Below are 57671 nucleotides of genomic sequence, written 5' to 3'. Positions count from 1 at the left end.
ACCGCCGTGCGCTCGGCGCTCGACGGGTAAGCCCTCCGGTCAGGAAACGAGGCTGACGGCCCCGGCCGCCGATCGGCGATGGTGGCGGCGTCGAAGGAGCATTCCTGGAGGAGCGTGAAGCTCCGTGGGACGTCTGCGCTGGACGGCGGAGTCGGCACTGAGCGCAGGGTCCGCGCGCTCGCCAGCTCAGGCATCCGGGCAATCGCTTCACGTGCGCCATCCAGTCTCGGCGATCCGGATTGCGAACGGGCGGTGCGGCTCCAGATCGGCTTCCGGAACCTCACCAGCAGTGCGAGGTCGCGGATGCGGGGAGACGGCGGGCGGTCACCGGGGGTCTCCCTGCAGCAGATGCCGCCGGAACAGCCGCTGGGCATTCTCGTTCAGGATCAGACGCTTCTCCTCGGGGCCGAGTGTGCCGTTCTGCTCCACGTGCGCCACGGCCCCGCTTGACGTCACGCCCGGACGGGCGTAGTCGCTGCCGAGCAGGATCCGGTCAGCGCCGAAGCGCTGAGCCGCCGTCGAGAGCACCAGAGGCTCCTCGAGCACGCTGGTGTCGTAGTAGAACTCCTTCAGATGCGGAAGGATGCCGCCCAATTCGGCGTAGCGCTGCGAGTCGTGCTGACGGAATCCCCGATCGAAGCGAGCCGCGAAGAAGGGCAGACTACCTCCGGTGGTCGCGAGCACGATCGACAGCCGGGGATACCGCCGCACGATACCCGCCACGACCAGGCGGACAGCCGCCACGGCGATCTCTGCCGGACTGACGAAGTCGGGCGCGATGTGGTGGTCGCGCGCTCCGGGGATGCCGTGGATCGCCGCGCCAGGATGGAGGAACACGATCGCCGATCGTTCGTCGAGGGCCGCCCAGATCTGCTCGAAATGCGGGTCGTCGAGCGGGATACCCGCGGCCGAGCAGCCGAGGCACACGCCGGCGAATCCGGGTTCGTCCAGGCGGTCCAGTTCACGCAGACTCTCCCGGACGAATGGCAGCGGCAGCGAGGCCAGGGCGAGGAACCTGTCCGGATGCTTCGCGGTCAACTCCGCTGCGAGATCGTTCGCGAGAACGCTGCCCTCCGCGGACCGGGCGGGGTCGCTGAAGTAGGGTTGCGCAGCTCCGAGACTCACCACCTGCAGATCGACCTGGCCCGCGTCCATGTCGGCGATCCGCCCGGCAATGTCGTCTCGATCCGGGCCCGTCTGCGCTCCGGCGGTCCGCTCGGCCGGCCGGTACAGCGACTTCAGCATCTGGAAGACCGGGATCTCCTCGAACGCGCCGAGCTCGCCCATCCGGTCGAAGTAGGCGGAAGGCGAGTAGTGAGCGTGGACGTCGATGCGCACGCGCGTCAACTCGCCGCAGGCAGGTCGCCAGCGTGCGTGGGCGTGCCCTGGGAGACGCCCTTCACCGACCGGAACACGTGCGCACGAAGGTGACCGAACTCCGGCAGTTCTTTTGTGGCGATCTGGTCCCGTTGGCCCGGGAAGGCGATCGCCACCTCCTCGACGACCTCGCTCGGCCGTGAACTCAACACGACCACCCGATCGGCGAGGTAGACCGCCTCATCGACATCATGGGTGACCAGCAGAATCGTCATACCGTAGCGCTGTCGCACCTGGAGCACGAGGTCTTCCAGGTCGGCACGGGTCTGAGCGTCGACCGAGGCGAAGGGCTCGTCCATGATCATGACATCAGGTCGGTACGCGATGGCGCGGGCGATGGCGACGCGCTGCTGCATTCCTCCCGAGAGCTGCCACGGATAGTGATCGAGAAACTCGCCCAGCCCGACCGATGCCGCCGACTCCTCGATCAGCCGGGAGCGCTCGGCCTTGTCCAGCTTCTTGTGTCGCAGAGGGAGCAGCAGGTTCTTCCGCACGGTCAGCCACGGCATCAGAGAGGAACGGTAGTCCTGAAACACCAGGGCCATGCCTTCCGGCGGCTGTGTGACCCGCCGTCCGGACAGGGTGACCACGCCGCTGGTCGCTGTCTGGAGGCCGGCGATCGTGCGCAGCAACGTCGTCTTTCCGCACCCGGAAGGACCGACGATGCACACGAACTCGCCTCGCTCGACGACGAACGAAATGCGGCCGAGCGCCTTCACCGCGCCGGACTTGCTCTCGAAGGTCTTCGAGAGGTTCTCAACGGAAAGCATGGGGTTCTCCTTGGTTGATTGCTGCGTTTGCGACTACGCGGTGACGAGTGAGGCGCGATCCTGCGCCTGCAGGAGGTGCTCGCCGTGCTGGGCGTAGTTCAGGTCACTGACCAGCACGTGCACCTGCGCTGCGGTGATGTCGCGAGCAACGGTCTCGAAGCCGTTGGGCAGGAAGAGGGCCTGACTGCCGGCGCGCTTGACGGCGAACGCGGCGCAACGCTGAGCGACCTCGGTGACGTAGGTCGCGATCGCGGGGAGCCCTGCCGTTGTGAGTTCCTCATCGGTGACGCTGTCATCGTCGGCACGCGCGAAGGCAGAGAAGGCCAGCACTTCTGCGGCCTCCAGTTCGAGGGTGAGACGGCTGAACTCGATCTGCACCGACTCCCGCTCACGTCGCGCCGGAGACTCGGCGAGCAATCGAGCCAGCAACCGCATCGCTCGGCGCGCCAGCCCGATGGCGATGGCTGCGTGCTCGTAGACCGCGAACACCCCTCCGATGTCGCGCGTGTAGTTGTGGCGGCCCCGGAGCTGGCGGCGCTCTCGATCGGGAGCCGTGCGGGAAGTCGGCACGAAGACGTCGACGAGCTCGAAGTCGGCACTCCCCGAACCCCGAAGACCCACCACGTTCCAGGTGGGGTGTATCCGGATGTCGCGGCGCGGAACGACGACCATCAGATCTTCGGAGGGGCTGGTGTCGGTTGTCGCAGTGCAGCGCACCCAGTCCGCGGCGTGCACGTTGCTGCAGAACCGCCACCGGCCGGTCACCCGGTAGCCTCCTTCGACGGTGACGGCCACTCCGGTCGCTGCGGCCACCGCCGCGCCGATCGGCGGGGTGTCACCGGCGAAGATCTCGGCGACACCGGCGTCGGAGATGAACTGGGCCATCCCACCGATGCCGTTGTTCGCCACCATGGTGCACCAAGCGCTTGCCGAGTCATACTCCGCCAGGCGGGCCAGCACGGCCATCTGGTCCGCGATCGGCAGATCCAGGCCGCCGAGTGTTTCCGGCACACGCATGTGCATCGCCCCGCTCTCACGCAACGCGGCCAGCGCCGGCTCGGCGAGCCTGCCTTGCGCCTCCGATTCGAGCGTGGTCGAGGCGAGCAGTTCGCCGAACGAATCGATCTTGCCAATCAGCTCGGCGGCGCTCCCCGCGAATCGGGTCGCATTGTCCGAGATGGTCATTTCGCCGGCTCCGAGATGCGGTCCAGTCCGTATTTGCCGGGGTCGGTGGTGAGGACTGCTTCGAGGTTGATCTCCACGTCGATCGTCCAGCCGAGCAGGCGGTTGCCGTCGCCCAGCGGCTTGACGGAGTCGACGATGCTCGTGTCGCGGGTCATCCCGAAGTCGCGGCGGTCGAGGGTCGTGTGTGCGATGAACCCGGCCCGGGTGCCGTACTCAGCCACCCGTCCGACGCCGATGAACCTGGTCTGCAGATCGACGGGGCGCGTCTTGCCCAGCACGGTCAGCTCCCCCCCGATGCGATAGTGGTCTGGCTCGGCCAGCGCGGTGACACGGGTGGAGTCGTAGGTGATCGTGGGGAAGCTCCCCGACGCCAGCAAATCGTCGAAAGTGCGCACTCGGTTGTCCCGGTACTCGAAGCCGCTCGTGAAGGACGCCGTCTTGATCTCGGCATGCACCTCGGAGTCTTCGGGCGAGTCGCCCACTGTGATGGCTCCGGAGAAGTCGAGGAAGGCGCATCGCACAGCCACCAGGGCGTGCCGGATCGTGAACGTCACCTGGCTGTGCGTGGGGTCGATCAGCCATTCGCCCGGCGTCCACGCCTCGGTACCCGGTACGGGGATCTCTTCTGTCGTCATGATGTTCCAATCGTTTTATCCGAGATTAGTTAGACATTTCATAGTTTGTCAATGAAGTACTTTGACTCATCGTGCTCGGCAGGGCCTGACATGATCCGCTCGGCGACGAGGGCAGAATCAGCGTCTGTGGGTTCTGCGTCGCGTGCGGTCAGATGATGCATGGTCGTTACTCCAGAGTGCTCGCGCGGGATCCGCGGTGCCAGGCCAGCACGCGCTTCTCCAGCGCAGTGAAGATGCCGTTGATCGAGTAGCCGACGATTCCGAGCAATACCACCCCGGCCCACAGCTGTGGCATCTTGAAGCTGCTTTGCGCGTTGACCAAGAAGAATCCGATCCCGGCTCCGCTTCCCGATCCAGATGCGCCGAAGAGTTCGCTCACGACGGCCACGATCAGCGCCACCGCGAGCGAAACCCGCAGACCGGCGAAGATCTGCGGCGAGGCGCTGGGAAGCAGGACGAAGCGGTAGCGATCGAACCCGGTGATGCGGTAGGCCCGCGCCGACTCGCGAATGGTGGGATCGAGCGATCGGGTGCCGTCCATCGCGTTGATGAGGATGGGCCACACGCTGGCGATCGCCACGAGAGTGATCTTCTGCGAGTCGCCCAGTCCGAGGAAGAGCGTGACGATCGGGATGAGAGTCACCCCGGGGAGCGATCGGAAGAAGTTGATGAACGGTAGCGCGGCCATCCTGGCGGTCAGATGCACGCCGAGCAGCACGCCTCCCACGATGCCGACCACGGCCGCGAAGCCGTAGCCGAGGAGGAACCTGCCCAGGGTGGGCAGCACATACTCGAACAACCCGGGCCCGAGGAAGCTGTTGACGAAGGCCTGGGCGATCGTGACGGGGTCGGGGAAGAAGAACGCGGATGTCGCCGACGCCTGCGGCAGGATGATCGCGGTCACGACCCACCAGATGATGACGATGACGATGGGCGACCCGATCTCGATGGCGGTTGCGACGTGACGGCGCTGCACGATCAACTCACGTCCTCTCGGTGGCTGGGGTGCCAGAACAGCACGATGCGTTCGATCCAGTTCATCGCGAAAACGAGCAGCATCCCGAGAGCACCGATGATCAGCACCATCGCGTACATGGCGGGGTAGTTGCCGACTTGGGAGTAGGAGCGCAGCATCGACCCGACACCGGAGCCGCCGCCAAGGATGAGTTCCGTGGAGACGGACACGAGCACGCTGATCACGATGAAGATGCGGATGGCCGTGGCGAGATAGCCCCCAGCGCTGGGCAGGACCACTCGGCCCAGGGTGCCCCATCGCCCCAGCCGGTAGCTCTGCGCGGTCTCGATCGCCACGGGATTGGTGTCTTGCACACCGTAGACGGCTTGAATGTAGAGGGGCGGGAACACCGTGAAGGCCACCAAGAAGATGCGCGCGTTGTCCGTGGGGCCGAGCATGAGAACGACCAGGGGAATCATCGCGACGGCCGGAGTGGAGCGAAGGAACTCGACCGTGAATCGCAGCGCCCGGTAGATGTAGAGGTTCCTCCCTGACACCAGCCCGAGGACGATGCCGAGACCGCCACCGATCAGGAAGCCGCCGAACGCGATCCCGATCGTGCTGCCCAGAGCCGACCAGAGGTACGGCCCGAGCAGGATTCCCACCAAGGCGTTCAGAATGCTCGGAATGCCGGGCAGGTAGGTCTCGCTGACGAGCACGCCGGAGATGGCGAACTCGTAGATGAGCGCGAAAACGACCACCGACGTGATGGGGACGACGTAGGGTCGCAGGGATCTCCAGGAGTTCGTTCGGTTTTCGCGTACGTGCGCGACGGAGGCAATGGCAGCCATTGAGGACCCTTTCCAGCCGGAACTGTTCGGTGTTCGCGGTACAGCCTTCCCGGCCGAACCCGAGCAGATGGGTCCGGCCGGAAAAGTCAGCAGAAGGCTATGTCGATGCCGTCGTAGAACAGGTCGTCAACGGTCACGTCGTGGACCCAGCCGTACTTGTTCATATAACTCAGGAGCGTCTCCGTCGCTTTCCGGTTGAAGCAACCGCTCCAGTGCGCGTTGATCGTCGCGGCAGTCGCGGCGTCCGGGACCTGCTGGGGGTAGTACGTGGGCAGGATCGCCCGCCATTCGTCGATGTTCGCGTCGGCGAATTCGGCGGACTCCGTGACAGCGTCGGCAAACGCGCGCACCGTCGGCAGATTCTGATTCGCCCACGCGTCGCTCGCCGCGAAGGCGAGGACGGGCTGGGCGAGCGCGAGGTCGAGCATGGGATCGCCGAGGGAACGGTAACCCGCGGCGTTGGCGGCTTGCACGAACTGCGACAATGCAAGGACGGCATCCACGTCGCCGTTTTCGAGCGCGGGGAGGGCGTCCGCGCTGCTGAGGACTACGAAGTCGACAGCATCTGGGTCGCCTCCATCATTCTCCACCGCGGCGCGTACCCAGAGGTCGCTGATGCAGTTGATGCAGGGCACCTGCACGCGCGCGCCTTCGAGGTCGGCGTAGGACTGGTAAGAGCTGTCGGGCTTGACGTACAGTCCGACGTTGTCATCAACCCTCTCCTCTGGCCCGGTCAGGGCGACCGAGACCCAGCTGACCGGGATGCCCTGGGAGGCAGCCAACGCCTGGACGCCGGGGTTGGTCGTGGCGAACTGGATGGTGTTCGAGAGAAGACTGGTGACGCCGATATCGCTCGTGGCGATGTCCGTGAATTCCAATTCGAGGTTGCGCTTCTCGAAGAAGCCCTGCTCCACACCGAGGTGGAGGAAGGCCAACGAGCTGGGGGGTTGGATGCCGACCTTTATCGTCGTCATCTCGGCGGGCATCTCCGCACCAGTCGACCCCGGAGTGCTGCTGGGCGTCGACGAGCACCCGATGAGCGCGGTTGCGATGGCGACAGCGCCGGCCGCTAGAGCCCATGGGCGAGCAGTCTTCCTAATGATCATGCTGACCTCCTTGTCAGTCCTGTGATTGCACACCCCTACGCAGAGGCACGAGGAGATCCTAAGCAGCAAACAACTTTGATGTCAATCGATTTGACCTCTGATTATGTCGTTGCGTACTAATTGCAATCCAGCGCATGGTCACCGGTCAGACCGCGCCCGCGACGCCTTCCGTTCCCGAGGCCATCGTGCGCAAGATAGCGATCAGCTTGCGCCTCTCGACCGCCGACAACACAGACGCCCACTCCGACTCGATCACCGTCATTTCGCTCATCAGTTCGGTCATCGCCCGCTCGCCCGCCGGGAGGATCCTGACGAGTTTCACTCGGCCATCGGCACTGTCGTCAGGACTATCGACCGCCACATGGCCATTCCGCCGGAGGGTCCGCAGCACGCTGGATACGCTGGACGGGCTGACCTGAGTGAAGCGGGCCAACTCGCTCGGCGTCGTGGACCCCACCGTGGCGAGCGCGATCAGGATGCGGACATGCGCAATCGAGACACCGGCCGGCTGGTAGACCCGAGCATCCATCTGGAGCCGCATCGTCGCCGCCATCCGCTGCACAGCCACGCCGAGAAGGTAGGGTTCCGGGTCCACCTCAGGGAAGTGGCGCGCATACATCTCGCCAAGGAGGCGCTGATACTCACCCTCGTGAACATCCGCCGTGGGGGGAATCGGCCCAGCGTTCCGCGTCTCTGCCACAGTGCTCCATTCATCGTTCGCGATTGCGCCATATACTACAGCGGGTTGACATAATTAGCTTTCGAAGTAGATCGGCCCGGCGCTCACAGCAAGCGGTCGCCGCCGCCTTGGGCATCGAGATGGTCGTCGCGAGCGGCACCGACCCTGCTCTCGCCACGTACGTTGCTCGTAGGCGAGGGGCATCCGCGTGCAGCAAGGAGCCCACGGATAGTCCTAGTTGCGCGGCCAGCTCGGCGAGCAACTTCAGCTAAGGATGCATCTTGCCGGTTTCGATCTGCTAGGGCCCACTCGCTGAACACCCCGCCGGCCTCGCCAATGCGAGGAGGCTCCGACCCCTGCCTATCCGCGCCCGTCGTATCCGGTGCCCAATGACCCTACGAGCATCTCGCCTCGCGTCGGCGCCGCGTCGAGTTCGAGAAGGTTCATTGTTACGCAATCCCATCCAGCAGCTTGCACGTGCCGGATTCTGCTCTGGCGCGGTCGAGCATGACGCCACCGAACCTGACGGGAAGTGCCTCACGTTCGATCTGGAACGGGTCCTTCCGATGAGAATCGCACCGAGGCGCTCGGCCGGCCGCTTGAGCCCCCACCCTTCGGCCAGACCTCACATCGACCGGCGAGGTCTGTGCAGGCCTCCGTCGCCGCGCGAGACAGCGGGCCATGTCTCCATGGACACTGCAGCGCGAACAAGCCCCTCCGGCCCTGGATCTACCGTTGCTGGCAGTTGCTCGACACGTGATCCGCGCCGCCTGAGTTGCATCAGCAGCCACTCAGGCTCGATTGCCGCGGTAGAGCCATCGATGAGGAGACCGACGCGCTCCGATCGCAGACAAGAATCGACTTGCTCGGATGTGAGGCCAGTTGCCTCCACCCGAAGTTCATCCCCATCGTCGGTGAGCAGGAGCGCACAGCGCGCCAGTCCCCAGGAAGCTATGTGTACGGCGATCAGCACGTCCGCCGCCCATCCGTACGCGCAAGCGGAAGCCCCTCCGACCGCTGCGAGCGACGGGCGGGACTCCCGCCGTTCATGCGGATAGGGTGGCGCGGTTGACGTGCACCGTTGCGTCCGAAACACCCGTGTTGTCAAGCAAGAACAGTGCACTTCCGACGACGTCATTGACGGTCGCCAGTTCGCCCCCGGGGGTGCGGGACCGGTAGCCCTCGAGCGCCGCCGCCTTGTCAGCCCAGAACGGGCTGTCGCCGATGATGCCGGGATGCAGCACGTTCACTCTGATTGGTGCCAGCTCGCCGGCGAGCGCGATAGCCATGCCTTCGATACCGCCGTTCACGGTCGAGACCGTGAGCGAACCCGGATACGGGCGATAGCGCGCGATGCCGCCGAACAGCACGATACCGGTGGCCACCGACGCCTCGAGTCGGTCGACCAGCGAATGGACAACCTCAAGGTAGCCGACGAGCTTGATGGTGGCGGTGCGTCCGGCGCGATCGATGTCGAAAGCTCGCACGGTGTTGGAGTCGCGCTCGATTGCCGAGAGCACGAGGCCGTGCACCGTGCCGACCGATTCGAGACTGCGCGCGATCGAGTGCGGGTCGGCCAGATCCAGTGCTATGCCGGTGGCTTTCGGGCCCAACTCGGTGGCAATGTCCCGGGCGCGGACCTCTTCGCGCCCAGTCAATACAACCCGGTCGCCGCGGTCAATCAGCCCTCGGGCGAGCTTGAGTCCGATCCCGCTTGTGCCGCCGATTACTACTACGGTGCGTCCAGTCATGGGGTTTCCTTTCAGAGAGATGATGCACGCGACACGCGCCGCGGGCTCGGGCCCGCCCTAGTCGGCGTTCGAAATGCTGACGGAAGCACTCGACCGCTGGAACCGCGGATGAGCGAGGGTGTGGGTCGACAGCCGGCTAACTCGATTGGTCCGGGCCGTGGCCCGCACGCATGAATTCGTTCATCCGGCGATGGTCGATGCACCATCGAGCGCATGCCAGGTTCGGTTGTGGTAGACGAGGGGGCGCGCGACAGACACTCCTTGATTACGCACGTCGAGAGCCTTCACGATGATGAGGGTCGAAGCGCCTGCATCGAGTTGGTTGACGATCTGACCACGCAGCGTCGTCTTCACCCCTTCGAAGTACGGTTCGCCGGTATCGAGGCGGCTCCATGGAATGGAGCCATCGAATCGATCGGCGCCGCTCGTTGCGCACAGACGCGCAAGTTCGAGGTCATCGGAAGTCAACATATGCACCACGAGGGTCTCGGCCGAACGGATGCTGGCGGTGCTGGATGACAGCGCCGAAGCCGAGAAGACCAGAAGTGGAGGTACGGCGCTCACCGAGAACAGAGAACTGACCGTCATTGCCGCAGGGCCGTTCTCGCCCTGGGCAGTCACCACCGCCACTCCAGCGGGGTGGGAGCGGAATGCGCCCTTGAACTCCTCGGGCGACAGATCTGAAACGCTCTCCGCGATGTGCTGGAACGCATTCCTATCAGTCACTGACATGACATGCCTCGCAATCGATCGGCCCCGGCTCCGATGCCCGGGCATATCTCAGATAGTACTTGGCCTTCTAATCATTAGCAATCCAAGTAGTTGAATGAGTTGACGCTCGGGAGAAATTAACTTGCAGACAAGTTAGTAAGTAAAGGAGAATCGCGGCATCGACAACGATGTTTGGAAAGGGAATCCGTGTATCAGTCTCATCGCCCTCTGGCTCGAGCCGCGGGCATAGCCGCGTCTGCAGCCCTCGTCGCAGCGAGCGTCACTCTCGTGGCGCAGCCCGCGAACGCCGCTCCGACCGTGCACAACTGGCAGACGTCGCAGGGAGGGGATCGCCTCACCGCCAAGAGCGACCTCAGCTTCGCGGCCGATACGAGCGCACCCGACATCCTCGTCGACCCGACCCAGCAATACCAGTCGATCGACGGCTTCGGCGGGGCGTTCAACGAGGCCGGCTGGAACGTGCTGAGCCGCAGCAACGTGACATCCACTCAGCGCAACGCCGTTCTCGACCAGCTCTTCAACCCCACCGCCGGCGCCGGATTCACACTCACCCGCACCGCGATGGGGTCGAACGACTTCTCCCCCACGCACTACAGCTACGACGACGTCTCGAGCGGAACCGACTTCGGCCTCGCGAACTTCTCGGTCGCGCACGACGAGGCGACGCTGATCCCGTACATCCAGGCAGCGAAGACCCATGGCGCGTTCCGCGTCATGGCGTCACCCTGGACAGCGCCCGGCTGGATGAAGGACAACAACTCCCTCATCGGCGGCGGCAGCCTCATCCCCCCGTCGACCGACCCACGCTACTACCAGGCCTACGCGGACTACTTCAGCAAGTATGTGCAGGCCTACGCGGCGCACGGCATCACCATCGACGACGTCAGCATCCAGAACGAGCCGCTCAACCCGGCCAAGTTCGAGTCGACCGTCTACACCCCCGCGTCGATGGCGGCGTTCATCGCCGACTACCTCGGCCCGACCTTCGTGCGCGACAGCATCGGGGCGCGCATCCGGGGTTACGAACACAACCGCGACACGGTCTCGTTCCCCATCGACATGCTGGCGAACGCCGGAACTCTTCCCTATGTGGCCGGCGTCGACTTCCACCCCTATGAATGCGACTTCCCACCCCAGACCTACTGCTCGGCACCGAACCTGGGGGTGTTCAACGAGGCCCGGCCCGGGTATTCCACCTGGATGTCCGAACACACCGACCTCGGCATCCCGAACGCCGCCGACTATCCGGGCGACGAGCGCTGGGGCGGCGAGATCGTCGACGAGATGCTGGCTGGCGAAGGCGGCTACATCTACTGGAACATGGTGCTCGATCAGACCGGCGGTCCGTTCTCGAGCCTCAGTGACGCTCAGGAACCGCTCGTGATCGTCGACACCAGCGGAAGCGCTGCGACCGTGAGCTACATGCCGAAGTTCTACGAGCTCGCGCAGTTCTCGAAGTTCGTGCGCCCCGGAGCTTTCCGGATCGGAACGAGCGGCGGTGTTCAGAACGACGGCATCAAGTCCACGGCCTTCAAGAACCCCGATGGCTCGGAGGTGCTGGTGGTCGTGAACACCACCGGCAGCGCCAAGTCGATCAAGGTCGGGGAGGCAGGGAGCACGTTCACCCAGACCGTGGCCGCCCATTCGACCAACACGTTCACGTGGTCGGCCTCGGTCAACACCTATCACGTCATCGCGGGCAGCACCGGAACCTGGGGCGCCGTCAACGGCGACGACTACACCGCCGACACCGGCTTCACGGGCGGCGGCACCGCCGTCAACGCTCATGCCATCGACGGCAGCGCCGACGACCCGCTCTACCAGTCGGAGCGCAATGGCGCGAGCTTCAGCTACGCGTTCGGCGTACCGGCGGGTCGCTACCGGGTCGGATTGAAACTGGCGGAGACGTTCCACACGGCTGCGGGCCAGCGCGTCTTCTCCGTCACCGGCGAGGGCACGACGCGCATCGCCAACCTCGACCTCTTCTCGGCCGCGGGCGGAAAGGACAAGGCGCTGGATCGCAGTTTCGACCTCGCGGTCACCGACGGAACGCTCAACCTGGGCTTCGCGTCATCCGTCGACCTGGCCAAGGTCGACGCGATCTCGGTCACTCCCCTGCCGAGCACCGGCGAGCAGTTCCGCTCGACGGTCACGGCCGGCGTTCCGGCCGGGTTCAGCACGGGCACCGGCAGCATCCCGGGGTACGTCTTCGCCCAGGACTACAACACCGGCGGCGAAGGAGTGGGCTACCACTTCTCGACCGCGGGGGGCACGGATGCCACGTACCGACCCGATGCGACCCACCTGGAGGTGTGCACGGGCGACAGCTACTGCGGTGACAACGTGGGCTGGCTCGCCGATGGCGACTGGCTCAACTACACCAGCACCGTGAACGTCAGCGGACGCTACGACCTGCACGCCCGGGTCGCGAGCAACACCACCGGTGGCACGTTCAGCATCGACCTCGACGGTCGTCCGTGGATCACGACGCAGTCGGTGCCGAACACCGGCGGAACCCAGACCTGGCAATCGGTGAACATCGACAACGTCAGTCTCCCGTTGGGCAAGCACACCTTCACCGTGCGGGTGGGCAAGGGCGGGTTCAACCTGCACGCCGTGGAGTTCTCGAAGATCTTCGACCTCGCCCCCTCGGGGTCGACGAAGATCGAGGCCGAGTGGTATGCCGCCGGAGGTGAGGGCACCGGCAGTCACGATGCGACGGCCGGCAACTCGTTCACGAACCCCTACCGCGGCTACCTCCGGGGCGGTGACACCGACATCGAGATCTCGAGCTCCGGGAACTTCGACGTCGGCAACACCGAGAACGGCGAATGGCTGAAGTTCGTGGTGTTCAACCCCACGGCGAAGACCTACACGGCAGGGCTCCGTGCCGCCTCCGGTTTCGCAACCGGGCAGGTGCGGTACGACCTCGACACCGTCGGCAACACGGTCGGGTCGACCACGTCGATCCCGAACACGTCGACCTCGACCACGGCCGGTTGGCAGATCTTCACGACGGTCAACACCAGCGTGACGATTCCGGCCGGGTACCACGCTCTCTACGTCTACGTGGTGAACGGCGGTTTCAACATCGATTCGCTGACACTCAGCTGATCGCTCCCCGCGGGGGCTGCTCAGGCCGGAGCAGCCCCCGCGGCCTCCTCGCGCAGCTGCGCGATGACGGCATCGATGCCGTGACGCACGGCATCGGACATGTCGACGGCATCGGGCTGCAGAAGCCACTGGGTCTGCAGGCCGTCCATGAGGGCGATGATGGTCGAGGCCGCCAGTTGCAGGCGCGCGTCAGGGATGCCGGGCACGACCTCGTGCAGCGCTTTGACGACCATCGCTCGCAGACCGACGAACCGGCTCCGGAAATACTCCTGGGCCGGATGACCCTCGGTCACCGAATCGGCACTCAGCACGGTGTAGAGCTGAACGACACCGGGGCGTTCGCTGTTCACGCGGACCGTGCGCACCAGGTGGTCGAACAACGCGGCCCCCTCGGGAAGGTGCTTGCCCTCCAGGGCGGCCACGTCGGCATCGTCGCGATACTCCAGCATCGCGACCAGGAGCTGGTCTTTCGAACCGAAGTGGTGCAGCACACCCGCGTGGCTGATGCCCACCTGCTCCCCGATCTCGAGCAGCGAGCCGTTGTCGTAACCCCGAGTCGCGAAGATCTCCATCGCCGCCTCGAGAATGCGCTGACGCTTCTCGAGCGTCTCCGGGCGCGGCTTGGCGACCCGCGCCCCAACCGGAACAGTCGGGGTTCCTCTGCCTCGAACCACCATGGCCTCCTCTCACGCGCTTGGAGCCTACTTTATGACAGGTCAGCAATCAGCACGGCTGTCGAGGAGATTTAACTTGCGTACAGGTCAGTAAGTATTGCTATCCTCGTCTCAGCGGCAGAGCGCCGCACGGAACGCAGTCGTTCCGTGATGGGAGTGAAGATGTCCTCACAGGTACTGGGCGGATCGACCGAGCGGCAGGCTCCGGACGCGGAGACACTGGGCGACCGCGTTGCGCTTCTGACGGGAGCGACGTCGTGGACACTGCATCCGCTCCCCTCGCGAGACCTGCGCTCCCTCGTGCTCTCCGACGGGCCGATCGGTGTCCGCGGTGTCGACGAAGACACCCGGCCCTCGGCGCAGCTGCCGTCGCCGTCTGCATGGGCCGCCACGTTCGACCGAGACCTCGTTCGCCGGCTGGGAGTCCTGCTCGGCGGAGAGGCCAGGCGCAAGGGGGTCGACGTGGTTCTCGCACCGGTCATCAACCTGCAGAGAACCCCGTTCGGCGGTCGCCACTTCGAAGCGCTGTCCGAAGATCCTTTCCTCACGGGCGAGATCGCCGGCGAAGTCATCCACTCGGTGCAGCAGTGCGGTGTGGCGATGTGTGCGAAGCACTACCTGGGCAACGAGAGCGAAACAGAACGCACCACCTACCTCGCCGGCATTCCGGAGCGGGCCCTGCGTGAGGTGTACCTCGCACCCTTCGAGCGAGTGGTGAAAGACGCACAGGTCTGGACCGTCATGGCCGCGTACAACGGCGTCGACGACGGCGTCCTGGCTGCCCCGGCCACAGAACACGGTTCGCTGGTGCTCGGCATCCTCAAAGGCGAGTGGGGATTCGACGGCGTGGTGATGAGCGACTGGCTCGCGACCACCACCACCACAGCCTCCGCGCTCGGCGGCCTCGATCTCGTGATGCCCGGGCCGGACGGCCCGTGGGGTGCGGCACTGGAGGAGGCTGTTCGCAACGGACTCGTCGACGAGACGGTGATCGACGACAAAGTCGAACGCATCGTGCGCTTGGGCCGGCGCGTCGGCGCCGTCGGCGGAGCGCCCGTTCCTTTCGCTCCTCAGGATCTGCCGGTGCAGGCGGAGACGCGGGCCCTCCTTCGTGAGGCGGTCGCCCGCGCCACTGTCGTGCTGGGCAATGACGGTCTGCTTCCCCTCGTGCCGGCCGAGGTCGCATCCATCGCTCTGATCGGGCCCAACGCCGTCGATCCGTTCGTGCAGGGAGGGGGCAGCGCCTTCGTCACGGCGCCGCTGCTCGTCTCGCCCGAAGAGGGATTGCACGAGACCTTCCCCGAGGCCGGCATCTCCCTTCACCGCGGCACCTCGGGGCGGCGGTTCCCGAAGCCGATCGACGCCGATTTCGTCAGCACGCCTGACGGAGCGCCCGGATACCGGCTCTCGCTGTTCGACGCGAACGGCCGTCTCGTCGACGGCCCCCGCGTGGTGAAGGCCGGCGAGGGATGGAACCGCGGCATCCCGACCGACGCGGTCGAAGCACTCATCCAGACCCGAGTGCATCTCGGCCCGGGACGTCACCGACTGCAGGTCGGCGTCTCGGGCGCACACCGTATCGCCATCGACGACGAGGTCGTTTCGCAGTCCGAACGGATCGCCGACCACGACGTCATACTGGACTCCTCGGCGAACCATCCCGCGGGCCCCTCCGTGGAGATCGAGGTCGACGACGCCGACGGCCGCGACATCTCGATCGAATCCCGGCAGCAGGTCGTCGATGCCGGCGCTTACGGACGCTTCGTGCGGTTCGTCCTCCGACACGAGCTGCAGCACCTGACCCCGGATGTCGAGATGGACCAGGCGGTCGCCGCAGCTCGAGCCGCCGAAGTCGCCGTGGTCATCGTCGGCACGAACGAGGAGACCGAGTCCGAGGGCTGGGATCGCACGACGCTGGCTCTGCCCGGCCGACAGAACGAGCTCGTCGAGCGAGTGCTCGCTGCGAACCCGCGCACCGTCGTGGTGGTGAATGCCGGCGCTCCGGTGATCCTGCCGTGGCTCGACCGCGCACGAGCCGTGCTCTGGTGGTGGCTGCCCGGGCAGGAGGCGGGCGGAGGCCTCGCCGATGCCCTGAGCGGCGCCACCGAACCGAGCGGTCGGCTGCCGTGGACCCTCCCCCGCGACGAAGCGGACGTCCCCGTCACGACGACGATCCCGGTCGACGGTCGGATCGACTACACCGAAGGCATCCACGTCGGGCATCGGGAATGGGACCGCCGCGGACTCCAACCGGCGCGAGAGTTCGGCGCCGGCCTCGGCTACGGCTCCTGGCTCTACGAGACGCTCACGGTCGAAGGATCACTCGACGACCTCCGCACGCGTGTCGCCGTCACGAACGTCGCCGCACGCGACGCCCGGGAGACCGTGCAGATCTACCTGGAGGCTCCAGGATCTCCCGTCGACCGACCGTCACGCTGGCTCTCCGGCTTCGCCACAGTTCAGGTGCCGGCCGGCGCGACCCGCGAAGTCGACATCGCCATCCGCCGACGCGCCTTCGAGACCTGGAACACCGAACGGCACGAGTGGGAGATCCCCGACGGCCGCTACGTGGTCCACGCGGCGCACTCCAGCCGAGATCTGCGCCTCACCCGGGCGATAACGATCACAGACCAATCAATCGCAGCACCCGCAGAAGCACCACCCGCACTACCCGCAAACGAATACAACTAATGCAAGGAGGCATTTCCATGAAGAAGATGACCCAAGGGTTGGCCCTATTGGCCGCCGCCCCGCTGGTGCTCGCCGGCCTGGCCGGCTGCTCCTCGTCGGGCGGCTCCGGCGACGGGCCCGTCACGATCACCTTCCAGGAGCAGTTCACCGACGCCGAGACCGCGGAGTTCACCGAGTTGCTCAAGCAGTTCGAAGAGGCGAACCCCGACATCGACGTCAAGCTGATCCGCGACAACGACTCGAGCTACTACGACAAGCTCACGACGCAGATCACGGGCGGCAAAGGTCCCGATCTGGTGCGCGTCGAGCCGCCCCGCGCGTCGCAGTTCATCGCGTCGGGGTGGGCGCTTCCGCTCGGCGATGCGGCCGGCTCTCCCGACGACTACTTCCCCGCCAGCCTGGATGCGATCACGAAGGACGGGGAGCTCTACGGCGTGCCGGTCGACGTGTCGGCCCTGGCGCTCTTCTACCGCACCGACCTGTTCGAAGCAGCCGGCATCACCGAGCCGCCGGCCACCTGGGAGGAGTTCACCGCTGACGCGGAGAAGCTCACCTCGGGCGACGCGCACGGCGTCGGCCTCTTCGGCGGCTGGGGCGGTTTCGAGTTCTACCCGTGGCTTTGGCAGTCGGGGGCGCAGGTGCTGAACGACGACCAGACCGAGGCGGTGTTCAACTCCCCCGACGCGGTACGCGCTCTCCAGCTCTGGGTCGACCTGCAGAAGTCGGCGATGCCCGCCGGAATGGCGACCGCCACCGAAGACGACCTCAAGGGCCCGTTCATCGCCGGCGATCTCGGCATGATGACCTCCGGCCCGTGGATGATCCCCGCGCTGCAGGATGCGAACATCGACGGCAAATGGGCCATCGCCCCCCTGCCGGCCGACAAGGAGGCCGCGACCGTGCTCGGAGGTCTCGACCTCCTCGTGCTCAAGAACAGCGAGCACCCGGAGCAGGCCAAGACGTTCGTGTCGTGGCTGATGCAGGACGAGGTGCAGAAGGAATGGGCCAGCGCCCTCGGCTACCTGCCCGTGAAGGCCTCGCTCTACGAGGACCCCACGTTCAAGGACGACCCGTCGATCAGCGCCTTCTCGGCCGTGCTCGACCAGGCTCGCTCGCGTCCGACCGTTCCGCAGGCCGGCGACATCGACACCGCGCTGGGTGAGGCCGTCCAGGCCGCGCTCTCGGGCTCGAAGTCGCCCCAGGAAGCCCTCGACGCAGCCGTCGAGGCCTCGAACAAGGCGCTTCAGTGACGCAATCCGCCCCAACCCTCGCGGCCCGGATCCCTCGATCCGGGCCGCGAGGCGCGCGTTCCCACCATTCGGCAACGCCGTACCTCTTTCTTCTTCCCGCCCTCGCAGCCGTCGGGATCTTCGTGGTCTACCCGATCGTCACGGTCGCGGTGCAGAGCTTCTTCGACATCAACCCGGTGAAGCACGAGGGCTGGAACTTCATCGGCGTGCAGAACTACCTCGACGCCTTCGCCGACTCCGCCGTGTGGGGCGTCTTCCTCAACAGCATCGTCTGGACCATCGGATCGGTGGGCCTCCAGCTCCTCGTGGCCATGGCCGGCGCCCTCCTCCTGCAACAGCTCGCCGGCGCGCGCCTCCTGCGAGCCATCTTGGTGCTCCCCTGGGCCACCCCGGTCGTGGTCGGCGCCCTGGCCTGGAAACTCATCTACCAGCCCGACTACGGCCTCATCAATCAGCTGCTCGGCGGCATCGGCTTCACCGACGTGCAGCACGCCTGGCTCGCCGATCCGGCGACAGCACTCGGAGCCGTGGTGATCGCCAACGTGTGGCGCGGGTTCCCATTCATCATGGTGCTTCTCATCGCGGGCATGGCCTCCATCCCGCCCGAGCTCTACGAGGCCGCCGGTGTCGACGGTGCGAGCTGGGGTCGAGCCTTCCGCAGCATCACCCTTCCCCTGCTGAAGCCGATGCTGCTCACGAGCACGCTGATGGCCCTCATCTGGACCTTCAACAACTTCAGCCTCATCTACGTGATGACCGGAGGTGGCCCTGCCGGCGCCACCGACATCCTCACCACCTTCGTCTACAAGAACGCTTTCAGCAGCTTCGACTTCGGTTACGCATCCGCGCTGTCGATGATCCTCTTCGCCATCGTCGCCCTCGGATCGGCGCTCTACATCCGAGCGTTCGGAAAGGAGGCCCTCTCATGACGGCCACGCTGTCCTCACGCCCTGTGGCCGATCGAGTCCGCACCGATGGCTCCGACCGACCCGCGCGACCCCGTCGTCGCCGCCGGCCGACCCTGAAGCGGGTTCTGCTCTGGCTGGGAGCGATCGCCCTGGCGTTCTTCGCTCTTCTCCCGATGCTCGGCATCCTGTCGGATGCCTTCAAGTCGAAGACCGAGCTCTATGAGAACCCCGGTGGTCTCATCCCGCTGGCACCGACCTTCGAGAACTTCACCTACGTCGTGGGCCGCGGCAACTTCCTGGCCTGGCTCGGAAACTCCGTGCTCGTCAGCGTCTGCACCGTGGCGATCGGTCTTCTCATCGGTGTGATGGCCGGATACGCCCTCTCGCGATTCCAGTTCCGCGGCAAGCTGGCGATCATCATCGGCCTCCTCGCCACCCAGATGTTCCCTTCGGTGCTGCTCATCATCCCGTTGTTCAACATCGTGACGGGCCTCAACCTGATCGACACCCCGTGGGCGCTCGTGCTCGCGCAGGTCAGTGCCACCGCACCCTTGTCCGCCTGGCTCATGAAGACGGCCTTCGACCAGGTGCCGAAGGAGATCGACGAGGCGGCCCGCATCGACGGCTGCAATCAGTTCGGAGCGATGTGGTACGCCGCTCTTCCGGCCGCCCGCCCCGGAGTGGTCGCGGCCGGAATCTTCATCTTCATCGGGTCGTGGGAGGAATTCACCTTCGCCCTGACGTTCACGAACAGCGACGAGAACCGCACGCTGCCGGTCGGCTTGTCCCAGCTCTCCAGCGCCTACGAGGTCTCGTGGAACCAGCTGGCCGCCATGTCGATCCTGGTCGCCATCCCGAGCATCATCCTGTTCGGCATCATCCAGAAGTGGCTGGTCGCCGGCAACGCAGCGGGCGGGGTGAAGGGATGACCGCGATCCGCGTCGAGAACGGCCTGGTGCACGTCGGCGACCGCGCCTTCCCACTGATCGCCGGCGAGATCCAATTCTGGCGAATGGACCCTGAGACCTGGGGGCCCGCCGTGCGGGCCGCCCGCGACGCCGGAATCACCGTCGTGAGCACCTACCTCTCCTGGCGCCGCCACGAGCCGACACCCGGCGGGCTCTCGTTCGCGGGCGAGGAAGATCCACGGCTCGACGTCCGTCGCTTCCTGCAGATCTGCGCCGACGAAGAGATGTTCGTGCAACTGAAGCCCGGCCCATGGATCTGTGCCGAGGAGCCGGGCGGCGGCTACCCCGATTGGCTCCTGGAGAGAACCGAGTTGCTCGCCTGCGACGACGCCGGCGAGGTGGTGATCGGGTACAACCCGCCGTTCCAACATCCTGTGCCGAGCTACGCGCATCCGGACTACCTCGCCGAAGTGCGCGCCTGGTTCGGCGCGGTCTGGGACGCCGTGCGCGGTCAGGTCTATCCGGCCGGGCCGATCATCGCCCTCCAGCTCGACAACGAGCCGAGCATCTGCTTTCAGGACTCGCTGTACGGAGCCGACTACAGCGACAGTGCCCTCGCAGGCTTTCGCAGCTGGCTTCGCGAGCGCTACAGAGACGACCCGGAGCGGCTGCTCGCCGGCTGGGGCGTAGATCCGGGAGCCGTAGGCAGCGTGGAGCCGCCCCGTCGCCCCGATGCCGTGGCGTCGATCACCGCTCCCGCCCGGGTGCGCGACTGGATCGAGTTCAAGACATCGGCGACCGGCGACTACCTCGCAGCGCTTCAGACCATGCACCGCGAACTCGGCGGCGAAGGCCTGCTCTACACCGTGAACCTCGTGACGCACCCGGTGCACGACGTCCCGGTGGCGCACTCGGCCATCCGGGCGGCGACCGGCGCGGCCATCGGCGAGGACCACTACTACATCCCTCCGCTGGACGCCGCCGACCTGCATCGGCTGGCCCGGTCGGCGGCAACCGCCCGTTCCGCCGGCGAGCCGCTGCCCTGGGTGCCCGAGCTCCAGGCGGGCATCTGGCGATCGCCGGGTGAAGACGTGCGCTACCCCGACCCGACGCCGCTCGAGCAGGAGATCTGGTGGGGAGCGGCGATCGCCCTCGGCTTCGCCGGCGCGAATCTCTACATGCTCGCCGACCGCGAGAACTGGGAGTATGCGCCCCTGTCCTCCGACGGGCAGCGCAGTCCGTTCTTCCGGCCCATCGCACGACTTCGGCTACTCTCCCGGTTCCACCCCGACGCACTCACACTGCCCGCGTTGCCCAGCGTGGTCGTCGCCTGGCACCGCCAGGATGCCTACGACGCCTACGCAGTGACCGGCACCTCGCGACTCCCCGACGTTCCCTGGCACGACGAGACCGCAGCTCGGGCCTACACCGCCTGGGATGAGACGCTCGCCGCGCTCACCGCACGCGGCGTCTCGTACGACCTCTGGGACAGCGCCGGCGAACTCCCGGCTCCCGCGGGCGCTCCGCTCGTGGTGCCCCCGCATTCCGGTGTGCCGGTTCACCTTCTTGACGCGGTCGCGCGCAGCGGTCGCGCGGTCATCCGTCTCGATGACGATCTCGCGGATCTCGATCGGGTGATCGAGGGCATGCCGCACATCGTCACAGCATCGGGGCGAGTCGGGGAGACGCTCGTGTCCGTGCGCGACAGACGGACGGGCTCGATCGTGCACGTGGTGCACTGGGGCGGCGGATGCACGGGGGCGCGACTGCGGCTGCCGGGCGTCGAGGGCCGCCGCGTCCGGGAGATCGGAGTGGAGGGCTCCACGTGGAGCGATCCCGAGACCATGCGGTTCGCGCTCGTGCCAGGTCACCGCGTGTTTCTGGTGGAGCGCTGAGCAGGCCCCGAGAACGCTCGACGCCGCTGCGGCATCCCAGCTCTACGCGAGGTGGGGCGCAGGTGTTCCTGGCTAGCGAGCTTTCAGCACCGCAAATGGGGACCAAACCGACGCAGGCACCCGGGATCTGACCACAGGCGACGTACCGCCGAGCGCGCCTCGGCGCCCTCCCCTGCGCGGATTGGTCCCGCTGTCTCCGCGAGAAACAGGCCACGTCTGGTCCCCCTCGCAACTGCGGCAAGGACGAGACACGGTGTGGATCGAAGCAACCATGGCTTATGGGACCAGAACACTGTGGGCCCGGAAAAGACGAAGCCCAGGCGAGAAGACTGCTTCTCACCAGGGCTTTCCGTCGGGCTGACAGGATTTGAACCTAAGACCCCTTGACCCCCAGGTAGACGGTTCAGACGGATTCTTTGGTTTTCCGGGCATCTCTGCCCCAAACGGTGTCATTTCACGTCATGGCTTGCATGCATTGCATGGTTCTGGTCCCGGTTTGGTCCCGGCGCTTGGTAGCCGTTCGCACCCTCAGCGGGGGCTTATGCGGGATGAGGAAGCATCCCACGACATCTCCCAGATCAGGTACGTCCCTCCGATGCCCGAGGACTCGACAGCGAACGCCGATAGATTGAAGTTGACTGGACGGAGGCCCCTATGCGCGGAACTTGGAACCGTTTGTTTGACGGCACGCATCGCAGCACGCTTGAAGCCCTCCCCCACTGTGTCAACAGCAACGTCCTTCTAGAGGCTGAGCTAGAGGTTTGAAGGTGCACCGATTCTGGAGCACGCCGGAAGCTGAGTTCATCCGCTTCCACCGTCGGCGTGAAGAATCACTACGGATACTCCTTCCGTTGGAACCGCCTACAAAGAAGACCCGCAAACGAACTAGGGAAAAAGCCCGGGAGGCCCTTGCTGCTGCTTTCGAAGTAGACGTCCTTGCGCGTCGTGCACGCGAGTTGACTACATGGCCGAAGCCTCGCGCTGCGATAGCTCTGGACATCGTCCTGTTCAGCTCGACCCGAAATGGAGCGCGCGTGGACAGCATCTGCAAGTGGCTTCTGGATGAACTGACGGACCATGTTTATGCTGACGACCGCCAGGTGAAGCTTCTGTACGCGCATGCCGCACGATCGCAGGCTCCACGCCCCCGGAAGGAGGCATCACAAGAGTCTGTTTCCGAAGTCGTGGCAGCCGCCACCGCAGCATGGGACATGGAGGTAGCCCTTCCGTGGCCCGAACCATCGGAGCTTGATAAACAGGAACCGAAGCTCTACATCACTGCCCAAACCAGGACGAACGTACTCGCTAACCTGCGGGCGGTCTCAGGCCTGGACGAACGATGGGACCCGTTCGATGAGGAATACGGCATGCACCACCGCAAGTTCGTCGAGCATGACATGTTGCTCGACGATCTCATCGACTACCGGTCAATCTTCGATCCTGACACTGATGAGGGTCTGTTTCAGCGGAAACTCATCACCAATCAGATCGACTATCAAGACCAGTCACAGCAGCAACATATCGTCGACATGGTCTTCTCATCCTTGCTCACCGACCTACCTGTGGATCGTTTCGGCGTCTGGAACCATGTGCGCAGTCGTCTCCAGTACACGCCCTACCTGTTCGATCTCGGTGTGCTTCCCAAGCACGGAGGTGGCCTCGATTTCCAAGCACACTTGCGTGAGCTTCTGCTATCTCGACGCAAGACGTTCCCCGGCCTATTTCCGATGCGGGCACGCAGCGGAATCTCCATGATCCTTTTCGAGGAACAACGAAGCGGAAAGGATCTTGACAACCTGATCCGCACAGTCCTCCCAGATGTCCTCGAGATCCTTCGCCCGCAGCAGCACGATCTGCCGGGCTGGATTGCAGATGAAGTCGACCCAGCAGAGGGTGTCACCGATATCCCGTTTATCGAGGTCGCTGCGTATCCCGCTCATCTGACGGATATGCCGCCTGGATCTGTCGTCTTCGGCTTATCCTCCGCTGACCGGTACGGCAGTTGGTGGGATCGCGCCACCGACCACTTGGAGCGCACGCTCGACGAAACCTGGTAGTTCGCGATTACGATCGAGACTCACTGGGTAGATGTTCGGCAACGTGGCATCTTGAGGCCCTGAGGATCCGTGGCGTTCGCCTGATCGCAGACAATTCCCGCCGCCCCCTGAGGGCGGATGCGACCTCAATCCCCACGCAGTCATGGTTGGATTACATCGCGTTCGTCATCGACGTGTTCTCACGCCGCATCCATCCTCAGTTGAGGCGGTCGAGGAAGCCGCGTGCTAGCGCTAGCCAATCGTCCAGAACCAGGCCACCGTCAATGACGCCGAGCGCGAATTCGATGTCTGATGGATCGTCGGGGTCCCAGTCGGGTTGGCGTGCGTAGATCACCAAGTCACGTCCACGCGTGTCCCAGTGAAACGCGAACGCTTGCCGGCCCTGTTCGGCGTGGGTCATGACCCATGTGCCGTCCTTGCCGTTCCGGATATCGGTATCGACTTGGGAGAAGCGTCTTCGGTGCGGCCAGGCACGCCAGGCACCTTCGAACGCGAGGTCGACGCGCACTTTGTCGAACTCGATGGAATCATGTCCGGCGACAACGATCCCTAACGCTACCCCCTCGGACACCGCATTGCGCTGCCGAGCTGGAGTGATCTTCACTTTCTCAGGCTATCTCAAGCCCGTCCGCGCGGCGCAGGAACGAAATCACCAATCCGCGGTACCGGGTGGTGGCCAGCTATCACCTACTGGGGTTCTGGGCCGAAGGCTTCGGTTTGGATGTCGCGAAGGAGATCCAGCGTAACTCCCCTCCAACCGAACCTCTGCAGGAGGTCGAGTGCGGCTTCCGCGGCGAGTGCTCGAGTACTCGTGAGTCCTTCTTCTGGGGACAGGTGGATCTCGTATTCCCAGGTGTCGTCGTTGTATACGTAGCTGCCATGCAGTCCGGATCGTGAGCGGTGGGCGGCCACGAGGACGAAACGTCGAATGTTGTGGAGGGACAACGTTATGCTCACGGGCTCGGCCTCGAAGGTTGCCCGCTGAAGGCGTCCCGCAAATTCAATACCCTCGGTGAAGTGCAGCAGCGGCAACCAAATCGGCAAATAGCCCCTGATTATTTGCCCCTCGTCGAGGAAGCCATCGGAGTCTGGTCCGTACTCCTCGATAAATCGGCTATCGAGGAACTGTCCGCTCTCAAAGAGTTGCCACGTCCCTGGATGCATGCTGGAGATCTGTTCCCCCACCCAATCTCTTCCAGAGATGGGATTCTGCACGAATGGAAACGGCCATCCGCGTCGTCTGACGACGGCGTTCTGAATCGCAGGCAGCAGCTCGAGGAACGGAATCCGTCGAGCGTCGAAGACCGCAGGCCTGATTGTGGTGATGAGCTGCGGGAGAGTTTGGTCGAGGTGAAAGTCATCGGCCAGCGCTCGACTGAGCTGTTCGTCGAACTGCTCCCGTGCGGAGGCTGCAGCGGGTTGTCCCACCCCTATGCCGGCTCGCCGAGCGGTCTCCAGGAAGCGGGCGAGCTGCTTTTCTGTGGCGAGTGTGATTACCTCTCGCAGCTCATTCTGGGTGAGCGCCGCGGAGCTTTCGGGCTTTGCCATCGAACGCGTGTAGAGCTGCTTGGCGGCGATCCGGTTGGGATAGTCCTTCTTACTGAGGACCGGGATCTCAGCAAATTCGGACACCTCGACGACCACAACGGCGCGTTCATTCGGTAGCTGCACTTGAGCGAGCTGGATCTGTATAGGCGGATCCGCATAAGCATTGATCTGATCCGAGACGTCATCGAATGAAAGCCACTGGTCAAGCTGTTCGGGGCTCAGACCGCTTGCTGCATCGTCGATGCCGTTCTCGCTGAGACCGATGATGAGGTGGCCGCCGTCTCGCTGATTCGCCAGCGCGATGGTGGCGCGGGCGACATTCGCGAGGAAGGAGCGATCTGACCGGTCGCCGGCGCTCTTGAACTCAACGCCGCGCTGCTCGTAGCCGACGTCAATGATCGCCGCGAGTTGTTCATCGTTGAGCACGTACAGTCCTTTCCGCAGACGCAACTGGCTTCGCTCGGATTCGTTGACGAGTAGTCGCCCTCAGACGGTGTCAATCTCAATCGGCAACCGAAGGTCGGTCGCGATCGGTGTGTACAGATCAACGTCTTGTGCACGGGTCTTGAGAGACACGATCAGTGAGTAGCGGACAGGAAGGTCGAGGCGATCCCTACGTTGGTTGCGTTTCCACCAACCGCCGACCGGGTACACGCCGAGCACGCCGCTAGCAGCTAGTTCCTGACCGGAGCCTTCCCAGATGTCCTGGTGGAGCGAGCCGAGGTTGCGTTGGTTGGGGCCGATGAACCACCGATCCGAGCCCGACGAGGGCGAACTGCCTGCGGAGTCTTCGTCGTTTTCCGCTTCCCGGTTGATACGAGAGATGAACTCGGATTCTGTTTCGGTTGGCGATTTGAGTTCGAATCGCAGAAGGTGGGACGCGTAGGAGTACCGCTGTCTCCAGCCTCGCCTGGAGGCGGACGGCTCCACGAAATAGGACAGGGTGACCTTAAGGGTGACGTCACCAGCTCCGATAGTCTCCAGCACCTCAGTGGGCCAGGGCATTGAGTGGAGTCTGAACCTGCGCATCTTGTAGTCAGTTCCCTCGAAGGGAACGAACGTGTCTTGCGTTACGAGAGTCACCGATTGTCTGGACGAACGCAGCACCGCATCTTCCGTCGGCACTCCCCACCCGTATCGCCTCAGGAGTTCAAGTTTTGGCTCCTTCTTGCCGCCAGTGGCGTCAAACTCGGCACGCATGGCTGGGGTCCACTCAGCAGCGTGGACGAGCAGACCTCGAACGGTCTCGGGCCAGTACTCGGGGTATTGGGCCATGGTGAGCGCGGCAAGACGTGAAGCCTGGGCGGTGGCAGCGCTGGTGGCGTTGGCGGAGGTCAGAGCGAGGTCGTTGTGGATTCCCGTTGTTCGAAGTGACATCAATGGATGACGATCTTCGAAAGCTATTCCCCCGTCGGTGAGTACGTTGCCGCCCTCGAAGCAGATGTCGGGCTTGATCGGCCAGGTTCTCTTGCCGAAGAGAAGCGATGTCCGGCTGTGAGGCGACAGCTCCCCTGCCGCTGCCATCGCGGTCCATCCGGCGTAATCAGGATCGCTGGGGACCGTCACGAGGTCGGTGTGCGCGCCTACAGTTAACGCATTCCATGATTGGGCGGGGTCTTCTACGGGTGAAGTATCGGACTCGAGGCGGTGGTTCGCGTGGTAGCTGCCGACGTTTCCGGTAGCGGTGATCAGTAGTCGACTTGCGTCGTGATCTGGTTCAGACAGCAGCTGGAGCTGGTTACCGTCTCGGATGATTTCTGTTCCCACCGCGAGGGCATCAACGGTCGCGGACCAGAGTGTGGGAACTCCTGGGCGGTCGGGATCCGTGGAGATCGGCATGCAGAACACACGCCTGCGCTGGGCTGCGATCTCGGCCAGCGCGACTGCCTCGACGGTGACTGTTCCATAGTCGAGGGGGTCGGTGTCGGGCTCGTCATGCTCGGGGAGGATGCGCACGGATTCGAGCCGGTGATGGAGCTGGATCGTCCCAGCCCCTGTAAGGAGATCGTCGAGCGCGCCGTATAGGGCCAGGCCTGCCATGGATGTTCCGTGGCCTTGCCTGTCTACCCCGGAGGTCCCGATGACTGTGTGCAGATCCCCGATGTCGAGAGAGTCGGAGAGTAGACGGTGGGTGCGGGCCACGCCTGTGTCGAAGTGACAGACCGCCGGGGCGTCGGTTGGGGCGGCGATGATCCGTGCTGCGAGGTCATCAACGTAGTCATCTTGTTCATCGGGAAGTAGATCCTCGACCGTGTCGACAAACTCAGGGCGGCGGATTTCTGCAATCGGGACGCTCGTGAACGGCAGGACTTCCAGCTGCTGCCATGTTGCTCTAATCCAGACGACGACTCTGTCGTTCAGCGCTAGCGAACGGTTCAGTAGCTTGAGGCCGTACGCTGTCGCGAACTTCTGGAGGGTATCGATGTTCTGTTGTGACGGATCCAGCCAAAGCTCCCACCAGTGGGCTCCGGTTTTGGGCGGCTCGCCGTCGGATTGCCAGAGGTCGTCAAGGATGGTCTGACGGATTCTAGAGATATTGGCGACAAGTGCACGATTCGCGGGGTTGCCGTCGGGTGTTTCCCATTTGTCTTCGGCTGCTTTGGTGCTCTTCTTGGCGAGGTAGTCTTCGAAGATTTTGAGGAACTGTGGGCGGTAGCTGTCCGCAACCCAGACGACGGCTCGTTCCGGCAGGGATTTGGTTGCTGGTTGCACCGATAGAAGCAACCATTGCGGCACCTTCGGCGTATTTCGGTGCTTGGAGAAGGTCTGTAGCGACTCGATCTTCAGCGGATAGGCTGCATCTTCACCTTCGAGAGTGACGATGCTTCCCAGCGCCTTGAGCTCCTCGGCGCTGAGGCTCGTCCGGCCGCGCTCGTCGTCAATGTCGGCAAAGGTGTCTTGAAGCTGGCCTTTGATAGCAGCCCCATGAGCTCGGTACTCGACCGGTCGGATTTTGGGGTTGCCTTGTCCGCCTCGAGAAAAGTTCTCATTGCGTGCGCGATCAAGAACGTAAAGGTGAGTGAGATGTCGGAGATCGTCAGCCAATGCTCGCCGTTCGCCGGGTGTCCAGCGCAGCGATGAGATCGTCGGCGGCGATGAGCGTCTCGCCCCGCATCAGGACCGACTTCGCGGAAGCCTCAGCGGCTTTGACCAGGTCTGCGTGGCTGAGTCCTTCGGTGTGGGAATCGACGCTGTCCCAGCGCAAGCCCTTCATCAATGAGCCCAATCTGCCCTTGATGACCGATCGTGCCTGCATCTTGTCTGGCAGGTGGTACGTAAGGACCATGTCGAAGCGTCGGAAAAGTGCTTTGTCCAGAATCGAACGGTGATTGGTCGCCGCTATCACGATGCTTTCCGGGCTGGACTGCTCGAGGAAAACTAGGAACGAGTTCAAGATTCTCCGGGCCTCGCCGACATCGTTACCGGACCGGTCACCACCGAGCGCATCGAACTCGTCAAAGAGGTACACCCCTCGGCGTTCGGCGACTGCGTCGAACACCAGTCGAAGTTTGCCCGCGGTCTCACCCATGTATTTGCTGAGCAGGCTATCTAGTCGAACGGTGAACATTGGAAGCGCAAGTTCGCGCGCGAGAACCGCGGCCGTCATGGTCTTGCCGGTTCCTGGCGGGCCTTCGAGGAGAAGTCGGTGTGTTGGGTCGAACCCGTGCTCGAGCAGAGTCTTTCGTTGCCGTTGCTCTGCGATTACTTGCTTGAGACGTTCGACGAGGTCACCCGGTCCTACCAGGTTCTTCAGGGTGACTTCTGGGTGCGAAGTCTCAATGAGGTCCGCGAGCTCTCCGCGGGGCTTTGCCAGCTTGGTGACATTGCTGCGTTGGGCAACTTGCCGAGAAGTATCAACCGCTTTCTTGATGTCGTCTGCGAGAACGTGATGACCCTGCCGGGCCTCGCGTGCAGCGATCTGCAGCGCCACCGAGTAGAACGCCGAATCATCACCTGACGCGTGACTGCGAACCATGGCGGTGATGTGTTCCCCTAAGCCAGCCATCACGCCTCCTCGCACGATCATTTCATCCGGGCGAACCCTCCGCCGTGAGTCTACGGGATCGGCATCGGCGCATCGCGAAGGACTCCGGAGTGTGCTTCACTCCGCATTTGGTTGCCGAGATTTTACGGGCTATTGGCTATCACTCTAGGGCGGGAGCGTGCGATTTCTCGAACTTGTCGAGAATCTTCTCGAGGCGCTGCAACGCATGCTCACCCTTGCGCTGGGACGCGAACTCGAGCACGATCGCGCGATCGTAGCCGTCGCTGCCGGCTAGCTCCGTCAGATTGGAGATGGTCATCGTCTCGGCTATCTGATCGTGCCAACCGTTGTAGCCCTCCCAGACGACCCCTTCGAGCGCCTTGGTACCCGCTTCGGTGAGACCGGCGGTCATGACCTTCCGAGTCACCACGTTGTAGGCGCCGACAAGCCTTGCCCATGCTTCGAACTTCTCGGACGGATCCTCTACGAGAATGACGACGCTCTTCTTTAGGCTGTGCACCTTGGCCATAACCTTTCGCGACGGCACCCACGCCAGCACTACACCGCCTTCCGCGACGGTACCGCTACGCTCGGTGACGACAGGCAGTCTGGCGAACTCATCGTGAAACGCCGCATTCTGCTTCGCGATGGTCACCACCGTGAGACGCGCTTTGTGCTGCTGCGCGACATAATGGGCGAGCGCCTTTCCCGCGGGGAAGGAATCGAACCCGTCGGTCCACGGAAAATAGAGGTACTGGTGTTTCAGGTACTCGGGATCGACGTCAGACATTATTCGCTCCAGTCGATCGCCTGGGGCGACATCTGAATCCGCGTGCCATCGCTGATCAGCTGCGCCCAGTCGGACAACTCGGGCTCGGTGATGCTGCCACCGTCCTTTGCGAAGAGTTCCTGGAGTGCTGGCTTTATCTCCTCGATCGGGTGGCCCGTGAAGTGCTGACGCAATTCGTCGAGCTCACCGGTCTGCCGGGCCGCGAGCTCGTTGATAGCGGCCTGGGCTTCATTCTCAATCAGGCTTCGAAACGCTGATTCGTTGAAATCAAAGGAACTGCTCATTGCGGTGACCGGCTCTCTCGCCGCAAACGGGCGATCGGTAATGAGGACGATACGCATCATCGCATTGACCTCCGACATTTAGAGGCGGGGCGAGTGAGGGACGATTAGGTTGGCGGTCCTACCGCGCAGCTCAGGCCCCATGCGAAACTCACCGACTTCCCCGGCCAGCAAGCGCAAACGTTCGCCGCTGCCGAAGTTCCCTACGCCGGGTCCGAGTCCACTACGCCAAGCGATCGCTCTCACGCAAGAGAAGGATGATCAGCCCTGACATTCGGGAGAACAGATAGTCGTATCCTTCAACCGGCACGGCGTGTTTACCCGTCTCGTGATGGCGAATGTTGAATGCGTTGCCGATCTTCGTCAGAGCCAGCATCTCCGCCTCGACCTCGACACGAAACGCTCCGTTCGAGATGTGATCCAACAACTGGGTGGCACTTCGTCGTTTGTCACCGTTGGGGATCCCGATCGTCTTAAGTCGCTCGAATGCGTCCCACAATTTTTCGATCCCGATCTTGCGGACGCTGCTCTTGCGCGAAAAATAGAGATTGCGGGCGTCCGTGACGAGTGTGTCGAGTTCCGGATCCCCGGTATCGGGTTGCAGCTCCGAGAGAGCCGTTCTCACCTCCGGTGTTCCGGTTCGCTGCACCTCAAGCGACGACGCCAACTCATAAGTCGTGCGTCCGCGAGCGAGGATCTGGTTCGCCTCGTCGCGAAACGTCGAGCGACCGCTCTTGTCGTCGAAGTTCAGCTCATGATGTTTGCGTCCCGAATGAAATCGGCCGTTCGACGGTTCGCTTACGTAACGAGCTGCGTACTCAAGCAGATCAAGAATCACGTCTCCCGGAGCGTCAACGTTCCGGCTCAGAGGGAACTGGAGGTCAGGGATCAGCGCCTGAATTTCAGCCTCGACTGCACCATCGACCGTGCCAGTTACGCCTTGCTTGTCGTAGCACTGGTCCGGGAACCGCTTCGCGAACCAATTCCCATCAATCTTGCTCTGGACTAAGTTCAACAGACCCCGAGCGGTTGCTTCCGTGAGGACGTCCCTGTCCCGTGACGCCGGTCCGCGCGTCCTGTCGCTATAGAACTCGGATGCAGCCATGTGCTCATTCTGGCATCGACAGGTGGTGCTCCTGATTTCCGGAACCGCACCTCTTCAACACGTCGGGTGACAGGCTACGCAATAGCGGACCAGCACGGCACGCCAAAGAAGCTCCGCTCCACCGACGAACGTCATTCGGATGAAAATACATGGTGCTTTTCCATCCGAATACCGCAGTCCGCCTAGGCACGGATATGGTCCGACGAGGCGCGAGGATCCACGCTCGAGTGCGCTGGACGGACCCGATTTCACGCCGGCGGATGAGTCGTTCGATCACGGGTCGACAGCGACGCCGAAGCAGAGGACTATTTCGATCTCGTGCGATCCAGATTCGGCGACTCGATTGATCCGCTGATCTCATTCGAAAGCTACGCTCGCCGAATCGGTGACCGTTTCGTTCGCGGGGTGGACATGACGTCGACGGCAGCCGGTTATAGGGCTGGCCTTCGACTTCGGGTATTGCCCGCGCTGGGGCGCCTTCCCGTGCGCAGGATCACCGCGGGGATCGTGGATCGAACCAACGACGGTTGGGAAAGAACTCACTCGCCCTCCACCATCAAGAACACAATCGCTGCTCTGACCCGAGTGCTTGATGAAGCAGTGCGGGATGAACTCATCACGCGCAACCCAATGCGTGACCGGGCCAGCAGGCGCTCCCACCCAAAGACGCACATTCAGCACGCGAATCCCGTTCCCGGACCTGCTGATGTCGAGCGCATTGCCAAGGCCTGCGCTACGGTTCATCAGAGTTACAGCGACCACATCTTGCTCAGCGCATTCTTGGCCGCGCGCAGTTCAGAAGTAGCCGGACTGGTCGTCGGTGATGTCGATTGGGCAAACATGGTCGTCTCGATCGAGCGCCAGTGCTTTCCCGGCGCCGGTGGCCTGAGTATCAAACCTCCGAAGGGAGGTCGGAAACGCCGTGTGCCGATCATCGAGCCGTTAGAAAACGTGCTGCGCAGACTTACGATGCAACGGGCACGCGACGAGCCGCTGTTGCGTGGGCCGCGCAGCGGGGTCATCACGAGCGCAGCATTGCGTGACGTAACCGGGTGGAACGAGTTGGTTGCATCGTTGGGGTTGCCGGGGTTGCGTCGTCACGACCTTCGGCATGCGGATGCAACGTGGTTCGCGAACGCGGGCGTCCCGATCCATGTCGTGAGTGACATCCTCGGGCACGCGTCCGTCGAGAGGACGCGTGCCTACCTACACACTGACGACACCGCGCTGCGGAACGCAGCAGCACGCATGAACCAACGTCTTCGAGAGGACGCGATGAGTACCTAGAAACGCCTGAACCACTTGACATGTCGAGTCAAGGGGTTCATGGGTGCGGATGTGGGTCCAAAACCGCCCGGGACACCGATCTTGCGACTTCTTGAAATAGCCTCTGATCAGGTATTTCTCTTACGTCGGGCTGACGGGATTTGAACCTGCGACCCCTTGACCCCCAGGTATCCCGTTCAGTCACTTTGCCTGATTTTCCGGGCCACAATGCTACGCAATCGCCGTCATTTCACGTCATGCATTGCATGCATCGCATGCCTGTGGTCCCGGTATGGTCCCGGCTCGTTGCAGACGAGCTCACGACGGCAGCGTGACCTGGTCGATCGCAATGTTTTAGTGCAACGCGGGATGGACATCCGTCTGGACGCCCTCGAAAGGCAACGGCCCTCGGACACCGCCGACCGTGTTGCTACATCTTGTCAGCCTGACGCCGAACCCATATCGAACAGTCTTTGAACACCTTGTGCATGAGACCAATTCACAACGACAGCAATTATCACGGCTGTTGGTTCAGATCGGATCGACCCAAGAGAAGCGGGTCGACTCAGCACTGCCATCGCACAGCAGATCAGGCGAGCGGCCGCGACGAATGGACGCACCCAAGTCCATCTCGTCTTCCATGGCCCTTATCCGATGGCTGTACTTGTTGGGCGCCATCTCAACACACTCCACACCGTGGTTTACGAATGGGTCGACGACAATCCCGGTGGATCACGATACGTACCAGCTCTTGTGCTCGAGCCAGGACTGGCCGGTGGCCCGATCACGGAAGTGCTTATTTGGGAGTGTTCACCTCTCGTCCCGACAGTCGTCCGCTGAGTACGCATCGGGGGTCGTGCCAGTCTTGGGGTGCTTGGCTATGTCCGCGACGGCAAGCCCGGCGGCGCCGACCGCCTGGAGCATGTTCTCGACCGTTGAGTGGGATTGGGAGACGACCTCGACGCACGAATCGTTCAGGTCGAGTAGAGATGCGACGATTGCAGCGACTGTGTCCTCGTCGCGGACCGCGGCCAGCTTGCCGCTGCGAGTGCGTGGAGCGTGCCGCCGGAGGAAGTCGACACCCCGTCATCCGGCCAGTCCGGGGCGCTGTCGAGGAGCGCCCTCGCCAACTCCCCTGGACAGAATCACTAGGGCGCGTTCGTTCCCGTATCGCGGCAAACGAAGCCCGGATGCTGCTCTATGTACTCCTCTGAGCACGAGTTGGATTGGAAAGCCCCGAACAGCAGCGGGCCTACCAGGAGGACGGCCGCGAGAGCAGCGATCACCGCAAAGACGATGCTGATAGAGAGAAGGCGGCTGGAGGAGCGCTTCACCGCGCCGGCCATGGGACAGGCTCTGGCAACGATGAACAGAACGTCACGAGTCGACTAAGCCAGGTCATCCAGCATCTCTTCTAGCAGCACCGTGGCAATCTCCGGCGTCATTTCGCCGCGATTGACAGCCGCGACGATCCCGAAGTACGACAGGTGAAGTCGAGCGCGGTCGGGTGTGACGGGCAAAGGTGCGGCGTCGAGGGCGACCGCGACATCGATGCGAGCAATCAGAGCTTCTCGGTCCAGTTGAGCTCATTCATTGGCTGACACTAAGCCGCGCGAATGAACCGAGAGTGAACAGGCGGCACAGGCGGCGAGCCTCAGTGAGCTTGGTGCTTTCTCGCGGTGATCGCGGCCTTCGCGCCGTGTTCGACGAGCACGGCGATGTAGTCGCGCAACCTGGCATGCTTAAACTCGGAGTAATTGCTCTCGACGAGTTGCTCGATGTCCTGTCCCGGGACTTCTGGATACTTCTTCTTCAGTCGACGGGCGACGTCGTCGATGGCTTCGCGTTCGCTTTTCTTCTCGACCATGTCTAAAGAGTGTCGATTCGACGTTGAGCGATCCTGTGAATCGAACTATTGGTCGCGCACCCGCGGTGTTGCCGAGGGAGTCGGATCTGTCGTCTGGCTCGGCGATGCGGTGGGCTGCGGGCTGGACGGCGGCGGCGCCCACTCCGAGATGGTGATGGTGACGATCGAACCCAGTGGCACGCTCGATCCGGTCGGCGGCGAGACGGCGACGACCACGTCGGTGGCGGCATCCGACCGCTTCTCGCGCACGACCTGCGGCGAGAGTCCAGCGGATGCCAATGCTTGGGCCGCTGCCGCACCGGCCTGCCCCACGAGATCGCCGGGCACGCGCTGGTCGCCACTCGACACCACGAGGTCGATTCGCCCTCCGATGCCAAGCGATGCGCCGTAGGCCGGTGAACTCTCCAGAACCATGCCCGCCTGGTTGAGGCCGTCACGCTCCACGATCTCGCCCGCCTCGAGTCGATTCGAGGCGAGAAGGTCTCTCGCGGCGGCCAGGTCCAAGCCTTGGAGCTGGGGCACGGCGATCACGTGCTGACCGGTGGAGATCACGAGCGTGACCGTCTGCCCCGTGGTCACCTGCGAGCCCGCGGCCGGATCGGTCTGCGTCACGAGTCCCGCGGCAACCGCGCCGTCGTCGCGTGACACCTGCCCCGCCACGCCGATCCCGATCCGGGTGAGCGCGGCTGTCGCGTCGGAGACGGTTTGCCCAGCAACGGACGGAATGATCACACTCGCGCTCCTGGGCGCGACGCCGCTGTTGGCCCACCCGAATCCGGCGACGGCGGCGATCATGACCGCGACCGCGACGGCGGTCACGGCTCCTCGACGCGATCGGCGGTGGCGCGTCCGCTGCGCGCGCGGCCGCGATCCGGTGTCGCGCTGCGCCGGCCCTGTCGGCGGCGCGAAGGAGAGCACTTCGGTCGGGGATTGCCCGGCTGCAGAATCCGGGTCATCTCCTCCGCCGCCGTCGTCGACGGTTTCGATGCGGTCCAGTTCGGTGAGCACGGTGACGAACGAGTTCTGGCGTGCCACCGGCCGCTCGCTCATGGCCCGAGCGGCGATCCGGGCGAGAGCATCGGAGAGCGGATCGTCGGCGCGCTCCACCGGGTCGAGAAGAATCAACGCTGCGAGCGCGCATCCGAACCCGTAGACATCTGACCGGCGGGTCGGAGCGCGCCCCGCCCGCTGCTCCGGAGACGGGTAGACGATCTGCTCGGCGAAGGTGTGCCACATCGCCTTGGCCATCGCTGGATCGAGGGGAAATGCCAGATCGGCGGGTTGAGGACCGAATTCGTCGACCCTCACCCGCAGGCCGACCGTCGTCTGCTCGAGGAAGACGGTCGATGGTCCGAGATTGCCGTGCACGATGCCCTCGGCATGGGCCGCTTGCAGCGCGTTCGCGAGCTGGCGGGCGAGACCGAGCACGACGTGGGGCCAGTGTCGGCCGAGCTCGGAGTCGACGATGAACTCGTCGAGGGTGGGGGCATCGACGAGTTCACCCACCACCCACCGATCTCCCGGGGCGCCGGCATCCTCGATCTTCACGTCGTAGACGGCGACGACGGCCGGATGCGTGAGTTCCACGGCCACAGCCACCGTGGAGTCGAAGAGCACCCGGTGCGCAGGGTCCCCTGCATGATCAGGCCTGAGGAAGGTGACTCTGACGGGCCGGTCGACCTGCTCGTCGTATCCGCGATGCATGCGCACAACGGGGGTCGACCGGATGAGGGCCCCCACGCGGTAGCGATCAGGCAGCGCGGGGAGAGGAGGATCGGGGCGGTCGGGACCGTCGGTCATTTCGACCCCTGGGCCCCGGTGTCCGGGCCGTCGAGCTGGGCGTACACCACGAAGTTCTGGCTCGAGGATGTTCCCCCGTTGTACTGGAAGCACGTCACGATCACCAGCCGGCCGGGAACCTGCTTCCAGAGTTCCGCCTGCTCCCCCACCGATGTCTTGTCGTAGAGGGCGGTGGCCGTGACGGTGTAGCTGTAGTCGCCCTCCGGGGTGGTGATGATCACGGCGTCACCGTCGTGCACGGCCCCGGCCGATTGCGGCACGTCGAGCAGCGGATTGAACACCGCCGATCCGTCGCGGTAGGTGTGCCCGGCGAGGTAGGTGGTGTTTTCACTGTCTGGTCCGGCCGCGCCGTAGTCCGACAGCCAGTAGGCGCGTGAGGGTCCGGGAGGATCGAGCTGTCGGTCGTCGGGCACGCTCATCGACCGGATCGCGGCGTCGAGGTCGACAGCAGGAATCCGGATGTTCAACGGCTGGCCGGGCACGGCCGCCGGCACAGTACCCCCGTTCTCCTGCTCGGCCAATTGCTCGGCAGCCGCGTCTTCTGCGACAGCCGCGGCGACGACATCGACCGGCGCCGGCACGGTCTGCACCAGCGACATGACCGCCGGTGCGCCAGTGAGATAGAACCCCACCATCGTCGAGGCGACCGCGAGGCAGAGCACACAGACACCGATGAGTACGAGCATGACGGCGGACGGCCGTCGTCTACGCCGCCCGCGCGCTCGGTAGGTGCCGCGCCGCAGAGGCGCACCGGTGATGGCGCTCCTCATCAGCCTGCCAGCCGCGCGTAGTCGTCGGCCTGTTTCCGCACGGCGGGCAGGTAGTCGTCGGCGGTGTTGTAGGCGCGCACCGCGGACGCCCAGCCGTCAGCGGTCGACAGATCACCCCCGCTCGCACAGAGATAGATGCCGGCACTGAGGGCTGCATCGTCGATCTGATTCGGGTCGGCGACGCTGTCGCCTGAGCCGTCCTCGCCGATCGCCGTCCAGGTGGCGGGGATGAACTGGAGCGGCCCTACCGCACGATCGTACTGGGCGTCGCCGTCCCACCGACCCCCATCGGTATCGGGAACAGCGTCGTAGACGGAGCCGTCGAGCACCGGTCCCAGGATCTGGCCGATGAGCTGCCCGCCCGCGTCGAGGTGGGCTCCTTCGTGAGTGCCGTGCGCGGATTCGCGCTCACCGAGGGCGGCGAGAGTGTTCCAGCCGAGGTGGCACTGCGGGGCGCGCGTTTCGAGGGTGCGCGCGGCGACGGCGTAGGCCTGCAGTGCGCGTACCGGGATTCCTGTGGCGGCGCTGGTGGTGGCCATCCATTCGGCGGAGACGATGCCGTCGGTCGCGGAGCCCACCGGCGGTGCGGTCTGGGTGGCTGCGACATCGCTGCCACCCGCTCCGCCTCCCGCGATGCTGCCTGTGCGGGCCTGGACGGCACCCGGCGTGGGAGCGATCTCTGCGAAGGCGTAGGGCACCGCTTCGGACGGCTTCGGCATCCCGGCGATCCAGCCCACGACGCCGGCGATCAGGAATGCGGCGCAGACGAGCGTCGCCGTCGTGCGCCCCACACGGGAGACAGGACGGCGAGGCCGCACGGTCGGCCGACCAGGAGTCCGGGTCATCCGAATCGCCCGTTCACGTAGTCGCTGGTGCGGTCGTCTTGCGGATGCGCGAACATCGCTTCGGTCGCGCCGTACTCGACGATCACGCCGGGCGTGTTCTGCGCCGCCAGGAAGAAGGCGCACTGGCTCGACACCCGGGCGGCCTGCTGCATGTTGTGGGTGACGATGACGACCGTCACCTGGCCGCGCAATGACTCGATCGTCTCTTCCACCCGGCGAGTCGACGTCGGATCGAGTGCCGAGCAGGGCTCGTCCATCAGCAGCACTCGCGGGGAGACCGCCAATGAACGGGCGATGCAGAGCCGCTGCTGCTGGCCGCCCGAAAGACCACCACCGGGCTGCTCCAAGCGGTCTTTCACCTCGTCCCAGAGCGACGCTTTTCGCAGAGAATCCTCGACGAGGAGGTCCTTCTCCGCACGCGTTGCTCGGATGCCCGCCAGTTTGAGCCCAGAGATGGTGTTGTCGTAGATCGACATGGCCGGGAACGGGTTCGCCTTCTGGAAGACCATTCCGATGTTGCGTCGCGCCGACGTGATGCGCTGCGACGGGGCGTAGATGTCATCGCCGTCCAGTCGCACCTCGCCGAAAAGCGACGCGGAAGGGATCATCTCGTGCATGCGGTTCAGGATGCGGAGGAAAGTCGACTTACCGCATCCGGAGGGTCCGATCAGGGCGGTCACCTCGCCTGCCGCCATGCTGAGCGACACCCGATCGAGTACCTTGTGGTCGCCGAACCACGCCGAGATGTTGTCGGCGACCAGCCCGCCGGGTTGCTGCACGTGCTCGACCAGGTCTGGTTCGTCGTGGTTCTCGGTGCGGGCGGAGAAGAGCGTTTTCATGAGCGGATTCCTCGGTCAGAGAAGGTTGGGCAGGAATGAGTTGACATTGGTGGCTGCGAGGAGTCCGATCGTCGCGATGACGGGTACGGCGACGATCCACGACTCCCATCGCCCCCAGCGTTTCCAGAGCCAAGTCGCGCCCAGAGCTGCTGCGACGAGCACCTCGAGCAGCAAGAGGAGCCCGAAGGCCCCAGACGAGTCGGCGCCCATCGCGCGCTCGGATGCCGGCAGCGCCGCGTCGGGCAGAACAAGGGGCGGGCGGTCGAACGCATCGGTGACGAGTTTCGTGTCGATCCGGAGCACGCCGTCGGGCATGAAAGGAGCACCCGACGCTGTGGTCAGGATGAGTCGTCCCTCGCGACCGATGGGGAACGGCGGCGCCTGGTCGCCCGCCAAGCGAGAGCCCATCACCTCGTAGGTGCAAGCGCCTTGCGCCATCGTCACTGAGAAGCGCTGGCCAGGCACCAGTCGCGACCATGCCCCGCCGATTCCTCCGTAAGCGCTGGCACGTGCCATCAACACACTCGTACCCACCTGGCACGGCAGGGCGGTGCTCCGCAGGTGTCCGATGCCCTGCATCGTCTGAGCGGATGCGGTTCCCTCCACGATCACCTCGTGATCGATGCCGAGCTCGGCCGCTCGGAAGACCGCGAGCGGCGTTCCCGGTGCGACCACCTGCCCGTCCGCTCCGGCGGGACCCGTGGGCACGGACCCCTCCGCGAGGTGGAGTCGCACGTCTTGATACAGGGAGTTCTGCCACGCGTAGTGCTGCACCTGTGAGATCGCCACGATGTCGACCACCAGCACGAGCAACACGATCGAGATCATCTGCAGCACGCGGGAGATCGTGACCGCGCCGGCGTCGGGTTCTAGGCGCACGACACGGGGCCGAGCGGCCCCAGCGAAGGCGGTGCCCGGGCCGGGCAGCAGTGGAGTTCGCGGCACCGTTGTCAAGAGCGCTCCCCCGGTGCCCGACGTCCACGGCCGTTGAGCAGACGGTTGACGAGGGGCGGACCCACGATCAACGTCAGGATGAGCAGGCCGATGATGATCATGAGGGACTGCGGCCCCGCCCATCCGGTGCTGCTGGCGAGCACGGTCGGAACGGTCTTGACGGTGCCGCCACTCCCGGCAGCCGCGCCTGCGTTCGCACAGATTCCGGTGTTCGGATCGCACGAGCCTGCAGCGTTGTTCGCCGCGCCCGCGGCGGGCCCGTTGGCGGCTGCGTCGGGTGCCCCGCCTGCCGCGGGGGCGTTCGGATCGGTGGTGGTCTCGTAAGTCGGTCCTGAGCCCGAGGGGATTCCGGTCCAGGGCGCCTGGCAGGCCGCGTCGCATCCGTCGGGGAACGGCGCGGTCTCGACCAGCACGTTCTGCGACGGGGAGTCGCCCGGCCGGAAGGTGGGGTTGTTACAGGGGTTGCCGCCACCGTGCAGTGCGCCGTTGGTGGTCGCATCCATCGATGCGGCGGTGTCGGCGTCGACTCCTGGGATCTTGCGCACCTGGTCGAGGGCGGCGAGCACCAGGTTCATCGGCAGAGGAGAGTAGCCGAGGTCGCCCATCTTTTGCTGGCCCTCGCAGAGGGAGTAGTTGGCGTAGTACGCGAGGGTCGCGCCTTTGGCGGCGTCGAACAGGCCGCGCTCGGCGGCCGGCACGAGGAGGTAGGAGTAGGCCGACATCGGATAGGAGCGCGGGTCGCCGTAGCCGTAGACGTTCGAGAGGTCCTGGCTGAGGTAGTTCGGCGAAGACGCGTCGGTGTTGATGATCGCCTGGGTGAGTGCCACCGCAACTGCGGGTGCCGTGGGTACCGTGTAGAAACCGGCCGCGTTCTTGACCTTCGCGACGGGAAAGCCGAGCCCGAGCGGGTAGGCGTATTCGTCGTAGTTGATCGTGTACTCGGTGCCCGAGGTGTAGGTGGTGACGCCGTTGGATTGCGACTGTGCGGTGAAGTTCGACAAGCCCTGGTAGGGGAAGTAGCTGGTGGCGTGCGCCGGGTCGCATCCGGCTCGAGCGCACAGCGCCGCGTATTTGTCGGGGAAGGCACGCTTCATCCACAGGGTGAACTGCGCGGTCGCACCTGAACCGTCCGAGCGCACCACGACGGTGATCTGGTTGTCGGGCAGGTTGACGCCGGGGTTCTCGACCGCGATGGCGGGGTCGTTCCAGCGGGTGATGCCGCCGGTGAAGATGCCGGCGAGAGCGTCTTGGGAGAGTTTCAGGTCTTCGAAGCGCGATCCGTCCACCGGCAGGTTGTACATGAACGACGTCCCGCCCGCGACGATCGGCAGCATCGCGTAGGGACTGCTCGGCCGCGCGGTGTCTTGCGGGTCGGCGGTGTCACCGTCGTAGGGGATCTCCGACACGGCGAAATCGCTGATCTCCTGCGCGAAGTTCTTGCGCCCGGCCGACGAGCCGTCGTTGGTGAAGTCGATGGTCACACCCTGCGCGGCCACGTCGGCGCGCCATTGATCGATGGCGGCGCCGGCCCAGGATGAGCCGTTGCCGCTGATGCGCGGGTAGCTCGCGGCCGCCGCGGAGAGCGAGCCGGTGAGAACGAGAGACAAACCGAGCAGAGCGGCGATCGTGGCGGAGAGGCGGCGGCGGGTCATTCGTTGGTCGCTTTCGGAAGGTTCGGCGGATCGGTTTCAGGTTGGAAAAGCTGCTCGAGACCGGGAGGCATGCCCTCGCCGTCGTCGGCGCTGCCACGGGACTCGTGCTCTCGACGATTGGCCTGGATGCGCGCGAGGGTGCCGCGCGATCGTTGGGTGAGCCGGACGCGCTGCTTCGCCGAGACGGTGCCGGCTTCCTGGCCGCCGATGATGCGGGCGATCACGAACAGCACCAGCACCACCACGAGCAGGAACGCTGCCGTCGCGAACCCGCGGGCGCGCATCTCGGGTTGTGGTGCTTTCACGAATTCGAGCGCTGCGAGGGGAAGGGAGGTCATCGGCCCGTTGAAGGGATCGAAGTTGAGGTTCGACGTGACACCCGCCGTCAGGAGCACCGGTGCCGTCTCGCCGATTCCATGGGCGGTGCCCAGGATGATGGCGGTGGTGAGGCCCGAGCGCACGGTAGGAAGCACCACATACCAGACCACTGCCCACTGGCCGGCACCCAGGGCGAGGCCCGCCTCCCGCAGGTTTCCGGGAACGAGCCGCAACACGACATCTGCCGATCGGATCATGATCGGCAGCATCAGCACCGTGATCGCCAAGGCCGCGGCGAAGCCGTTGAACTGACGGGTGAACGCGATGATGACCGCGGCGTAGATGAAGAGTCCGGCCACCACGGAGGGCAGGGCTGTCATGGCCTCGACGATCGTTCGCACGAATCGGGCGAGGCGTCCACCGACCTCCCCGAGATAGACCGCCGTGGTGAGACCGAGCGGCACCGTGATGATGAGCGCGATGCCGATCTGCTCGATCGTGCCGACCAGGGCGTGGAAGATGCCGCCCTGCTCGAGGCCCGCCAGCGGTCCGACCGTTCCCATGTCCTGCCAGAAGAAGTGCAGGCGATCGATCAGGCCACCGGCGTCGGCCGCGAACATCTGGGTCACCACGTCTTGCCCGCTGATGAGGGTGAAGCCGATCACCAGGGCGAGGGAGGCGATGACGACCGCACCGGCCGACCAGAGCATGATGCTCCAGAACCGGTCGACCACAGCTGGGCCCGGGTTCCGCAAGAACACGATGACGGCGTAGAGGGCGACGAACCAGACGTAGGAGACGACGAGCAGCCAGCCGGTGGGAATGATGCCGAGCACGACGGTGAAGATCAGTCCGACGCTCAGCCCCGCGAGTCCGGCGCCGGCCACGCTCAGCACGTCGTCGCGCGAGAAGCCGACGGCCACGCGTCCGGGGTCGGCCGGGTTCTCGTCGAGGGCAAGCCGAGGAAGCACCGTTGCCGGGCGTTCAGCCGGAGGCGGCGGGAGCTCGAGCACCTGAGTGGGCGCGGCATCGAGCGCGGCGGCCGCGTGGCTCCGCCGGCGGCGGCCGTGCAGCGTCTCGTCGAAGGTCACGGGGGCGGTAACCGGTTCGGTCATGGCTCAGGCCTCGCTCTCGGCGCCGGAGCGGGATCGGCCGATGATGGTCGACGCGGTGAAGTTCACGATCATGGTCAGGATGAACAGGGCGAGACCGGCTGCCATGAGCGCCGACATGGTGAATCCGTTCGATTCGCCGTAGCGCAGTGCGATGAGCGCGGCGACCGAGTTCGATCCCTTCTGGAGGATGTGGAAGTTGATGGCGAAGATCGGCGAGATGATCAGGTAGATGGCGATGGTCTCGCCGAGCGCGCGGCCGAGGCCGAGCATGGTGCCGCCGATGACGCCGCCCTTGCCGAACGGCAGCACGACACTGCGGATCATGCCCCAGCGGGTGGCGCCGAGCGCGTAAGCGCCCTCCCGCTCGCCGATCGGGGCGCGGGAGAAGGATTCGCGCATCATGCTCGTCATGATCGGCACGATCATCAGGGCCACCACGAGTCCGGCGATGAACGTGCTCGACCCGTAGAGCGCATTGTTGGGGAGCGGATTCGCGGGGTCGGCCCCGTCGACGGCGAAGATCGGGATCCAGCCGAACCAGGTGCTCAGCCACTTCGCGAACCCGATCACGTTGTTCTGCAGGAAGGCGAGACCCCACAAGCCGTAGACGACCGACGGCACCGCGGCCATCAGGTCGACGATGGAGACCAGGGTGCGCTGGAATCCGCCCCGGGCGACCTCGGTGATGAACAACGAGGTGCCGAGCGACAGCGGAAGCGCCACCACCAGAGCGACCAGAGCGATGAGCACCGTTCCGGTGAGCACGGCGGCGATGCCGAAGTGGTTGGTCTCGGGCGACCACTCCTGGGTGGTGAGGAATTCGACCGGCCCCACGGCGGCGATAGCCTGCACGGCGTTGACCGTGAGGAAGATGCCCACCAGGCACATGATCGCGAGCACGATGACTCCGCCGGTGCTGCTGACCAGACGGAACGTGCGGTCGGCACGCTCGCGCACCTGCTTGATCAGGCGCGGTGAGGCAGTGTCGGCACCGGCCTCGGGGTAGTCGGGCCGGGTGGTGACGTCGGCCGTCTCGGAGATGGCCGTCATGCTCTGACCTTCTTCCGCCGGCCGATGACGAAGGAGAAGGCCCCGGCGAGCACGGCGGCACCCAGGCCCACGAGCAGGCCCAGCTGAGGGAAGCCCGTCTCCGTGGCTCCGGTCACTCCCCCTGGGGCGGCCACCGGCGCCTGATCCGAATCCGGCGCTCCGCCGTTCGGCGCGGGCGGCGGAACGACCGCTTTCGGAACGAAGGCGGCACGGGGCCCGACCGGCGCGTTGGGCGCCGGATTCTTCGGAGGTGCGGCGGATGCGGGCGGAGGGTTTCTGAGGAGCGCGGTGGCCGCGGTCGCCTCCGCGACGAGCTCCTCCGAGAGGGGCGCGTATCCCGGAGCGAGCTGCCCGGTCGTCGTTCCCGGAATCTGACCGGGGCCGGCGAGGTAGTCGAGAGCATCGGCGAGAGCGTCGGCCACAGGCTGCGCGAGACCCTTGGTGTTGACCACGCCGTACACGAGCATGGCGAGGGGGTAGGCGCCGGCCCCGAGGTCTGCCTGGCCGTTCGGCAGCAACATCCCGCTGGCCGTGTCTTTGCTGAACCCCGATGCGAGAGCAGTGGTGAGAGTCGCTTCGGTGGCCCCGATGCAATTCGCGCCGTCGTCGTCGCAGATCCGGGCGGTGGGCAGCTGGAAGCGCGCCGCATCCGCGGCGGACGTGATGGAGAGCGCATTGCGTGTGCCGAAGTCCTGGCGGGTCGCCAGCCCTTTCCACTCACCACCCGGCCTGTTGCTCTTGCACGACGCGATGCCCTCTTCGAAGGGGCACCAGGTCGCTTTCGGGATGGCTGCCTGGAACGTGCCACGCGCAGCAACGGGCATCGACGCGAGCGGGGGGAAGAGATCGACGACAGTGGCCGCGCCCCAGGTCACGGCTCCTTCTTTGTACGGGTCCTGCTGATACCAGAGCACCTGCGGGTAAGCGGTCGACGTCGGCGGGTAACTCGGCGCACGAGTCTGGTCGAAGCCCACTGGGCTGTGCGTGGCTTCGATCTTGGCGGCCGCAGCCTCGGAGAGCTCCGAAGCGTCATCGGGGCATTCGGCATAGGTGCGGGTGGAATAGAACGGGTTGATGACCGTTCCGTATTGGTCGGGGCAGCCGTTGAGGAACGACTTCGACAGCGGATCGGTGGCGAGCCACGACCACAACTGATGCGCGGCATCCGAACGCAGGCTCTCAACGTTGATCCGGTAGATCGCCTTGTTGCTGTCGGAGATCTGATACTTCAGAGCCGGGTTGAGGGCGAGAAATTCCTGGTCCGAGATGAGACCGGTCGGCTGATCGGCCACCCAGGGGGCCCTCCCCGCACGGTCGCCCCGCACGGGGTCGGACTGAGGAACCGTCGAGCTGCCGGCGATATCGCCCCAGGCGCCGTAGCTCATCGTGAGGAGCTTCGCGACGAGGCGTGAGTTGAGGTTCAGCTCGGTGATCTGCTCACCATTGCGATCGTGCTCACGCTGCGCTGTCTCGAGATCGGGATAGCCGCAGCGCGCCACGGTGCCCTCGGTGACTTCCTCGCTGCCACCGCAGGGCTGGTAGTCGAGATTCACCCCGACGACGACCGCTCCGAGCGCGACAGGCGCGTTCACAAGTCCGTCGCCGGTGGCCGGCTGCGAGCCGAAGGCCAGTCGCGACGAGCCGCCGCTCAGCTGCTGTCGGGCCTGGAAGTCGCTGAGCTGGCTGTAGCCGAGGGCCACTCCGGTGCCCGCGCAGATGCCGGGAATCCACGAGGTCATACCTGCCGTGAGCATCTCGGAGCCGCTCGTCAGGGTCTGCGCCTGACCGCTCGGGCACCTGGGCGCGATGTCTTGGAACTCGAGCTTCACCTGCATCCGCTGCGCCCAGAGCGAGGGAGCGAGGCCGGTCGGCTTGTTCGCAGTGAGTCCAGTTGCCTTCACCAGGCCCCTGGTCATTGGCACAGCGACGAGCCAACACGTCGAGGTGCTTGCCGCGTTCTCACGATGCCCACAGCCGAGAGCGGGCGATTCGATGCCCGTCTGGATCTCGAATGACCGCGAGCCTCCCCCGCCGACTTGCACCTGGAAGTTCGAGAACTCGTTAGTCGTAACTCGACTGAACGCGGTGAGCGTGTCTTTCGGCAGATCGGTGACGGTGCCATCGACTGCACGAAAATCAATGGCAGGATTTGACAGATCAAGGTCGCCTCCGCGAAGAAGGCGATCACCCAAAGCAACTCGGAAATTCACATCGTTCGGCAGCGCGTCAACGGCACCTTCGCCGACCTGACACGATTCCGACGCCGGTTCGGTGGCTGTCGGATCTGGTTGCCCATCGGGTCCAGGCGCACCCCAGCATTGAAAGACTTCCAGCCACCCGGAATTGTCATCGCCGGTGTCTTGTGAATCCGCAAGTGACCCCGTGAAACTCACCGTCACGGCCTGATTGACGAGATTCCTCGTCTGCGACACGGTGAGCGCGAGGCCCCCTCGCCCGTTATCGGACCCGAAGGTCTCCTGATACCCGTCTTTCACCCGTGCGCTCAGGTCTGCGTAGGTCTTGTCTCCGGTGTGTGGGATGACTTGCGTCTCATCCCGCGGCACGATGCTGCTCTCGGGGTTTCCGGTGTTGTCCCACCGGACAGTGACCGACGAGTCGCTCGCCGTGACGCCGTCGGGGCCCCACGCTGTTGCTGGAACCGGCGTGTCCGGCGGCGGCTCGGCCGCAGCGGGCAGGGTCGGACCGGCCAGCAGAGCGAGTGCGGCGACGAGGCCGAGCGCCGTGAGAAGGCGACGGCGGGGAGCCAATGGTGATCGGGTCACAGGTTACTGATCCTCAAAGAGCTGGTACGGGAGAGCGGGACATCGTGGAAGGGCCGGGATGGCTGCCGCAGTCACGGGGCAACCATCCCGACCTCGAGGGGTGGGTCAGGCGCGTCGGGTGCGGCGCCAGAGGTACCAGCCGCCCGTGCCTGCAGCGGCGGCGAGCGCGATGAGGCCCCCGATGACCGCGAGCAGGCCGGCCGGGTTCTGCATGGTCGCCCCGACCCAGTCGGTATGGAACGCCGCCGGATTGTTCGACCCGGTGGCGGCCGGCGCACTCGGCGACGGGCTCGGCGTGGGAGCTGCAGCCTCGATCGTGAAGGCCAGTGTCGTGGTCGCCGTGCCGTCGGTCAGCACCAGCTCGTGAGCGCTGCCGGCCTCGAGCGTTGCCGGAACGGTGAAGATGTACCGCACCGACCCATCGGCGGCTGCGGTCGCCGTCTCCGTGAGCGGGATGGGGTCGGAGTGGACCTCTCCCGTCACCTCGGCCCCGCCTTCGAACGTCTCCGCCGGGTACTCGGCCCGGTACTCGGCGCCGGCCTCGACCTTGCCGCCCGCGGTCAGAAGAGCGGGGAGCGCTGGGATCTGCACGGTGACAGCGGAGGATTCCGCACTCGCCGCATAGTCCGTTTCCGCGGCATCGGGCACGAACTTGGCCGTGTAGGCGTAAGCCTTGCCATCTGTCAGTCCCGACGCCGTGTACTGCGCAACACCGTCGGCGACCGTCTGGGAGGCGACTTTCGAACCCGCTGACCAGAACTCCACCACGCCGTCTGCCTCGGTCGCTTTCGCGCCGTCGGCCGAGACGGTCGCCGTGAGATCCGCCGCGTCGTATCCGACTGCGGTGCCGACCAGTGCGACCGTGGTCGCGACGCGGGTCTTGGAGATCGTGACGGTCACCGGGCCGGAGACCGAACCACTGTAGTTCGAGTCCTCCGCCGGAACGTACGTCGCCGTGTACTCATGAGGGCCATCTGCGAGACCGGGGATCGTCGTCGTCGCGACGCCCGCCGCGACCGGCGCCGACATGGTGCTCGATCCGTCGGAGAACTCGACCGTTCCGGTCGCATCCGAGGCCGCCGCATCGCCGGCCTTCACCGTCGCGGTCAGCTTGGCATTGTTCACGCCCTCCTGCACACCGGCCAGCTCCACCGAGGTGTCGACCTTCGGAACGTTCAGCTTCCAGTTGCCGCTGCCGTCGGTGTCGATCCGCATCCACGCCGCGATCGAGTTGCCCGACGCATCCCGATCCAGGATGGTGTCGAATCCGTCCGCGTAGGTCAGACAAACAACGCCGATGCTGTAGCTGTGATCGGGGGTAAGCAATTGCGACCACGGCAGCGAAGCGTAGCCCTTCGTCGAATCGTAGAGCGTGGGCGGAATATCGACGTTTTCCCAGGGAATGCCGTCCGCCATGCCGCCCGGGCGCTGTTTGAAGATCGGGTAACTCGCCCAAACATCCGCGGGCGTAGTGCCATCCGCGACAGGTACGGTCTCTGCACCGGGCTCGCTCAGGAACATTCCCCATTCGCTGATCGGGTCGCAGGTGAGCGTCGTATTGAACTTGATGTCCTGGAGATCGAGGCCCGCGATCGTGCCGGAAGTCTTGCTCGGCGTGAACGTCAGAGCGGAGTCCGCCGCGGCGGCGGGAGCCGCAGCGGCGATGCCGCCGAGCACGATCGCCGCACCGGCGACGGCTGCGATTCGCTGCCACAGCGGGCGCGAGGAGTGGGTTTTCATCGAGAGGAAGTGCCTTTCGTCGGGCCGACCGGGATTGGTCTGCGATTCATTGGTGGGAGGGAAGTCGGGGTGGCCGGCGCGGAGTTGTGCCGGGCGGACAGGCCGCCCGGCACAACCGTGGAATCAACCGCTGGGTGTTAGTTGGTCCAATTGGAGTGGTACTCGCCCTCCGACGCCGTGTAGACGATGCGGCCAAAACCGTAATCGTTCACCACGTACTTCGGGTTGCCGCCGACCAGGTGGGAGGCATCACGGAGACTCGAGTTGATGAGCGTTGCGAGGGTGCCCGTGTAGTTAGCGGTCGGAACCACCGAGTACACGTCGCGGGCGAAGGTTCCGACGGCCGAGGACGGCTCCGACTGGAGGTCGCCGTAGATGGTGCTCGTGTCGCCCAGCCCGGTGGGGAGGTTGGTCGCCTTCGAGTTGACCGACGTGATCTTCAGCGTCGAGCCGTTGGGGGCACCGGTGATCGTGTCGCCGAGGCCGGCCTTCTGTGCGTTCCACTGAGCAACCGAGAACGGCGAGATATCACCGGCGGTGCCGAGGGTGCTGGCGTTGTTCTCGGGCGAGCCGATCTGCTCCACCCAGGCACCGATCGGGTCAGCGCCCTGACCGATCGCCTTGAGGAAGAAGCTGCGGGTTCCCGAGCTTGCCTGCGGCAGCTCCGGGTGCAGCGTGATGGTGCCGCCACCGGGCTTGTTGTACACCGGGTCGGTGGAGCCCGAACCGGCGGTCACGTTGCCGGCGGAGGTGCCGATGAAGATGGCGTGGAGCTCGGCGGTGGTGAAGTTCGTGGGAACCCCGGTGAGGCCCACACCCTGGATCGCGACCGAGACGGCGTCGCGGGCCAGTGGCACGAAGACCAGCTTGTCGGTCGAGCCGCCGGGCGCGACCGAGGTGCCGGGGCGCGACGACGAGCGGGCGATGTCCACGGCGTGGATGCTGCCCGACTGCAGAGCCGGCGAGGTGACGCCGTCGGCGTTGGTGAAGGTGTTGGAGGTGGTGCTCCACGAGGCGCTGAGCGCCTTCACGCCGTCGCCCGAGCCGGCGGGGCGAGCGAACGCCGAAATGCCCGACTTGGTGGTGATGGTGCCGGCCGGGAACGCGTTGTACGACGCGATGCTCGTGAAGTAGGTGTTGCTCAGCTCGTTGTAGACGTCCTGGATGGTGTCGGATCCGACGGCCGCGTAGGTGCGGAAGCCTGACGGAACCGGCTCGGCGTTCGCGGCAGAGGCGCCCGCCGTAATGAGTCCGAAGGTGAGGCCGGCGACGACCGTGGCCTTCAGGGCACGACTTGTTTTCAACACAGTGCTTCTCCTATAGTGAGATTTCTTACGCTGTTGCAGCAGACGTAAGGGTGTTATTCGCGGGTGCCCGTTCCCAGATCGGCTGGGGCGGGCATTCCGTTTTCCGGGCGCGAATCCCCCGAGTTCGAAGACGGAAATCTGTGGGCGGAGGCCGGGCCGAGGCTCAGCGGTCCGGTTGCTGCCAGGGGCAGTCGCTTCGAGCCGGCCTGTACAACTGCGGCGGCGATGAGACGCTTGGCGGTCGCCGCTGCATGCTGGGCGCGATCCTCCCGCGGGTAGCGGCCGACACCGACCAGTGCCGGAGAGCCGAAGAGCGAGATGTACCAGAGGTGGCTCATCCCGTCGTGCACGAGGTGAACGGTGAGGTGGTCTCCGGCAGCCACGATGGCTTCGGCGTTGCGCCTCGCCTTGTCGATGCTGGAGAAGGTTCGGGCGCTTCGCCCGACCTCGCGCTGGTTGAGTCCGCACAGGCGCCAGAGGTGCAGGTCGGATGAATCGGCGGCGACCCAATGCGGCTGTGGTTCGACGACTACTCCCGCGACAGGATCAGCTGCCCGCTCGACCTGCTCGAGGAATTCGCGGTAGCGCTGCAGCATCCGTTGCTCGCTGTTCGCGAATTCGACGAAAGCGACTCGCGGAGTGCTCGTCGAACCCACCATTTTTCCCCCTGCATGTCAGCCCGTCACCCGACGGAGCGTGAGTGATTCGCCCGGCGTTTCAGGCCCCGTTCGTACCGCTCGAATCGAGTATGGATGCTGCGGTCCACCCCCGGACCGGCCTGCTCAGGACGGTTTCGCGAACTGTCTACCCGGGTTCGTGATCGAGACGATGAACTCTTCGTGAAGCCGCTTCAAGAGGGGTAACGATGGCGTCACGCCGGAAATAGAAGGGTTCCACCCGGGGCGTACTCGGGCGCGGAAGCCTCGTGAGTCAGGGTTTGACGTACAGCGCGAGGCCGTTGGCCGCGCAGAATCCGGAGTCCCCGGTGGGGAAGACGGCGAGGGTCTGGTCGGCGCGCACGCACAGCGTCAGCTCAGGCACGGGCGCATCGGTCGGCCCGGTGGACGGCGGCGTCGACCCGCCCAGCACGCCGGCGGACCAGAGTGCGGCACACATGCCGAGCGCATGCTCGCCCGGATCACCCACGGCCTCGCCGCTGTAGCGCTCACCGGCAGCGATAGTGGAGTCCAGGCTCGCCGCGGAGTAGCAGCTCACGGTGCGTTCCTGCACGGATTGCGGAGCCGTCACGACCCATGCGGCGGCGCTCAATGCGGCGACACCGATGACGCCGGCACCGGCGATCGCGAGTCGGCGGCGGCGCCGTTTGCGACGGTCGACGTAGTCGAGCACCCACCGCCGCATGTTCGACCGGCGCTCATCGCTCAGCCGTGGTTCGGGCGTCATCGCTCGCCCTCCGCCCGCTTGCGGAGGCGGGTGCGCACACGGTTGAGGCGTTTGCGCACCGACGCGGTCGAGATCCCGAGCGCCTCGGCGGTCTCGTCGTACGACAGACCATCACGCAGAATCGACCGGTAGACCTGCTGGTCGAGCTCGGGCATCGACAGCACCTCCGTCTCCAGTCGCCCCATCAACAGCCGCGAATCGAATTCTTCATCCACCCGGTCTGTCTCCGCCAGCGTATGGCCGAGTTCTTCGACCGGAGTCATGACGGGCCGCCGTCGCACCGACCGCATCCGGTTGGCGGCGACGTTCCGGCAGGTCGCTTCCAGCCATGAGGCGGCTGAACCGCCCACCAGGCGGATGCGGCGGGCTTTGCGCCAGGCGATCGCGAACACCTCCTGGGTCACCTCCTGCGCTTCGTCTTCGTCGCCGAGCTCCCGCAGCGCAAGTAGATATAGCGGCTCGACGTGCCGGTCGTAGAACGCGGCGAAGGCCCGCTCATCGCCGCGTAGCGCGTCGGCGAGCAGACGTTCGTCCCCCGGATCGTTCATTTCTCGGACTGTACCGCACCATCGACCGGCCAAAGCAATCGGCGTTCCCAGGCGACTGGAGCACCTCCGATCGCTGTCAGAATACGGAATTCACTCCTTATATATGTCGCCGTTCGGCCTGGCGTTACCCAGGCTGCGAAGTGTTCTCCGGTGCGTCACGACGCCGGTTCGCGCCGCTCATCTGGACGGGCAAAGCTTCACGCGTCCGTCCTCCCTCAGCTTTCCGCGAGCGCTTGAATGTCGCCATGCACACTCAGACTCCTCCTCGTCCCGCCCCAGTGCGGCGTCTCGCAGCACTCGGCCTCGCGGCCGCCGCCGCGCTCACCATACTCACCGCCACTTCGGCTTCGGCCTCGGCCTCGGCCTCCCCGACCGAACCGGCACAGTCCTGCTGGACGAACGTCGACACCGGCCAGACCGGATGCTTCGACGCCGCCCTCGACCCGGTCGAAGCGATCGAGCTCGCCACCGGCCGCCCCCTCGTCACGGGCGAATCTGCAAGCCGTTCGGCCGCACCGACCGGGGCATTGGTCGACTATCTGCTACTGACCGGATACGACGGGCAGAACATGACCGGTCTCAGCAACAGTTACTTCAGTTCGAACGCGAACATCTGCAACGCGGTGGCTTACGGTTTCCAGAACCTCGGTACGTGGAGCGATCGCTTCGAATCGTTCCAGTCGTCGAACGGCTGTCAGGCCACCTTCTACGCCGACACCCTCTACGACGGAACGGCCTACGGCCCGTTCGTGTCCAAGACGACGATGGGCTCGTTCAACAACGTCGCCTCATCCGTCTACATCGACTGAGCAGCGCTCGGCGGGCACTCACTCACGGCCGGAAGCGGTAGGAGTGCCCGCTGACGACGACCTTGAGCCAGGCATCGCCTGAGGCAACCACGGAGTCCATGCCGCAATGGGTGCTGTCGGCCGTGAACTTGCCACCCGCACCCGAGAAGCTTCCGCACAAGATGACCGCCTCCAGCCCGGCGTTGTCGGGTGCCGCAGCCCAGGTCCAGACCGCGGCCGATTCGTCGTAGAGGAGATCCGTCGGTTCGAGCGTCAGCGACGCATCAGGCGCCGACGATTCGAGCCACGGACCGCACGCTCCCCCGTCCGACTCGGCGTTGCAGCCGCGGATGCGGAACGCGTACGGCGTTCCGAAGGGGCCCTCGGTCAGGGTGCGCGGGATGACGCCGGTGCCGAAGAATCGTGCGATCCCACCCACGCCCTCTTCCCTGTCCATCCGCTGCACCTCGTAGTGATCGGCGGTGGGACCGATCTCGTCGATGCGGTACTCCCACGCGGTGCCCGATTCGATCATGCCTCCGGTCAGCGCGGTGATCTGCGAGGGCGACGGATGGGGCGACACGGTCACCAGGGCGCTGGCCGCGCACCCGTGGTCGTTGTAACCCCACACCAGGAACCCGTAGGTCGCGCCCGGCCGGTCGACGCCGGAGAAGGTGATCGTGGTCGAATCGCCCGTCGCTACGACCTCGCCGCCGCTCGGCGGTTTGCTCTGCCCCGTGCACGGAGCGGATGTCTGAGAGCCGTCGAGGCCGAGATTCTGCGCGAAGTAGCCGCCGGATGATGCGACGACTCCGCCGAATGGCGCCCACGCGAGGGTAACCGTTCCCGTGCTCTCGTCGAGTACCGCCGTCACCGGTGTCGGCTGGATGAGGAGCGGGGTCGGACCTTCGGGCGCGGCCGGTGGGTCAGCCGCGGGCGGGTCTGCCGGCGAAGGCGGCGGCTCGGCCGTCAGTGGCGACTCGTCGATGCGAGGCGTCTCCTTCGGCGATGGCGTTTCTGCCGTTGGCAGCGGCACGAATACGTCGGAGGGCTCGGCCGATGGCTTCGCTCCCTCCTCCCCCACGGCCGTCACCGGCAGCGAACCGCCCTCCGCCAGGATGATCTCACCCCAGTTGCCGACGACCTGATTGTCGGCTTGAACAGCCCACACCGATCCCGTGTCGGGGTCGTTGAGGAGAACGCCATCGCCGTTGGTCTGGAAGACCAGCTGCGCATCCGCCCGCATGTCAGGAAGTACGCCGGTGGTGACCACGGGCTCACCACCTCCATCCGGCCGACAGCTTCGCCACGTCGATCCGTCGGACCAGGCCGCGTAGGTGCATCCGCCCACCACGACCGGTCGAGCGGGATGCCCGGAATGGCCCGTTGAGACGCGCCGGACTTCGTGGGTCGCGAGATCGGCTTCGACGAGGGTAGTGCTGGTTGCCAGGTAGGCGCGCTCAGGTTGCGACGACGCGGCAGGCCGTCGCGGTGTGTCTGCGGACTGCTGCAGAGCGACAACGGAATTCGTCCGCGATAGCACACCGCTCAAGTCGATCGGCCCCGTCGACGTCAGTAGCGTCGCAGAATCGGCTTCGTGCACTATCCAGCCGTGAGATGTGCCCACCGCCTGGATGGACCCACCCGACAAGTCGACCGGCGTGCGGGGAGCGCTGGTGAGAGGCACGCCCGGCTCGGAACGGAACACGGCGTCATCCGCTGTCGACACCGCAAGCACTCCTCCGTCGGGAGTCGTGGAGACCACGCCGCCCCCGCCGAGGCGGAGATCGGGCGCCGTCGCGGCGTCGAGGGCATCGACATCGTCGGAAGGCACGACCCACAGATCACCGTTCGGTGCGGAGATCACGGTCTCGGCGAGGGCCACAACGGCCCGAGCGCCCAGAGGAACCGTCGTCGATCGTACGATCCGAGCGGTGGCGGGGTCGATCTGCTCCAAGGAGTTCGATGACGCATCCAGGGCCAGGACGACGGCTCCGCTCTGCGCGACGACAGGATCCGTCACCGGTTCGAGCGTCACCGTGTTGAGCTCGCTGATTCCGACGTCGAACCGGCCGACGCGGTCCAATGCCGCATTCGCCACCCAGACGCCGGAATCGCCAGACATCGGGCGCTCCGATGGCTTCTCGGCGAGCACAGATGCGATGGCGATCACTCCCACCATCGCGACTAGCGCGGCGCACGCGAACCAGGTCCTCCTGCTGCGTACAGACTGCTTCGGACTGGCCGTCACGTGTTCGCCCTTCGAACCGGTGAGCTCGGGTGCTCGTGGCACGCCACACACGACCTTCGTCGACTCGGCGTGCCAGCGGGATAATACCGTCGCCGCGTGAACACTCAAGTACTGCGAGCCTGTGCTCCAGCGAGAGAACCGCATCTCATGGAGCCGGAGGAATCGCTGCATGACCGTGATCAACGCCATCATCCTGGGCTTCGCGCAGGTCCTGACCGGGTTCCTCCCGATATCCTCGAGCGCGCATATCAGGATCGTCGGCGAATTGCTCGGCACGGGAGCCGACCCTGGAGCCGCGTTCACCGCCATCACGCGGCTCGGCACCGAGGCCGCCGTGCTCGGAGGCACCTTCCAGTCGGCGATCGAATCGGTACTGCGGTCGCTCCAGATCGTCGCGACGACCCTGATCGTCTTCGGCATCGCCGACCCGGTGGGAGCCAAGAGGCGCCGGGTCCGAGACATTACCGTTCCGCACGCCGCCGTCTTCGGGTTCGCGCAGGCGCTGGCCCTCATCCCCGGGGTATCACGGTCGGGCGGAACGATCTCCGCCAGCCTGTTCCTCGGATACGAGCTCAAGACAGTCGCGCGCTACTCGTTCCTCTTCGCGATCCCCGCCGTGTTGGACAGCGGCTTCTACGAGCTCGTCAAAGTCGTCACCCACCAGGAAGGGACGTCGGGCCCGCCCTGTACCCCATAGTCGCGCCGCTTGAGCCGGTTCTGCGCAGACTCACGCCGCAACGGGCCCGCGACGTGCCACTATTTCGGGGACCGCACGGCGGCGGCATCACGAGCGTAGCGGTGCGCGACGCAACAATGTGGAACGCGCTCGCTGCGGGTCTCGGTTTGCCGGGTTGCGTGATCACGACCGTCGACCTGCGGGTGCAACGTAATTCGCGAACGCAGGCGTCTCGATCCACGTCGTGAGTGACATCCTCGGGGCATGCGTCGGTCGAGACAACGCTGGCGTACCCCTCACACTGACGACACCGCATTGCAGAACGCCGCAGCGCGCGTAAGCCGAAGCCTCCGGGAGGCCTCGATGAGGAGCTAAAAACGCCTGAACCCCCTGACCGGGGTACAGATTGGGTACAGATCCCCCAAGAGCGAGAGAAAACAATCCAAGCCAAATAGTGGCTTGATCAGGTATTTTACATCTGTCGGGCTGACAGGATTTGAACCTGCGACCCCTTGACCCCCAGTCAAGTGCGCTACCAAGCTGCGCCACAGCCCGTGGCTTGCCGCCGGAAACACCCGAAGGCGCTCCAGACAACTTGTCCATGATAGCGCCTCCGCGACCGCCCCGCTGACGCGCACCCGCGAATCACGACCCGATAACGGATTGCACCGAGTCGCCGACAGCGCTCCATGCAGATGCATAGGATCAGTCGCAGAGGCGCGCTGTGGGGATGACCCGAACGGCCCCCGCAGCGCCCTCCCTCACCAACCTCCCGATCGCGCGCCCCACGAGCACGATGTCCTGCGGCGACGTGCCGGCCCGCAGGCACCGCACGGCTTTCCGCATAGTTTGGGACTCACACTCCCAAACTCATCGTCTTCCCGAGTTCGTCGGTACATAATTGACCATGCCCCAGTCAACCGCTGTGCCCTCAGCCCCATCCCGACGTCAGGGTGCGTCCGTCAATCTCACCGAGCCACGAGCCGCCCGAACGCACGAAGCCCTCACCACCGCCCTCTTCGATCTGCTGCGCGATCACGATCTCACCGAGATCAGCATCTCCGAGCTGTGCCGAACGGCGGGCGTGCACCGCACCACCTTCTACGGACACTTCGCCGACATCTACGCCTTCGCCGCCGACGCATTCGCCCGTATGCTCGACGAGCTGGCGAACGTGGCCGACGACCCGTCCAGCTTCGACGAATCCTCCCCCGAGGCCATCACCGCGGCCTATGCGGAGTCGGTGCGCCGCGAACTGATCCACATCCGCGAGCACCGCGCCGCCTACCGCATGATGTTCAGCACTCGGGTCGACGCCGGGTTCCGCCGCGAACTCTTCCAGCGGCTGCTGAGACGCGCATCCATCTCGGTGTCGATCTGGCAGCGCCACGGCGTCGCCACCGGCATCGACGCCGCGACGGCCGCCGCCTACATCGCGGGCGGCTCGGTGGGCGTGTTCGAAGACTGGGCCAACAGCGACGACACCGACGCGGATGCCCGCACCAGCGAGATCATGGCCACCTCCCCCGCCTGGTGCGCTCCGCTCTACCAGGCGCATGACGCGAGCTGACCCGTCCGATGGTGTGAAATAGGACGGTGCCTCACAACGACACCGCCCCTTCCGTGCGCCCTCTCGCCCTGGCCATCGACGTCGGCGGCACGAAAGTCGAAGCCGCGCTCGTCGACGACCGGGCCCGGGTGATCGACGGCACCCGCCATCGCGCTCCCACCGGCGCCGAGAATTCGGCCGAGGCGATCGCGGATGCGGTGCGCCGGGTCATCGACGAGACGCTCGCCTCCGCCCCCACCGGAGCCCGCATCCTCGGCGCCGGCATCGGCTCCGCTGGCCCGATCGACATCGGGCGCGGCACGGTCTCCCCCCTCAACCTCGCGGTCTGGCGCGGCTTTCCGCTGGCCGCACTGGTGTCCGAGCAGTCGGGCATCGCCGACCCCGTGCTCCGGCTCGACGGCCTCTGCATCCTGCTCGCCGAGCACTGGGCCGGCGCGCTGCAGGGTTACCGCACCGCGATGGGCATGGTGGTCTCCACCGGGATCGGCGGCGGCCTCCTGGTGGAGGGCCGGCTCGTGGGCGGCCGCTCCGGCAACGCCGGGCATCTCGGCCAGATCCAGCTGCACACCCACGGCGGCGGCGGTCGCGACCTCTCGGTCACTCTCGAGGGCATCGCGGCCGGCCCCCGCATCGTGAATTGGGCCAAGGAACAGGGCTGGCAGGGCAACACCGGCGAAGACCTCGCCACGAGCTACCGGGAGAACGACCCGATCGCCGTCGCTGCGGTGCGCCGCTGCGCCCGTGCGGTCGGCGAGGGCATCGCCTCGGTCTGCGCCCTCGTCGACCTCGAAGCGGTCGCGATCGGCGGCGGATTCTCGCGGGTGACGCCCGACCTCTTCGACCTCATCCGCGAAGCCATCGACGAGGTCGCACCCCTCGAC

Annotated in this window: 47 protein-coding genes, 1 tRNA gene and 1 pseudogene (2 of these 49 cut by a window edge); 14 read left to right on the top strand and 35 right to left on the bottom strand. The window is 65.2% G+C overall.

The window, feature by feature from the left end; translation table 11 throughout:
* Positions 1–30, top strand: partial view of an IclR family transcriptional regulator gene (locus BLW00_RS19000; RefSeq protein WP_092557115.1) — the 3' portion only. It extends 696 nt beyond the left edge of the window; only the last 30 of its 726 coding nucleotides appear in the window; its start codon lies off the left edge, out of view; its stop codon occupies positions 28–30.
* 294 nt (positions 31–324) lie between these two features.
* Here BLW00_RS19000 and BLW00_RS18995 read toward each other — a convergent pair whose 3' ends face one another.
* The 10 genes from BLW00_RS18995 to BLW00_RS18950 form a co-directional block, all read right to left on the bottom strand.
* Positions 325–1338, bottom strand: a complete 1014-nt coding sequence (locus BLW00_RS18995) for an amidohydrolase family protein (protein ID WP_092557113.1) — start codon at positions 1336–1338, stop codon at positions 325–327.
* A 5-nt stretch (positions 1339–1343) separates the two neighbouring features.
* Positions 1344–2096: an ABC transporter ATP-binding protein gene (locus BLW00_RS18990; protein ID WP_322788349.1), complete on the bottom strand. Its 753-nt coding sequence runs from the start codon at positions 2094–2096 to the stop codon at positions 1344–1346.
* 84 nt (positions 2097–2180) lie between these two features.
* Entirely contained in the window at positions 2181–3332 is a 1152-nt protein-coding gene (locus BLW00_RS18985) for an acyl-CoA dehydrogenase family protein (RefSeq protein ID WP_092557109.1), read from the bottom strand.
* Positions 3329–3967, bottom strand: a complete 639-nt coding sequence (locus BLW00_RS18980) for a YceI family protein (protein ID WP_092557107.1) — start codon at positions 3965–3967, stop codon at positions 3329–3331. The genes BLW00_RS18985 and BLW00_RS18980 overlap by 4 nt, the downstream gene beginning before the upstream one ends.
* 166 nt (positions 3968–4133) lie before the next feature.
* Positions 4134–4943: an ABC transporter permease gene (locus BLW00_RS18975; RefSeq protein WP_245741687.1), complete on the bottom strand. Its 810-nt coding sequence runs from the start codon at positions 4941–4943 to the stop codon at positions 4134–4136.
* 2 nt (positions 4944–4945) lie between these two features.
* Entirely contained in the window at positions 4946–5773 is an 828-nt protein-coding gene (locus tag BLW00_RS18970) for an ABC transporter permease (RefSeq protein WP_092557103.1), read from the bottom strand.
* An 86-nt stretch (positions 5774–5859) separates the two neighbouring features.
* Complete coding sequence (locus tag BLW00_RS18965) at positions 5860–6879, bottom strand: ABC transporter substrate-binding protein (RefSeq protein WP_092557101.1); 1020 nt, start codon at positions 6877–6879, stop codon at positions 5860–5862.
* Positions 6880–7024: 145 nt separating this feature from the next.
* Entirely contained in the window at positions 7025–7579 is a 555-nt protein-coding gene (locus BLW00_RS18960; RefSeq protein ID WP_092557099.1) for a MarR family winged helix-turn-helix transcriptional regulator, read from the bottom strand.
* A gap of 1025 nt (positions 7580–8604) precedes the next feature.
* Positions 8605–9309: an SDR family NAD(P)-dependent oxidoreductase gene (locus BLW00_RS18955; RefSeq protein WP_092557097.1), complete on the bottom strand. Its 705-nt coding sequence runs from the start codon at positions 9307–9309 to the stop codon at positions 8605–8607.
* 180 nt (positions 9310–9489) lie between these two features.
* Positions 9490–10041 carry a flavin reductase family protein gene (locus BLW00_RS18950; RefSeq protein WP_092557095.1) on the bottom strand — a complete coding sequence of 184 codons (552 nt, stop codon included), beginning with the start codon at positions 10039–10041 and terminating at the stop codon, positions 9490–9492.
* A 267-nt stretch (positions 10042–10308) separates the two neighbouring features.
* On the opposite strand from BLW00_RS18950, the gene BLW00_RS18945 reads away from it, so the two are divergent.
* Positions 10309–13155, top strand: coding sequence for a carbohydrate-binding protein (locus BLW00_RS18945; RefSeq protein WP_175494383.1), 2847 nt, complete (start codon positions 10309–10311; stop codon positions 13153–13155).
* Between the two features lie 20 nt (positions 13156–13175).
* Here BLW00_RS18945 and BLW00_RS18940 read toward each other — a convergent pair whose 3' ends face one another.
* Positions 13176–13829, bottom strand: coding sequence for a TetR/AcrR family transcriptional regulator (locus tag BLW00_RS18940; protein ID WP_245741683.1), 654 nt, complete (start codon positions 13827–13829; stop codon positions 13176–13178).
* A 162-nt stretch (positions 13830–13991) separates the two neighbouring features.
* Here BLW00_RS18940 and BLW00_RS18935 point away from each other — a divergent pair, with 162 nt between their 5' ends.
* From BLW00_RS18935 to BLW00_RS18910, 6 genes are all read left to right on the top strand, one after another.
* On the top strand, positions 13992–16520 hold the full coding sequence (locus BLW00_RS18935; RefSeq protein WP_092557215.1) for a beta-glucosidase family protein: 2529 nt from the start codon (positions 13992–13994) through the stop codon (positions 16518–16520).
* A 17-nt stretch (positions 16521–16537) separates the two neighbouring features.
* Positions 16538–17770 (top strand): ABC transporter substrate-binding protein, encoded by a 1233-nt coding sequence (locus BLW00_RS18930; RefSeq protein ID WP_175494381.1) that lies wholly within the window; start codon positions 16538–16540, stop codon positions 17768–17770.
* A gap of 122 nt (positions 17771–17892) precedes the next feature.
* Positions 17893–18699 carry a carbohydrate ABC transporter permease gene (locus BLW00_RS18925; RefSeq protein ID WP_092557087.1) on the top strand — a complete coding sequence of 269 codons (807 nt, stop codon included), beginning with the start codon at positions 17893–17895 and terminating at the stop codon, positions 18697–18699.
* Positions 18696–19607 (top strand): carbohydrate ABC transporter permease, encoded by a 912-nt coding sequence (locus BLW00_RS18920; RefSeq protein ID WP_092557085.1) that lies wholly within the window; start codon positions 18696–18698, stop codon positions 19605–19607. Before BLW00_RS18925 ends, BLW00_RS18920 begins: the two co-directional genes overlap by 4 nt.
* Positions 19604–21481 (top strand): beta-galactosidase, encoded by a 1878-nt coding sequence (locus BLW00_RS18915; RefSeq protein WP_092557083.1) that lies wholly within the window; start codon positions 19604–19606, stop codon positions 21479–21481. The genes BLW00_RS18920 and BLW00_RS18915 overlap by 4 nt, the downstream gene beginning before the upstream one ends.
* Positions 21482–22515: 1034 nt before the next feature.
* Positions 22516–23538, top strand: coding sequence for a hypothetical protein (locus BLW00_RS18910; protein ID WP_092557081.1), 1023 nt, complete (start codon positions 22516–22518; stop codon positions 23536–23538).
* 196 nt (positions 23539–23734) lie between these two features.
* Here BLW00_RS18910 and BLW00_RS18905 read toward each other — a convergent pair whose 3' ends face one another.
* The 7 genes from BLW00_RS18905 to BLW00_RS18875 form a co-directional block, all read right to left on the bottom strand.
* Positions 23735–24142, bottom strand: a complete 408-nt coding sequence (locus tag BLW00_RS18905; RefSeq protein WP_139256800.1) for a hypothetical protein — start codon at positions 24140–24142, stop codon at positions 23735–23737.
* 83 nt (positions 24143–24225) lie between these two features.
* Entirely contained in the window at positions 24226–25512 is a 1287-nt protein-coding gene (locus BLW00_RS18900) for an AlbA family DNA-binding domain-containing protein (RefSeq protein ID WP_175494379.1), read from the bottom strand.
* 60 nt (positions 25513–25572) lie between these two features.
* Positions 25573–28131: a S8 family peptidase gene (locus BLW00_RS18895; RefSeq protein WP_092557075.1), complete on the bottom strand. Its 2559-nt coding sequence runs from the start codon at positions 28129–28131 to the stop codon at positions 25573–25575.
* On the bottom strand, positions 28124–29092 hold the full coding sequence (locus BLW00_RS18890; protein WP_092557213.1) for an AAA family ATPase: 969 nt from the start codon (positions 29090–29092) through the stop codon (positions 28124–28126). The genes BLW00_RS18895 and BLW00_RS18890 overlap by 8 nt, the downstream gene beginning before the upstream one ends.
* Positions 29093–29231: 139 nt before the next feature.
* Positions 29232–29861: a hypothetical protein gene (locus BLW00_RS18885; RefSeq protein ID WP_217634423.1), complete on the bottom strand. Its 630-nt coding sequence runs from the start codon at positions 29859–29861 to the stop codon at positions 29232–29234.
* Positions 29861–30202, bottom strand: a complete 342-nt coding sequence (locus BLW00_RS18880; RefSeq protein WP_217634422.1) for a hypothetical protein — start codon at positions 30200–30202, stop codon at positions 29861–29863. Before BLW00_RS18880 ends, BLW00_RS18885 begins: the two co-directional genes overlap by 1 nt.
* A 163-nt stretch (positions 30203–30365) precedes the next feature.
* Positions 30366–31247, bottom strand: coding sequence for a hypothetical protein (locus BLW00_RS18875; RefSeq protein ID WP_092557071.1), 882 nt, complete (start codon positions 31245–31247; stop codon positions 30366–30368).
* A 483-nt stretch (positions 31248–31730) separates the two neighbouring features.
* Between BLW00_RS18875 and BLW00_RS18870 the strand changes: the two genes are divergently transcribed.
* Together BLW00_RS18870 and BLW00_RS24450 are read left to right on the top strand one after the other, a co-directional pair.
* Positions 31731–32534: a tyrosine-type recombinase/integrase gene (locus BLW00_RS18870; protein WP_175494378.1), complete on the top strand. Its 804-nt coding sequence runs from the start codon at positions 31731–31733 to the stop codon at positions 32532–32534.
* A 492-nt stretch (positions 32535–33026) separates the two neighbouring features.
* Positions 33027–33353: an SAVED domain-containing protein gene (locus BLW00_RS24450; protein WP_217634430.1), complete on the top strand. Its 327-nt coding sequence runs from the start codon at positions 33027–33029 to the stop codon at positions 33351–33353.
* A gap of 814 nt (positions 33354–34167) precedes the next feature.
* On the opposite strand, the gene BLW00_RS18860 is transcribed toward BLW00_RS24450, so the two are convergent.
* From BLW00_RS18860 to BLW00_RS18790, 15 genes are all read right to left on the bottom strand, one after another.
* The gene (locus tag BLW00_RS18860; RefSeq protein ID WP_092557065.1) at positions 34168–34380 is read right to left on the bottom strand and encodes a three-helix bundle dimerization domain-containing protein; all 213 of its coding nucleotides are present in this window, start codon (positions 34378–34380) and stop codon (positions 34168–34170) included.
* Between the two features lie 45 nt (positions 34381–34425).
* Positions 34426–36180: a PASTA domain-containing protein gene (locus BLW00_RS18855; protein ID WP_092557063.1), complete on the bottom strand. Its 1755-nt coding sequence runs from the start codon at positions 36178–36180 to the stop codon at positions 34426–34428.
* Positions 36177–36866: a class F sortase gene (locus BLW00_RS18850; protein ID WP_175494377.1), complete on the bottom strand. Its 690-nt coding sequence runs from the start codon at positions 36864–36866 to the stop codon at positions 36177–36179. Before BLW00_RS18850 ends, BLW00_RS18855 begins: the two co-directional genes overlap by 4 nt.
* 83 nt (positions 36867–36949) lie before the next feature.
* A complete protein-coding gene (locus tag BLW00_RS18845) occupies positions 36950–37741 on the bottom strand; it encodes a lytic transglycosylase domain-containing protein (RefSeq protein WP_092557059.1) in 792 nt (263 codons plus the stop codon).
* A 50-nt stretch (positions 37742–37791) separates the two neighbouring features.
* Positions 37792–38634 (bottom strand): phosphate ABC transporter ATP-binding protein, encoded by an 843-nt coding sequence (locus BLW00_RS18840; protein ID WP_092557057.1) that lies wholly within the window; start codon positions 38632–38634, stop codon positions 37792–37794.
* Positions 38635–38649: 15 nt separating this feature from the next.
* Positions 38650–39588 (bottom strand): sortase family protein, encoded by a 939-nt coding sequence (locus BLW00_RS18835; protein WP_175494376.1) that lies wholly within the window; start codon positions 39586–39588, stop codon positions 38650–38652.
* Positions 39585–41240 (bottom strand): substrate-binding domain-containing protein, encoded by a 1656-nt coding sequence (locus tag BLW00_RS18830; RefSeq protein ID WP_092557053.1) that lies wholly within the window; start codon positions 41238–41240, stop codon positions 39585–39587. The genes BLW00_RS18835 and BLW00_RS18830 overlap by 4 nt, the downstream gene beginning before the upstream one ends.
* A complete protein-coding gene (locus tag BLW00_RS18825) occupies positions 41237–42673 on the bottom strand; it encodes a PstA family ABC transporter permease (protein WP_092557051.1) in 1437 nt (478 codons plus the stop codon). Before BLW00_RS18825 ends, BLW00_RS18830 begins: the two co-directional genes overlap by 4 nt.
* Positions 42674–42676: 3 nt before the next feature.
* Positions 42677–43723: a phosphate ABC transporter permease subunit PstC gene (gene pstC / locus BLW00_RS18820; protein WP_092557049.1), complete on the bottom strand. Its 1047-nt coding sequence runs from the start codon at positions 43721–43723 to the stop codon at positions 42677–42679.
* Positions 43720–45624, bottom strand: a complete 1905-nt coding sequence (locus tag BLW00_RS18815) for a hypothetical protein (RefSeq protein ID WP_217634421.1) — start codon at positions 45622–45624, stop codon at positions 43720–43722. The genes pstC and BLW00_RS18815 overlap by 4 nt, the downstream gene beginning before the upstream one ends.
* Before the next feature lie 987 nt (positions 45625–46611).
* Complete coding sequence (locus BLW00_RS18810) at positions 46612–48246, bottom strand: Ig-like domain-containing protein (RefSeq protein WP_139256797.1); 1635 nt, start codon at positions 48244–48246, stop codon at positions 46612–46614.
* A gap of 137 nt (positions 48247–48383) precedes the next feature.
* Positions 48384–49553: a hypothetical protein gene (locus tag BLW00_RS18805; protein ID WP_139256796.1), complete on the bottom strand. Its 1170-nt coding sequence runs from the start codon at positions 49551–49553 to the stop codon at positions 48384–48386.
* A gap of 53 nt (positions 49554–49606) precedes the next feature.
* Positions 49607–50212 (bottom strand): hypothetical protein, encoded by a 606-nt coding sequence (locus BLW00_RS18800; protein ID WP_092557043.1) that lies wholly within the window; start codon positions 50210–50212, stop codon positions 49607–49609.
* Positions 50213–50483: 271 nt separating this feature from the next.
* A complete protein-coding gene (locus BLW00_RS18795) occupies positions 50484–50957 on the bottom strand; it encodes a hypothetical protein (RefSeq protein WP_092557041.1) in 474 nt (157 codons plus the stop codon).
* Positions 50954–51505 carry an RNA polymerase sigma factor gene (locus tag BLW00_RS18790; protein WP_092557039.1) on the bottom strand — a complete coding sequence of 184 codons (552 nt, stop codon included), beginning with the start codon at positions 51503–51505 and terminating at the stop codon, positions 50954–50956. The genes BLW00_RS18795 and BLW00_RS18790 overlap by 4 nt, the downstream gene beginning before the upstream one ends.
* Before the next feature lie 245 nt (positions 51506–51750).
* On the opposite strand from BLW00_RS18790, the gene BLW00_RS18785 reads away from it, so the two are divergent.
* Entirely contained in the window at positions 51751–52314 is a 564-nt protein-coding gene (locus BLW00_RS18785; RefSeq protein ID WP_139256795.1) for a hypothetical protein, read from the top strand.
* 22 nt (positions 52315–52336) lie between these two features.
* On the opposite strand, the gene BLW00_RS18780 is transcribed toward BLW00_RS18785, so the two are convergent.
* Complete coding sequence (locus BLW00_RS18780) at positions 52337–54418, bottom strand: NHL repeat-containing protein (protein WP_139256794.1); 2082 nt, start codon at positions 54416–54418, stop codon at positions 52337–52339.
* Between the two features lie 295 nt (positions 54419–54713).
* On the opposite strand from BLW00_RS18780, the pseudogene BLW00_RS18775 reads away from it, so the two are divergent.
* Positions 54714–55226 (top strand): annotated as a pseudogene (locus BLW00_RS18775) (undecaprenyl-diphosphate phosphatase); the annotation flags it as partial.
* A gap of 475 nt (positions 55227–55701) precedes the next feature.
* Here the strand turns inward: BLW00_RS18775 and BLW00_RS18770 are convergent.
* Positions 55702–55775 (bottom strand) — tRNA-Pro (locus BLW00_RS18770).
* 352 nt (positions 55776–56127) lie between these two features.
* Between BLW00_RS18770 and BLW00_RS18765 the strand changes: the two genes are divergently transcribed.
* Both BLW00_RS18765 and BLW00_RS18760 read left to right on the top strand, forming a co-directional pair.
* Positions 56128–56790, top strand: a complete 663-nt coding sequence (locus BLW00_RS18765; protein ID WP_139256793.1) for a TetR/AcrR family transcriptional regulator — start codon at positions 56128–56130, stop codon at positions 56788–56790.
* Between the two features lie 26 nt (positions 56791–56816).
* On the top strand, positions 56817–57671 hold the 5' portion of the coding sequence (locus BLW00_RS18760; RefSeq protein ID WP_245741681.1) for an ROK family protein. It continues 99 nt past the right edge of the window; only the first 855 of its 954 coding nucleotides appear in the window; the start codon lies at positions 56817–56819; its stop codon lies off the right edge, out of view.

Origin of the sequence: Herbiconiux ginsengi, from assembly GCF_900107435.1 — a bacterium.
Classification (GTDB): domain Bacteria; phylum Actinomycetota; class Actinomycetes; order Actinomycetales; family Microbacteriaceae; genus Herbiconiux; species Herbiconiux ginsengi.
Note: the sequence above shows the minus strand (reverse complement) of the source record. Positions and strands in the feature narration are given on the sequence as shown.

Coding starts and splice junctions, on each gene's coding strand:
- BLW00_RS18985 (WP_092557109.1), bottom strand. CDS start 3,332: ATGACCATCTCGGACAATGCGACCCGATTCGCGGGGAGCGCCGCCGAG.
- BLW00_RS18980 (WP_092557107.1), bottom strand. CDS start 3,967: ATGACGACAGAAGAGATCCCCGTACCGGGTACCGAGGCGTGGACGCCG.
- BLW00_RS18970 (WP_092557103.1), bottom strand. CDS start 5,773: ATGGCTGCCATTGCCTCCGTCGCGCACGTACGCGAAAACCGAACGAAC.
- BLW00_RS18965 (WP_092557101.1), bottom strand. CDS start 6,879: ATGATCATTAGGAAGACTGCTCGCCCATGGGCTCTAGCGGCCGGCGCT.
- BLW00_RS18955 (WP_092557097.1), bottom strand. CDS start 9,309: ATGACTGGACGCACCGTAGTAGTAATCGGCGGCACAAGCGGGATCGGA.
- BLW00_RS18950 (WP_092557095.1), bottom strand. CDS start 10,041: ATGTCAGTGACTGATAGGAATGCGTTCCAGCACATCGCGGAGAGCGTT.
- BLW00_RS18935 (WP_092557215.1), top strand. CDS start 13,992: ATGTCCTCACAGGTACTGGGCGGATCGACCGAGCGGCAGGCTCCGGAC.
- BLW00_RS18930 (WP_175494381.1), top strand. CDS start 16,538: ATGAAGAAGATGACCCAAGGGTTGGCCCTATTGGCCGCCGCCCCGCTG.
- BLW00_RS18920 (WP_092557085.1), top strand. CDS start 18,696: ATGACGGCCACGCTGTCCTCACGCCCTGTGGCCGATCGAGTCCGCACC.
- BLW00_RS18915 (WP_092557083.1), top strand. CDS start 19,604: ATGACCGCGATCCGCGTCGAGAACGGCCTGGTGCACGTCGGCGACCGC.
- BLW00_RS18890 (WP_092557213.1), bottom strand. CDS start 29,092: ATGGCTGGCTTAGGGGAACACATCACCGCCATGGTTCGCAGTCACGCG.
- BLW00_RS18885 (WP_217634423.1), bottom strand. CDS start 29,861: ATGTCTGACGTCGATCCCGAGTACCTGAAACACCAGTACCTCTATTTT.
- BLW00_RS18880 (WP_217634422.1), bottom strand. CDS start 30,202: ATGCGTATCGTCCTCATTACCGATCGCCCGTTTGCGGCGAGAGAGCCG.
- BLW00_RS18875 (WP_092557071.1), bottom strand. CDS start 31,247: ATGGCTGCATCCGAGTTCTATAGCGACAGGACGCGCGGACCGGCGTCA.
- BLW00_RS18860 (WP_092557065.1), bottom strand. CDS start 34,380: ATGGTCGAGAAGAAAAGCGAACGCGAAGCCATCGACGACGTCGCCCGT.
- BLW00_RS18855 (WP_092557063.1), bottom strand. CDS start 36,180: ATGACCGACGGTCCCGACCGCCCCGATCCTCCTCTCCCCGCGCTGCCT.
- BLW00_RS18850 (WP_175494377.1), bottom strand. CDS start 36,866: ATGCTCGTACTCATCGGTGTCTGTGTGCTCTGCCTCGCGGTCGCCTCG.
- BLW00_RS18840 (WP_092557057.1), bottom strand. CDS start 38,634: ATGAAAACGCTCTTCTCCGCCCGCACCGAGAACCACGACGAACCAGAC.
- BLW00_RS18830 (WP_092557053.1), bottom strand. CDS start 41,240: ATGACCCGCCGCCGCCTCTCCGCCACGATCGCCGCTCTGCTCGGTTTG.
- BLW00_RS18825 (WP_092557051.1), bottom strand. CDS start 42,673: ATGACCGAACCGGTTACCGCCCCCGTGACCTTCGACGAGACGCTGCAC.
- pstC (WP_092557049.1), bottom strand. CDS start 43,723: ATGACGGCCATCTCCGAGACGGCCGACGTCACCACCCGGCCCGACTAC.
- BLW00_RS18810 (WP_139256797.1), bottom strand. CDS start 48,246: ATGAAAACCCACTCCTCGCGCCCGCTGTGGCAGCGAATCGCAGCCGTC.
- BLW00_RS18800 (WP_092557043.1), bottom strand. CDS start 50,212: ATGGTGGGTTCGACGAGCACTCCGCGAGTCGCTTTCGTCGAATTCGCG.
- BLW00_RS18795 (WP_092557041.1), bottom strand. CDS start 50,957: ATGACGCCCGAACCACGGCTGAGCGATGAGCGCCGGTCGAACATGCGG.
- BLW00_RS18790 (WP_092557039.1), bottom strand. CDS start 51,505: ATGAACGATCCGGGGGACGAACGTCTGCTCGCCGACGCGCTACGCGGC.
- BLW00_RS18785 (WP_139256795.1), top strand. CDS start 51,751: ATGCACACTCAGACTCCTCCTCGTCCCGCCCCAGTGCGGCGTCTCGCA.
- BLW00_RS18780 (WP_139256794.1), bottom strand. CDS start 54,418: ATGTCTGGCGATTCCGGCGTCTGGGTGGCGAATGCGGCATTGGACCGC.
- BLW00_RS18765 (WP_139256793.1), top strand. CDS start 56,128: ATGCCCCAGTCAACCGCTGTGCCCTCAGCCCCATCCCGACGTCAGGGT.